The organism is Streptomyces sp. AM25 (assembly GCF_058146165.1).
Genome location: NZ_JBKIWN010000138.1, coordinates 168,767 through 214,537 on the forward strand (window position 1 = coordinate 168,767; position 45,771 = coordinate 214,537).

Annotated in this window: 38 protein-coding genes (1 of these 38 running past the window's edge); 19 read left to right on the plus strand and 19 right to left on the minus strand. The window is 72.5% G+C overall.

Annotated features, from left to right (window positions below; genetic code table 11):
* The 6 genes from ACLHRZ_RS40520 to hutI form a co-directional block, all read left to right on the plus strand.
* Nucleotides 1-301: the 3' portion of a (2Fe-2S)-binding protein gene (locus tag ACLHRZ_RS40520; protein ID WP_490423616.1), read on the plus strand. It extends 41 nt beyond the left edge of the window; only the last 301 of its 342 coding nucleotides appear in the window; the start codon falls outside the window, past its left edge; it ends in the stop codon at nucleotides 299-301.
* Complete coding sequence (locus ACLHRZ_RS40525) at nucleotides 298-1,707, plus strand: FAD-dependent oxidoreductase (protein ID WP_490423617.1); 1,410 nt, start codon at nucleotides 298-300, stop codon at nucleotides 1,705-1,707. The genes ACLHRZ_RS40520 and ACLHRZ_RS40525 overlap by 4 nt, the downstream gene beginning before the upstream one ends.
* A gap of 78 nt (nucleotides 1,708-1,785) precedes the next feature.
* Nucleotides 1,786-3,450: a urocanate hydratase gene (hutU, locus tag ACLHRZ_RS40530; RefSeq protein ID WP_490423618.1), complete on the plus strand. Its 1,665-nt coding sequence runs from the start codon at nucleotides 1,786-1,788 to the stop codon at nucleotides 3,448-3,450.
* Between the two features lie 119 nt (nucleotides 3,451-3,569).
* Nucleotides 3,570-4,781, plus strand: a complete 1,212-nt coding sequence (locus ACLHRZ_RS40535) for an allantoate amidohydrolase (protein WP_490423661.1) — start codon at nucleotides 3,570-3,572, stop codon at nucleotides 4,779-4,781.
* A complete protein-coding gene (locus tag ACLHRZ_RS40540; RefSeq protein WP_490423619.1) occupies nucleotides 4,772-6,136 on the plus strand; it encodes a formimidoylglutamate deiminase in 1,365 nt (454 codons plus the stop codon). The genes ACLHRZ_RS40535 and ACLHRZ_RS40540 overlap by 10 nt, the downstream gene beginning before the upstream one ends.
* 41 nt (nucleotides 6,137-6,177) lie before the next feature.
* A complete protein-coding gene (gene hutI / locus ACLHRZ_RS40545; protein WP_490423620.1) occupies nucleotides 6,178-7,356 on the plus strand; it encodes an imidazolonepropionase in 1,179 nt (392 codons plus the stop codon).
* A 153-nt stretch (nucleotides 7,357-7,509) separates the two neighbouring features.
* Here the strand turns inward: hutI and ACLHRZ_RS40550 are convergent, their stop codons facing one another.
* Nucleotides 7,510-8,409 carry an RNA polymerase sigma factor SigF gene (locus ACLHRZ_RS40550; RefSeq protein ID WP_490423621.1) on the minus strand — a complete coding sequence of 300 codons (900 nt, stop codon included), beginning with the start codon at nucleotides 8,407-8,409 and terminating at the stop codon, nucleotides 7,510-7,512.
* Between the two features lie 231 nt (nucleotides 8,410-8,640).
* Between ACLHRZ_RS40550 and ACLHRZ_RS40555 the strand changes: the two genes are divergently transcribed.
* Nucleotides 8,641-9,009 carry an STAS domain-containing protein gene (locus ACLHRZ_RS40555; protein WP_490423622.1) on the plus strand — a complete coding sequence of 123 codons (369 nt, stop codon included), beginning with the start codon at nucleotides 8,641-8,643 and terminating at the stop codon, nucleotides 9,007-9,009.
* A 184-nt stretch (nucleotides 9,010-9,193) separates the two neighbouring features.
* Entirely contained in the window at nucleotides 9,194-9,676 is a 483-nt protein-coding gene (locus ACLHRZ_RS40560; protein WP_490423623.1) for an ATP-binding protein, read from the plus strand.
* A 164-nt stretch (nucleotides 9,677-9,840) separates the two neighbouring features.
* Here ACLHRZ_RS40560 and ACLHRZ_RS40565 read toward each other — a convergent pair whose 3' ends face one another.
* On the minus strand, nucleotides 9,841-10,998 hold the full coding sequence (locus tag ACLHRZ_RS40565) for an acyl-CoA dehydrogenase family protein (RefSeq protein ID WP_490423624.1): 1,158 nt from the start codon (nucleotides 10,996-10,998) through the stop codon (nucleotides 9,841-9,843).
* Between the two features lie 145 nt (nucleotides 10,999-11,143).
* Here ACLHRZ_RS40565 and ACLHRZ_RS40570 point away from each other — a divergent pair, with 145 nt between their 5' ends.
* Nucleotides 11,144-12,484 carry a UDP-glucose dehydrogenase family protein gene (locus ACLHRZ_RS40570; protein WP_490423625.1) on the plus strand — a complete coding sequence of 447 codons (1,341 nt, stop codon included), beginning with the start codon at nucleotides 11,144-11,146 and terminating at the stop codon, nucleotides 12,482-12,484.
* Nucleotides 12,485-12,555: 71 nt separating this feature from the next.
* Here ACLHRZ_RS40570 and ACLHRZ_RS40575 read toward each other — a convergent pair whose 3' ends face one another.
* From ACLHRZ_RS40575 to ACLHRZ_RS40585, 3 genes are read right to left on the minus strand one after another with little or no spacing between them, the layout of a single operon-like run.
* Nucleotides 12,556-13,749, minus strand: coding sequence for a dipeptidase (locus ACLHRZ_RS40575; protein ID WP_490423626.1), 1,194 nt, complete (start codon nucleotides 13,747-13,749; stop codon nucleotides 12,556-12,558).
* Nucleotides 13,750-13,760: 11 nt separating this feature from the next.
* Nucleotides 13,761-14,297: a 5-(carboxyamino)imidazole ribonucleotide mutase gene (gene purE / locus ACLHRZ_RS40580; RefSeq protein WP_490423627.1), complete on the minus strand. Its 537-nt coding sequence runs from the start codon at nucleotides 14,295-14,297 to the stop codon at nucleotides 13,761-13,763.
* Complete coding sequence (locus tag ACLHRZ_RS40585; RefSeq protein ID WP_490423628.1) at nucleotides 14,294-15,463, minus strand: 5-(carboxyamino)imidazole ribonucleotide synthase; 1,170 nt, start codon at nucleotides 15,461-15,463, stop codon at nucleotides 14,294-14,296. The genes purE and ACLHRZ_RS40585 overlap by 4 nt, the downstream gene beginning before the upstream one ends.
* A 171-nt stretch (nucleotides 15,464-15,634) precedes the next feature.
* Here ACLHRZ_RS40585 and ACLHRZ_RS40590 point away from each other — a divergent pair, with 171 nt between their 5' ends.
* Nucleotides 15,635-16,141 carry a GtrA family protein gene (locus tag ACLHRZ_RS40590; protein ID WP_490423629.1) on the plus strand — a complete coding sequence of 169 codons (507 nt, stop codon included), beginning with the start codon at nucleotides 15,635-15,637 and terminating at the stop codon, nucleotides 16,139-16,141.
* On the opposite strand, the gene ACLHRZ_RS40595 is transcribed toward ACLHRZ_RS40590, so the two are convergent.
* The gene (locus ACLHRZ_RS40595; RefSeq protein ID WP_490423630.1) at nucleotides 16,138-17,400 is read right to left on the minus strand and encodes an ATP-binding protein; all 1,263 of its coding nucleotides are present in this window, start codon (nucleotides 17,398-17,400) and stop codon (nucleotides 16,138-16,140) included. The two genes, ACLHRZ_RS40590 and ACLHRZ_RS40595, sit on opposite strands and share 4 nt — an antisense overlap.
* 10 nt (nucleotides 17,401-17,410) lie before the next feature.
* Entirely contained in the window at nucleotides 17,411-18,091 is a 681-nt protein-coding gene (locus ACLHRZ_RS40600) for a response regulator transcription factor (RefSeq protein ID WP_171084139.1), read from the minus strand.
* 473 nt (nucleotides 18,092-18,564) lie between these two features.
* On the opposite strand from ACLHRZ_RS40600, the gene ACLHRZ_RS40605 reads away from it, so the two are divergent.
* Nucleotides 18,565-20,100, plus strand: a complete 1,536-nt coding sequence (locus tag ACLHRZ_RS40605; protein WP_490423631.1) for a peptide MFS transporter — start codon at nucleotides 18,565-18,567, stop codon at nucleotides 20,098-20,100.
* 70 nt (nucleotides 20,101-20,170) lie between these two features.
* On the opposite strand, the gene ACLHRZ_RS40610 is transcribed toward ACLHRZ_RS40605, so the two are convergent.
* From ACLHRZ_RS40610 to ACLHRZ_RS40620, 3 genes are read right to left on the minus strand one after another with little or no spacing between them, the layout of a single operon-like run.
* Nucleotides 20,171-21,115, minus strand: coding sequence for a hypothetical protein (locus tag ACLHRZ_RS40610; protein ID WP_490423632.1), 945 nt, complete (start codon nucleotides 21,113-21,115; stop codon nucleotides 20,171-20,173).
* A complete protein-coding gene (locus tag ACLHRZ_RS40615) occupies nucleotides 21,112-21,909 on the minus strand; it encodes a COG1470 family protein (RefSeq protein WP_490423633.1) in 798 nt (265 codons plus the stop codon). The genes ACLHRZ_RS40610 and ACLHRZ_RS40615 overlap by 4 nt, the downstream gene beginning before the upstream one ends.
* A 5-nt stretch (nucleotides 21,910-21,914) precedes the next feature.
* A complete protein-coding gene (locus ACLHRZ_RS40620) occupies nucleotides 21,915-22,730 on the minus strand; it encodes a peptidase (protein WP_490423634.1) in 816 nt (271 codons plus the stop codon).
* A gap of 204 nt (nucleotides 22,731-22,934) precedes the next feature.
* On the opposite strand from ACLHRZ_RS40620, the gene ACLHRZ_RS40625 reads away from it, so the two are divergent.
* Nucleotides 22,935-23,726, plus strand: coding sequence for a VOC family protein (locus tag ACLHRZ_RS40625; RefSeq protein ID WP_490423635.1), 792 nt, complete (start codon nucleotides 22,935-22,937; stop codon nucleotides 23,724-23,726).
* Between the two features lie 6 nt (nucleotides 23,727-23,732).
* Here ACLHRZ_RS40625 and ACLHRZ_RS40630 read toward each other — a convergent pair whose 3' ends face one another.
* The gene (locus tag ACLHRZ_RS40630; protein WP_490423636.1) at nucleotides 23,733-24,914 is read right to left on the minus strand and encodes an LCP family protein; all 1,182 of its coding nucleotides are present in this window, start codon (nucleotides 24,912-24,914) and stop codon (nucleotides 23,733-23,735) included.
* A gap of 119 nt (nucleotides 24,915-25,033) precedes the next feature.
* Between ACLHRZ_RS40630 and ACLHRZ_RS40635 the strand changes: the two genes are divergently transcribed.
* On the plus strand, nucleotides 25,034-25,585 hold the full coding sequence (locus ACLHRZ_RS40635) for an acyl-CoA thioesterase (RefSeq protein WP_490423637.1): 552 nt from the start codon (nucleotides 25,034-25,036) through the stop codon (nucleotides 25,583-25,585).
* Nucleotides 25,586-25,727: 142 nt separating this feature from the next.
* Here the strand turns inward: ACLHRZ_RS40635 and ACLHRZ_RS40640 are convergent, their stop codons facing one another.
* Entirely contained in the window at nucleotides 25,728-27,260 is a 1,533-nt protein-coding gene (locus ACLHRZ_RS40640; protein WP_490423638.1) for an LCP family protein, read from the minus strand.
* A 122-nt stretch (nucleotides 27,261-27,382) separates the two neighbouring features.
* Here ACLHRZ_RS40640 and ACLHRZ_RS40645 point away from each other — a divergent pair, with 122 nt between their 5' ends.
* Nucleotides 27,383-28,405, plus strand: coding sequence for a glycosyltransferase family 2 protein (locus ACLHRZ_RS40645; protein WP_490423639.1), 1,023 nt, complete (start codon nucleotides 27,383-27,385; stop codon nucleotides 28,403-28,405).
* 13 nt (nucleotides 28,406-28,418) lie between these two features.
* Here the strand turns inward: ACLHRZ_RS40645 and ACLHRZ_RS40650 are convergent, their stop codons facing one another.
* From ACLHRZ_RS40650 to ACLHRZ_RS40665, 4 genes are all read right to left on the minus strand, one after another.
* Nucleotides 28,419-30,125, minus strand: coding sequence for an LCP family protein (locus tag ACLHRZ_RS40650; protein ID WP_490423640.1), 1,707 nt, complete (start codon nucleotides 30,123-30,125; stop codon nucleotides 28,419-28,421).
* A gap of 124 nt (nucleotides 30,126-30,249) precedes the next feature.
* Nucleotides 30,250-31,959, minus strand: coding sequence for an LCP family protein (locus ACLHRZ_RS40655; protein ID WP_490423641.1), 1,710 nt, complete (start codon nucleotides 31,957-31,959; stop codon nucleotides 30,250-30,252).
* A 262-nt stretch (nucleotides 31,960-32,221) separates the two neighbouring features.
* Complete coding sequence (locus ACLHRZ_RS40660) at nucleotides 32,222-33,571, minus strand: LCP family protein (RefSeq protein ID WP_490423642.1); 1,350 nt, start codon at nucleotides 33,569-33,571, stop codon at nucleotides 32,222-32,224.
* 75 nt (nucleotides 33,572-33,646) lie between these two features.
* Entirely contained in the window at nucleotides 33,647-34,399 is a 753-nt protein-coding gene (locus ACLHRZ_RS40665; RefSeq protein WP_490423643.1) for a TIGR03089 family protein, read from the minus strand.
* A 128-nt stretch (nucleotides 34,400-34,527) separates the two neighbouring features.
* Here ACLHRZ_RS40665 and ACLHRZ_RS40670 point away from each other — a divergent pair, with 128 nt between their 5' ends.
* The 3 genes from ACLHRZ_RS40670 (at nucleotide 34,528) to ACLHRZ_RS40680 (ending at nucleotide 38,172) form a co-directional block, all read left to right on the plus strand.
* Nucleotides 34,528-36,054, plus strand: a complete 1,527-nt coding sequence (locus tag ACLHRZ_RS40670; protein WP_490423644.1) for a peptidoglycan recognition protein family protein — start codon at nucleotides 34,528-34,530, stop codon at nucleotides 36,052-36,054.
* Nucleotides 36,055-36,135: 81 nt separating this feature from the next.
* Nucleotides 36,136-37,227, plus strand: coding sequence for a mannose-1-phosphate guanylyltransferase (manB, locus tag ACLHRZ_RS40675; RefSeq protein ID WP_490423645.1), 1,092 nt, complete (start codon nucleotides 36,136-36,138; stop codon nucleotides 37,225-37,227).
* Between the two features lie 42 nt (nucleotides 37,228-37,269).
* On the plus strand, nucleotides 37,270-38,172 hold the full coding sequence (locus ACLHRZ_RS40680; RefSeq protein WP_490423646.1) for a DNA-3-methyladenine glycosylase family protein: 903 nt from the start codon (nucleotides 37,270-37,272) through the stop codon (nucleotides 38,170-38,172).
* A 176-nt stretch (nucleotides 38,173-38,348) separates the two neighbouring features.
* Here ACLHRZ_RS40680 and ACLHRZ_RS40685 read toward each other — a convergent pair whose 3' ends face one another.
* Genes ACLHRZ_RS40685 through ACLHRZ_RS40695 form a run of 3 tightly spaced genes read right to left on the minus strand, consistent with a single transcriptional unit; the run spans nucleotide 38,349 to nucleotide 41,195 of the window.
* A complete protein-coding gene (locus ACLHRZ_RS40685) occupies nucleotides 38,349-39,671 on the minus strand; it encodes a coenzyme F420-0:L-glutamate ligase (RefSeq protein ID WP_490423647.1) in 1,323 nt (440 codons plus the stop codon).
* Nucleotides 39,668-40,642, minus strand: a complete 975-nt coding sequence (cofD, locus tag ACLHRZ_RS40690) for a 2-phospho-L-lactate transferase (RefSeq protein WP_490423648.1) — start codon at nucleotides 40,640-40,642, stop codon at nucleotides 39,668-39,670. Before cofD ends, ACLHRZ_RS40685 begins: the two co-directional genes overlap by 4 nt.
* 19 nt (nucleotides 40,643-40,661) lie before the next feature.
* Nucleotides 40,662-41,195, minus strand: a complete 534-nt coding sequence (locus tag ACLHRZ_RS40695) for a cysteine dioxygenase (RefSeq protein ID WP_490423649.1) — start codon at nucleotides 41,193-41,195, stop codon at nucleotides 40,662-40,664.
* Between the two features lie 651 nt (nucleotides 41,196-41,846).
* On the opposite strand from ACLHRZ_RS40695, the gene ACLHRZ_RS40700 reads away from it, so the two are divergent.
* Both ACLHRZ_RS40700 and ACLHRZ_RS40705 read left to right on the plus strand, forming a co-directional pair.
* Complete coding sequence (locus ACLHRZ_RS40700) at nucleotides 41,847-42,110, plus strand: WhiB family transcriptional regulator (protein ID WP_004952403.1); 264 nt, start codon at nucleotides 41,847-41,849, stop codon at nucleotides 42,108-42,110.
* 334 nt (nucleotides 42,111-42,444) lie between these two features.
* A partial coding sequence (locus tag ACLHRZ_RS40705; RefSeq protein ID WP_490423650.1) for a glycosyltransferase family 2 protein occupies nucleotides 42,445-45,771 on the plus strand: 3,327 nt, incomplete at its 3' end.

Sequence of the window (45,771 nt, forward strand, 5' to 3'; positions counted from 1 at the left end):
CCGCCCCGGCCAGACCGTGGCGGCCGTGCTGCTGTCGACGGGCCGCACGTCCTGGCGGGAGACCCGCCACGGGGGCCGCCCGCGCGGCGTGTTCTGCGGGATCGGCGTCTGCTACGACTGTCTCGTCACCGTCAACGGCCTTGCCGGCGTGAGGGCTTGCAGACGCGAAGTCCGCGAGGGCGACCGGATCGAGACCGCCGTGCCCCTGCCGGCCGTGGAGGCGGTGGAGGCACCTGCCGCACCCCCTCCCGGCGCCCCGCCGGGGGAGCCGGCGGCGCCCGGTACCGGGAGCGGCGCGTGAGCGGCTCAGTGCCGCGCGTCGTCGTGGTGGGGGCCGGGCCCGCAGGGGCGCGGGCCGCGTTGAGTGCCGCTCGCGGGGGCGCCCGCGTGGTGCTCGTCGACAGCGGGGAGCGCATCGGCGGGCAGTACCACCGGCAGCCTGCAGTGGGCGCCGGGTCGCGGCGCGCGCACCCGTTGGAGCGCGCCGTCACCGCGCAACCGCGCATCGAGCACCTGTCGCGCGCCACCGTCTGCGCGCTCGAACCGGGGCCGCACACCGGCAGCCATCTCGTGCACCTCCAGCAGGGCCCCGCCGACGCCGCCGGACTGCCGGTCCGTACGCTCCTGGCCGACGCGCTGGTGCTGTGCACCGGCGCCCACGACCGCGCGCTGCCCTTTCCCGGCTGGGACCTGCCCGGCGTCGTCACCGCCGGGGCCGCCCAGGCGCTGGCCAAGGGGCAGCGGCTGGCCGTCGGCCGGCGCGTGGTGGTCTCCGGGACGGGACCCTTCCTGCTGCCGGTCGCCACCTCGCTGCTCGGGGCCGGGGCACGGGTGGCGGGCGTGTACGAGGCCGGCACCCCCGCCCGCTGGCTGCGCCGGCCGCTCGTGGCGCTGTTCGACGGAGGGCCGGTGCGGATGGCCGAACTTGCCGCCTATGCCGTCGAATTGGCCCGGCACCGGGTTCCGTATCGCACCCACCGCGCAGTCGTCGCGGCGCACGGCGACCGCCGCGTCGAGGCCGTCACCGTCGCCCGGCTGGACGCGCGCTGGCGCATCGTCCCCGGCAGCGAGCGCATCGTCGCACCCGTGGACGCCGTGTGCGTCGGCTACGGCTTCACCCCGCAGCTGGAACTCCCGCTCGCCGCCGGCTGCGCCGTCCGCGACGGTCACGTCGTCGTCGACGCCCGCCAGGCCACCTCCGTGCCCGGCGTGTACGCGGCCGGGGAGCTCACCGGCATCGGGGGAGCGGCCGCCGCCGCGGCCGAGGGCGAACTGGCGGGCCTGGCCGCCGCGTCGGACGTCACCGGCCGCGACGGCCCCGTGCGCGCCGCGGCCGCCGCCGCGCGCGTCCGCTCCGGCCGCCGCTTCGCCGCCGCGCTCGCCTCCGCCCACCCGCTGCGCGACGGCTGGTCGACCTGGCTGGGCGAGGACACCTGCGTCTGCCGCTGCGAGGAGGTGACGTACGGGCAGCTGTGCGAGGCCGTCCTCGGGCGGGGCGCGGACGGAATGCGGGCCGTGAAGCTCACCTGCCGGGTCGGCCTCGGGTCGTGCCAGGGCCGGATGTGCGGGCGCAATGCCGCCGACCTGGTGGCCGGCCTGCTCGGCCACCCGCCCGCCGACCCGCTCGCCGTGGACCGCCGTCCCCTCGCCCACCCCGTCCGGCTCGCCGACCTGGCGGGCGAAGCGGAACCGCCACCTGTTGACTAGTGCTATTCACCGGCCCAAGATGTGCAGTGTTCTATTCAGAACGCCAGAGCGCCCATCGAGGCTGGGAGGCAGGGCCCCATGTCAGGACCGCGACCCGTGCGAGCACCGCGAGGCACCGAACTGAGCGCCCGGGGGTGGCAGCAGGAAGCCGCCCTGCGGATGCTGCAGAACAACCTCGACCCCGAGGTCGCCGAGCACCCCGACAAGCTCGTCGTCTACGGCGGCACCGGCAAGGCCGCCCGCGACTGGCGCTCGTTCGACGCGATGGTCCGCACCCTGCAGACGCTGAAGCAGGACGAGACCATGCTCGTGCAGTCCGGCCGCCCGGTCGGCGTGATGCAGACGCACGAGTGGGCCCCGCGCGTCCTCATCGCCAACTCCAACCTCGTCGGCGACTGGGCCAACTGGGAGGAGTTCCGCCGCCTGGAGGCCCTCGGTCTCACCATGTACGGCCAGATGACGGCCGGTTCGTGGATCTACATCGGCACCCAGGGCATCCTCCAGGGCACCTACGAGACCTTCGCCGCCGTCGCCGCGAAGCGGTTCGGCGGCACGCTCGCCGGGACGATCACGCTGACCGCCGGCCTCGGCGGCATGGGCGGCGCCCAGCCGCTGGCCGTCACCATGAACGACGGCGTCGCGATCTGCATCGACTGCGACCCGCGCGCCATCGAGCGCCGCATCGAGCACCGTTACCTCGACGTCAAGGCCGACTCCCTCGACCACGCCCTGCAGTTGGCGGTCGAGGCCCGCGACGCCCGCCGCCCGCTGTCCATCGGCGTCCTCGGCAACGCGGCCGAACTCCTCCCGCAGCTGCTGGCGATGAACGCCCCCATCGACATCGTCACGGACCAGACCAGCGCCCACGACCCGCTGGCCTACCTGCCGCTCGGCGTCGACTTCGCCGACATGGCCTCCTACGCGGCCGACAAGCCCGCCGACTTCACGCAGCGGGCCCGCGAGTCCATGGCCAGGCACGTCGAGGCCATGGTCGGCTTCCAGGACGCGGGCGCCGAGGTCTTCGACTACGGCAACTCGATCCGCGGCGAGGCCCGGCTGGCGGGCTACGAGCGCGCCTTCGCCTTCCCCGGCTTCGTCCCCGCCTACATCCGGCCCCTGTTCTGCGAGGGCAAGGGCCCCTTCCGCTGGGCGGCCCTCTCCGGCGACCCGAAGGACATCGCGGCCACCGACCGCGCGATCCTCGACCTCTTCCCCGAGAACGAGTCCCTCGCGCGCTGGATCAAGATGGCCGGCGAGCGCGTCCACTTCCAGGGCCTCCCGGCCCGCATCTGCTGGCTCGGCTACGGCGAACGCGACCGTGCGGGCGAGCGGTTCAACGACATGGTGGCGAGCGGCGAGCTGTCCGCGCCCGTCGTCATCGGCCGCGACCACCTCGACTGCGGCTCGGTGGCCTCCCCGTACCGCGAGACCGAGGCCATGCTCGACGGCTCGGACGCGATCGCGGACTGGCCGCTGCTCAACGCGATGGTGAACGTCGCCTCCGGCGCCTCCTGGGTCTCCCTCCACCACGGCGGCGGCGTCGGCATGGGCCGCTCGATCCACGCGGGCCAGGTCACGGTGGCGGACGGCACGCCGCTGGCCGGCGAGAAGATCCGCCGGGTCCTGACGAACGACCCCGGCATGGGCGTCATCCGCCACGTGGACGCGGGCTACGACATCGCGGAGTCGGTGGCGGAGGACCGCGGGGTACGCATCCCCATGCGCGAGGGCGAGCAGGCGTGAGTACCTCGGAGCCGCGCCCCGAAAGGGGCGCGGGGAACGGCGCGACCAGCCCCCACCGGCCCGCAGCCGGGGGCGAAACGGAACCTGCCCCGGCCTTGGCGGCCCCCTCGTTCCACGAGATGTGGCGCGACCTGCTTCCGATCGGCCGCAACGCGGCCACCGGCGGATACCGCCGCTTCGCCTGGACCGAAGCGGACGCCGACTGCCGACAGTGGTTCCGGGCCCAGGCGGAACGCAGAGGCCTCGCCTACGAGCTGGACCGCAACGGCAACCAGTGGGCCTGGCTGGGCGACCCGGCCGCCGGTGACGCCGTCGTCACCGGCTCCCACCTCGACTCCGTCCCCGACGGCGGCGCCTTCGACGGCCCCCTCGGCGTCGTGTCGTCCTTCGCCGCCCTCGACGAGCTCCGCGCCCGCGGCGCGCAGCCGCACCGTCCCCTCGCCGTCGTCAACTTCGGCGACGAGGAGGGCGCCCGCTTCGGCCTCGCCTGCGTCGGCTCCCGGCTGGCCGCCGGACAGCTCACCGTGGACAAGGCGCACGCGCTCCGCGACGCCGACGGGATCACCCTCCCGCAGGCGATGGAACGCGCCGGGTACGACCCCGAGGCCATCGGCCCCGACCCCGAACGCCTCGCCCGCATCGGCGCGTTCGTCGAGCTGCACGTCGAACAGGGCCGGGCCCTGGCCGCTCTGTCCGACAGCGGCTCCGCCGCGGGCCCGCACGCCGTGGGCGTGGCCTCGGCGATCTGGCCGCACGGCCGCTGGCGCTTCGACTTCCACGGCGAGGCCAACCACGCCGGCACCACCCGCATCGAGGACCGCCGCGACCCGATGCTGACCTACGCCAACACCGTCCTCGCCGCCCGCAAGAAGGCCCGGCTCGCCGGCGCCCTGGCCACCTTCGGCAAGGTGAGCGTCGAGCCGAACGGCGTCAACGCCATCGCCTCGCTCGTCCGCGGCTGGCTGGACTCGCGTGCCGCCGACGAGGAGACCCTCGCCGAGGTCGTCGCCGCTGTCGAACAGGCCGCGGTCGAGCGCGGCGAGCGCGACGGCGTGGACGTCCGGGTCACCCGGGAGTCCTTCACCCCCGTCGTCGAGTTCGCCCACGGCCTGCGCGACGAGCTGGCCAAGTTGCTCGGCGGCGCACCGGTCCTGCCCACGGGCGCGGGCCACGACGCCGGTATCTTGTCCGGCACCGTGCCCACCGCCATGCTCTTCGTCCGCAACCCCACAGGGGTCTCGCACTCGCCCGCCGAGACGGCGGCCGAGGACGACTGCACGGCCGGAGTGACCGCACTCGCCGACGTACTGGAGGGCCTCGCGTGCCGGTGACCGTGACCTACTGGGCCGAGCACGCCTGGATCGACCCCGTGGTCGAGTCGGGCGTGGCCGTCGACGTGGCCGACGGCCGCATCACGGCCGTCCGCACCGACGTGCCCGCCCCGCCGCCGGGGGCGGTGACCCTGCGCGGGCTCACCCTTCCCGGGCTGGCCAACGCCCACTCGCACGCCTTCCACCGCGCCCTCCGCGGCCGCACCCAGGTCGGCTCCGGCACCTTCTGGACCTGGCGCGAGGTTATGTACCAGGCCGCCCAGAACCTCACCCCCGACTCCTACTTCGCCCTCGCCCGCGCCGTCTACGCCGAGATGGCCCTCGCGGGCATCACGTGCGTCGGCGAGTTCCACTACGTCCACCACGCCCCCGGCGGCACGCCCTACGGCGACCCCAACGCCATGGGCGAGGCCCTGACCGAGGCCGCGGCCGCAGCCGGCATCCGCATCACCCTCCTCGACACCGCCTATCTGTCGTCGGCCATCGGGAACGGACGCAGCGGTGAGCCCCCCAACCATCACCAACTGCGCTTCTCCGACGGCACGGCGGACGCCTGGGCCGACCGGCTCTCCGCCTTCAAGCCCGCCGACGGCGGCCACGTCCGGATCGGCGCCGCCGTGCACTCCGTGCGCGCCGTGCCCGCCGGGGCTCTGGCGACCGTGGCCGCCTGGGCCGGGGAGCGCGAGGCCCCCCTGCACGTCCACCTCTCCGAGCAGACCGCCGAGAACGACGCCTGCCGCGCGGCGCACGGCTGCACCCCGGCCCGGCTCCTCGCCGACCACGGCGTCCTCGGCCCGCGCACCACCGCCGTGCACGCCACGCACCTCACCGCCGAGGACATCGCCCTCCTCGGCGGCTCCGGCACCGGCACCTGCATGTGCCCGACCACCGAGCGCGACCTGGCCGACGGCATCGGCCCCGCCGTCGCCCTGCAGCGCGCAGGCTCCCCCCTCTCCCTCGGCAGCGACAGCCACGCCGTGATCGACCTGCTCGAAGAGGCCCGCGCGATGGAGCTGAACGAGCGCCTGCGCACCCGTACCCGCGGCCACTGGACTGCGGCCGCCCTGCTGCGGGCCGCCACCGCCGACGGCCACGCGGCCCTCGGCTGGCCGGATGCGGGTCAGTTGGAGGCGGGCGCGCTCGCCGACTTCACCACGCTGGCACTGGACACCGTCCGCACTGCGGGGCCGCTGCCCCGGCTCGGTGCCGAGACGGCCGTATTCGCCGCGACCGGCGCGGACGTCCGGCATACGGTGGTCGGCGGCCGGCACGTCGTCCGCGACGGGGTCCATCAGCTCGTCCCGGACGTCCCCCGCGCCCTGGCCGGGGCGATCGCGGACCTGACCACCGCCTGAAGCAGCCCGACCGCCCGCAGCCGAAGGACCGGAGCCCGCACATGACCACGGCCATGACCACGGCGATCACGAACATCAGCAGTCTCGTCACCAACGACCCCTCCCTCGGTGCAGGCCCCCTCGGTCTGATCCAGGACGCGGCGGTCGTCGTCGACGGCGACCGCATCGCCTGGGTCGGTGAGTCCAGGAAAGCACCCGCCACCGACAACGCCGTCGACGCGGCGGGCCGCGCCGCCCTCCCCGGCTTCGTCGACTCCCACTCCCACCTGGTCTTCGCGGGCGACCGCACCGCGGAGTTCAACGCGCGGATGTCCGGGCAGAGTTACAGCGCGGGCGGCATCCGCACCACCGTGGCCGCCACCCGCGCCGCCACGGACGAGGAGCTGGAGGCCAACCTCCTGCGCCACGTCCGCGAGGCGCTCCGTCAGGGCACCACGACGCTGGAGACCAAGTCCGGCTACGGCCTGACCACCGCCGACGAGGCCCGCGCGCTGCGCATCGCCGCCGCCCACCTCGACGAGGTGACGTACCTGGGCGCCCACATCGTCTCGCCCGACTACGCGGCGGACCCGGAGGCCTACGTGGCCCTGGTCACCGGCGAGATGCTCGACGCCTGTGCCCCGTACGCCCGTTGGGTCGACGTCTTCTGCGAGAAGGGCGCCTTCGACGGCGACCAGGCCCGGACGATCCTGGAGGCGGGTCGGGCCCGTGGCCTGACCCCGCGCGTCCACGCCAACCAGCTCGGCCACGGCCCCGGCGTCCAGCTGGCGGTGGAGCTCGGCGCGGCCTCCGCCGACCACTGCACGCACCTGACGGACGCGGACGTCGACGCGCTGGCGGGCGGCGACACCGTGGCCACGCTCCTGCCCGGCGCGGAGTTCTCCACGCGGGCGCAGTGGCCCGACGCGCGCCGCCTGCTCGATGCGGGCGCGACCGTCGCCCTGTCCACGGACTGCAACCCCGGTTCGTCCTACACCAGTTCCGTCCCCTTCTGCATCGCGCTGGCGGTGCGGGACATGGGCATGACGCCGGATGAGGCGGTGTGGTCCGCCACGGCGGGCGGCGCTGCGGCGCTGCGCCGCACGGACATCGGCCGCGTGGCACCGGGCGCCCGGGCGGACGTACTGCTCCTGGACGCCCCGTCCCACGTCCACCTCGCCTACCGCCCCGGTGTCCCGCTGGTCTCGGCGGTCTGGCAGCGGGGCGTACGCATGGTGTGACGCTCCAGGCGCTGCAGCCGCTGCGCACTCGCTCTCGTGCAAGGCGCGCCGGATGCCGGGCACTTGGACGCCTCGCCGTGGCGGGGAGTGACACTGCGCCGCACGGGCAACGTCCGTGCGGCGCAAGGCAAAGAAGAGGATGAAGGAGGGAGGCTATTCCTCCGTCAGCAGCCCCCGCCGCAGCTTCACCAGCGTCCGCGACAGCAGCCGTGACACATGCATCTGGGAAATGCCCAGCTCCTCGCCGATCTCCGACTGCGTCATGTTCGCCACGAAGCGCAGGGAGAGGATCGTCCGGTCCCGGGAAGGGAGTTCGGCGATGAGCGGCTTGAGGGACTCGACGTATTCGATGCCCTCCAGGCTGTGGTCCTCGTAGCCGATGCGGTCCGAGAGGGAGCCCTCGGTGTCGTCCTCCTCGGTCTGGGCGTCCAGCGAGCTCGCCGTGTAGGCGTTGCTCGCGGCCATGCCCTCGACGACCTCGTCCTCGGACAGGCCGAGGCGCTGCGCCAGTTCGGCGACCGTGGGGGAGCGGTCGAGGCGCTGCGCCAGTTCGTCGCCCGCCTTTGCCAGGTCCAGGCGGAGTTCCTGGAGGCGGCGCGGGACGCGCACCGACCAACTGGTGTCGCGGAAGAAGCGCTTGATCTCGCCGATGATGGTCGGCATCGCGAAGGTCGGGAATTCGACGCCCCGGCTGAGCTCGAAGCGGTCGATGGCCTTGATCAGGCCGATGGTGCCGACCTGGATGATGTCCTCCATCGGTTCGCTGCGGGTGCGGAACCGGGAGGCGGCGAACTTCACCAGGGCCAGGTTGAGTTCGACGAGCGTGTTGCGTACGTACGCGTATTCGTGGGTTCCCTCTTCGAGCGATTCGAGGCGCGCGAAGAGCGTCTTGGACAGTGCCCGTGCGCTGACCGCCCCGATCTCCTCGTAGGGAGGTATTTCGGGGAGCCCGGCGAGGCCGGGGTCGTACTGCTCGGGCGGGATTGCCGACGAGGCGGTCTCCTGGGGGGCGGAGCGCTTTTCGTCGAGCCGGGGTGACATGGTCTCCTCCATCATTCTCGGCATATGGCAGCCGAAGCCGTGACCTTTTGCTGCGGTTTGCGGCGCCTCCAAAGCCGTCCGTGGTGGATGTCCTCCTCTAGCCCTACCGGTCTTTACCCTGTGATGGCAAGTGTCGTTTGTCCGTATTTGCTGCGCTATGCCGGAACTTCGGCTTCCGGAGCACGTATGGAAGGCGTAGGGTTCCCCGCAGCGTCACGCGCGGCACACCACGAAGGGATGCGCATGGACTGCGGTAAAGCCGGCAGTGCGAGCAGGGGTCGGCTGAAAGTCGAGTTCCGGCATCTCGGAAGAATTTCGGTCCTGGCGCCCGCGGGTGAGCTCGATCACCATACGGCGGATCTGCTGCGGGAACTTCTCGATTCCTGTGTCGAAGAGGGTGCTCTCCGTATTGTCGTCGACTGCTCGCAGCTCGAATTCTGTGATTCCACCGGACTGAATGTGCTGCTGGGCGCCCGGCTCAAGGCCGAGGCCGTCGGCGGTGCCGTTCACCTCGCCGCGATGGGGCCCGTCGTCGCCCGCGTTTTCGAGATCACGGGTGCCGGGGCCGTCTTCAGCATCCACGACACGCTCGACGCCGCGCTCGCCGACTGACGGCGCACTGCGTATCGGACCCCTTACTCTCCATCGCTGTTGCTTCCGTTACTCCGTTACCCGTGTCACAGGACCCGCGCAGAATCCGTGGGTGTTCTCACGGTTCGCCGGGGCAGGAGACAGCTGACCCTGTGATGTGCGAGATGACTCCTTCTGAATCGGTGATCGGTGAGGTGAAGCGCTGATGAGCACCACTCGGCCGTCCCTGCCGTCGCCGGACGACCCCGGCCCGGAGGCCGACGGCCCGCTGCAGTCCGGCAGTCAGCGCCGGCGGCTGCGCCTCGTCGACGTCAGCGGCGCCGTGCCGCTCTCCCGCGACTTCACGCGCCGGGCCCTGCACGACTGGGGCTGGCTCCCGGCGGCCACGGCCGACCACCGCGCCGCGGCCGAGGACGTCCTGCTGGTCGTCTCCGAGCTCGTCACCAACGCCTGTCTGCACGCCGACGGCCCGGAAGAGCTCTGCGTCACCCGCACCGGCAAGGTCCTCCGCCTGGAGGTCTCCGACCTGGGCGCCGGCACCCCGGCCCCCCGCACCCCGCACCGCGCGGGCCGCCCCGGCGGCCACGGCATGTACATCGTGCAGCGCCTGTGCCTGGACTGGGGCGTGGTCCGCCACGAGGGCGGCGTGGGCAAAACGGTCTGGGCAGAACTGGCGGGCCCGTCGTAGCGGAGAGCCCCGCCCCGTAGGGTGCCTTGCCCCGAAGGGGCGCGGGGCTGTTATATGTGCGGCTCCGCCGCGTGGGCGCGACCAGCCCGGAACAACCCGCACCCGGACACTGCGAAGGGGCCCCGACCGCGAACCGCCGAGGCCCCACAAGCCAGCCGCAGGCGTTACGGCAGGTTCCGCGCCATCACGATCCGCTGAACCTGATTCGTGCCTTCATAAATCTGCGTGATCTTCGCGTCGCGCATCATGCGCTCCAGCGGGTAGTCACGGGTGTAGCCGTAGCCGCCCAGCAGCTGGACCGCGTCCGTGGTGATCTCCATGGCGGCGTCGGACGCGAAGCACTTGGCCGCCGCGCCGAAGAAGGTCAGGTCGCCGTCCAGGCGCTCGGACTTGGCCGCCGCCGAGTACGTCAGCTGACGGGCCGCCTCCAGCTTCATCGCCATGTCGGCGAGCATGAACTGGATGCCCTGGAAGTCCGCGATCGGCTTGCCGAACTGCTTGCGCTCCTGGACGTAGGTCTTGGCGTAGTCCAGCGCGCCCTGGGCGATGCCGAGGGCCTGGGCCGCGATGGTGATGCGGGTGTGGTCCAGGGTCTTCATCGCGGTCGCAAAGCCCGTGCCCTCCTCGCCGATCATGCGGTCGGCGGGGATGCGGACGTTGTCGAGGTAGACCTCCCGAGTGGGAGAGCCCTTGATGCCGAGCTTCTTCTCGGGGGCGCCGAAGGAGACGCCTTCGTCGTCCTTCTCGACCACGAAGGCGCTGATGCCCTTGGAGCGCTTCTCCGGGTCGGTGACGGCCATCACCGTGTAGTACTCGGAGACGCCCGCGTTGGTGATCCAGCGCTTCACGCCGTTGAGGACGTAGTGGTCGCCGTCCCGCACGGCGCGGGTCTTCATGCCCGCCGCGTCCGAGCCCGCGTCCGGCTCGCTCAGGCAGTACGAGAACATCGCGTCGCCCTTGGCGAGCGGGCTCAGGTACCGCTTCTTCAGGTCGTCCGAGCCGGACAGCGCCACCGGCAGCGAGCCGAGCTTGTTGACGGCCGGGATCAGGGAGGAGGACGCGCACACGCGGGCCACCTCCTCGATGACGATCACGGTGGCGAGCGCGTCCGCGCCCATGCCGCCGAACTCCTCGGGGACGTGCACCGCGTGCAGGTCCGCCGCGGTGAGGGCGTCACGCGCCTCCTGGGGGAAGCGCGCCTCCTCGTCCACCTCGGCGGCGAACGGAGCGATCTTCGTCTCGGCGAGCGAGCGTACGACCTTGCGCAACTCGTCGTGCTCCTCGGACGGCCGGTACAGATCGAAGTCCTTTGATCCCGCCAAGGCGTACTCCCCAGAGAGTTGGCTACCGATTGGTAACTCCGATTCTAGGGCGGCCCTCCGGAGTGCGCCTACGTGAGCTTGCCGACAGGGACGTATGCTCGGGCGCGCAGTCCAGCCAGTGTCGTAGTACGTATGGAGCACACGCATGGCCCTCAAGATCACTGTGATCGGCACCGGGTACCTCGGCGCCACGCACGCGGCGGCCATGGCCGAGCTCGGGTTCGAGGTGCTGGGCCTGGACGTGGTCCCCGAGAAGATCGAGATGCTCTCGCGGGGCAAGGTCCCGATGTACGAGCCCGGGCTCGAGGAACTGCTGAGCAAGCACGTCGCCGGGATCGAGGGCTCCACCGGGCGGCTGCGCTTCACGACCTCCTGGGAGGAGGTCGGCGAGTTCGGCGACGTCCACTTCGTCTGCGTGAACACCCCGCAGAAGCACGGCGAGTACGCGTGCGACATGTCCTACGTCGACAGCGCCTTCACCGCACTGGCGCCGCAGCTGAAGCGGCCGGCGCTGGTCGTCGGCAAGTCCACCGTGCCCGTGGGCAGCGCCGCCCGGCTCGCGGAGCTGCTCACCGGCCTGGCGCCCGCGGGGCGTGACGTGGAGCTGGCCTGGAACCCGGAGTTCCTGCGCGAGGGCTTCGCCGTCCAGGACACCCTGCAGCCGGACCGGATCGTGGTCGGCGTCGGCGGGGAACGCGGCGAGAAGCTGCTGCGCGAGGTGTACGCGATCCCGATTGCGGAGGGCTCGCCGTTCGTCGTCGCCGACTACCCGACCGCCGAACTGGTCAAGACGGCCGCCAACTCCTTTCTCGCCACCAAGATTTCCTTCATCAACGCGATGGCCGAGGTCTGCGAGGCCGCCGACGGCGACGTGGCCAAGCTGGCCGAGGCCATCGGGCACGACGACCGGATCGGGAAGAAGTTCCTGCGGGCGGGGATCGGCTTCGGCGGCGGGTGCCTGCCCAAGGACATCCGCGCCTTCATGGCCCGCGCCGGTGAACTCGGCGCCGACCAGGCCCTGACCTTCCTGCGCGAGGTCGACTCCATCAACATGCGGCGCCGCGCCCACATGGTCGAGCTCGCCCGGGAGACCGTGGGCGGCAGCTTCCTCGGGCAGCGGGTCGCCGTACTGGGCGCCTCGTTCAAGCCGGACTCGGACGACGTCCGCGACTCGCCGGCGCTGAACGTCGCCGGCCAGATCCACCTGCAGGGCGGGCAGGTGACGGTCTACGACCCCAAGGGCATGGAGAACGCGCGGCGGGTCTTCCCCACGCTGACGTACGCGCCCTCGGCGCTGGAGGCGTGCCGGGGGGCGCACGTGGTGCTGCACCTCACGGAGTGGGGGGAGTTCCGGGAGCTTTCGCCCGCGGCGCTGGCGGAGGTCGTGGCGGAGGCGCGGATCCTGGACGGGCGCAACGCGCTTGACGCCACGGTGTGGCGGGAAGCCGGGTGGACGTACCGGGCCATGGGGCGGCCTCGGGTGTGACGTTCGGGTGCGGGCCGTATGTGGTTGCTCGCGCAGTTCCCCGCGCCCCTGACGGGGCGCGGGCGCTGCCCTCAGCCGTCCAGCTGCTCGATCGTCGCGATCGACGGGCCTCTCCGCGCAGAGAGATCGGCGGCGACCGCCGCCGACGCCCGCAGCACGCGCACCGCGTTCTGCCACGTCAGCTTCGCCAGGTCCGGCTCCGACCAGCCCCTGCGCAGCAGTTCGGCGATCAGGTTCGGGTAGCCGGACACGTCCGACAGACCGTCCGGCGTGAACGCCGTGCCGTCGAAGTCGCCGCCGATGCCGATGTGGTCGACGCCGGCGACCTCGCGCATGTGGTCCAGGTGGTCCGCCACCGTGGCGGCCGTTGCCCGCGGGCGCGGGGTCGTGGCCTCGAAGGCGTGGTGGACCGCCATGCCCTCCGGCGAGCGGTCGAGCGGGTGCAGGCCGTGGGCGCGCATGTTCTCGTCCGCGGCGCGGGTCCATGCGACCGCCGCGGGAAGGATGAACTTCGGGACGAACGTGGCCATCGCCACGCCCCCGTTCTCCGGCAGCGCCGCGAGCACGTCGTCGGGGATGTTGCGCGGGTGGTCGCACACCGTGCGGGACGAGGAGTGCGAGAAGATCACCGGCGCCTCGGTCACCCGCAGCGCGTCCCGCATCGTGTCGGCCGAGACGTGCGAGAGGTCGACGAGCATGCCCATGCGGTTCATCTCCCGCACGACCTCCTCGCCGAAGCGGGTCAGGCCGTTCGCCACGGGGGTGTCCGTCGCCGAGTCCGCCCAGGCCACGTTGTCGTTGTGGGTGAGCGTCATGTAGCGGACGCCGAGCCGGTGCAACGCCCGCAGCGTGGCGAGGGAGTTGTTGATGCTGTGGCCGCCCTCGGCGCCCATGAGGGAGGCGATGCGGCCCTCGGCGCGGGCGGCCTCCATGTCGTCGGCCGTCAATGCGAGGCGCAGCTCGCCGGGGTAGCGGTCGGCCATCTGCCGCACGATGTCGATCTGTTCGAGCGTGGCGCTGACCGCCTCGTCGCCCGCCATGTCCGTACGGACGTAGACGGACCAGAACTGGGCGCCGACCCCGCCCTCCCGCATCCGGGGGAGGTCGGTGTGCAGGCCGGTGGCGCTCTGGTCGGCGGCGATGTCGCGCCGGTCCAGGTCGTAGCGGACGTGCTCGCGCAGCGCCCAGGGCAGGTCGTTGTGGCCGTCGACGACGGGGTGCGCGGCCAGCAGCTCGCGGGCGCGCTCGATGTGTGCAGACGTCATGGTCACCATCGTCACTTACCGAATCCGAAGCCCGTCGCACCCTCGACCTTGGCGCGCAGCCGCTTGCCCTTCGCCGTGGCCTGCTCGTTGAGCTCGTCCTGGAAGTGCCGCATGCGGGCCAGGAGTTCCTCGTCGTGCGCGGCGAGCATGCGCACGGCCAGCAGGCCGGCGTTGCGGGCGCCCGCGACGGAGACGGTGGCGACGGGCACCCCGGCCGGCATCTGGACGATGGACAGCAGCGAGTCCATGCCGTCCAGGTACTTCAGCGGGACCGGCACCCCGATCACCGGCAGCGGGGTGACGGAGGCCAGCATGCCGGGCAGATGGGCCGCGCCGCCCGCGCCCGCGATGATCGCCTTGAGCCCGCGGCCGGCCGCCTGCTCCCCGTACGCGACCATCTCGCGCGGCATCCGGTGGGCGGAGACGACGTCGACCTCGTAGGGAACCCCGAACTCGGTCAGGGCCTCGGCCGCGGCCTCCATCACGGGCCAGTCGGAGTCCGAGCCCATGACGATGCCGACGCGGGGGGTGGTGCCGGGGGCGCTCATTCCGTGATCGTTCCTCGCAGGTATCCGGCGGCGTGGCTCGCGCGCTCGCGCACGTCCGCCAGGTCGTCGCCGTAGGTGTTGACGTGTCCGACCTTGCGGCCGGGCTTCACGTCCTTGCCGTACATGTGGATCTTCAACTGCGGGTCGCGCGCCATGCAATGCAGGTACGCGGAGTACATGTCGGGGTAGTCGCCGCCGAGCACGTTGGCCATCACGGTCCACGGGGCGCGCGGCCGCGGGTCGCCGAGCGGCAGGTCCAGCACCGCCCGGACGTGGTTGGCGAACTGCGAGGTGACCGCGCCGTCCTGGGTCCAGTGGCCGGAGTTGTGCGGGCGCATGGCCAGCTCGTTGACGAGCACCCGGCCGTCGCGGGTCTCGAAGAGCTCCACGGCGAGGTGCCCGACGACGCCCAGCTCCTTGGCGATCTTCAGGGCGAGTTGCTGCGCGTGCGCGGACAGCTCCGGGGAGAGCCCGGGCGCGGGTGCGATCACGGTGTCGCAGACGCCGTCGACCTGGACGGACTCGACGACCGGGTACGAGACGGCCTGGCCGTGCGGGGAGCGCACCACGTTGGCGGCGAGCTCGCGGACGAAGTCGACCTTCTCCTCGGCCAGCACGGGCACGCCCGCGCGGAACGCGTCGGCGGCCTCGGCGGGGGAGCGGACGACCCACACGCCCTTGCCGTCGTAGCCGCCGCGCACGGTCTTCAGGACGACCGGGAAGCCGTCGCCCTCGGTGGCGAAGCGCTCCACGTCGGCGGGGTCGTCGACGATCCGGTGCCGCGGGCAGGGCACCCCGATGGCGTCCAGCTTCGCCCGCATCACGCCCTTGTCCTGGGCGTGCACCAGCGCGTCCGGGCCCGGCCGGACGGGGATCCCGTCGGCCTCCAGGGCCCTGAGGTGCTCCGTGGGCACATGCTCGTGATCGAAGGTGATCACATCGCAGCCTTGTGCAAACGCACGAAGTGTCGCCAGGTCGCGATGGTCGCCGATGACGACCTCGCCGACCACCTGGGCCGCAGAGTCCTGCGGGGTGTCACTGAGCAGCTTGAACCTGATGCCGAGGGGGATACCCGCCTCGTGGGTCATACGGGCGAGCTGGCCGCCGCCGACCATGCCGACTACCGGGAACGTCACGCGACCAGGGTATCCGTACGCACGAGCCACTCTCGCCCCTCCTGGATGATCCTCCAACGGCCGAGGTGAATTTTGTCCGATTCCCCGGCGCACGAAAACCTCTCGAATGCCGGATGAAATCCGCGTGAGAATACGGAGGTTCGCTGTCTGTTTACCCACTCCCCGGCTTGCATGCGCACAGCGCTGGTTAGCATGAACGACATGACTCAACGGCGCACAGTGCGTTCCCGGCTGGAGCGGCTGGCCCGCGAAATCGCGAAGTTCGGTGCCGTCGGCGCCATCGGGTTCGTGGTCAACCTCGCCGTGTTCAACCTCTGCATCCACGGCCTGCACCTCGCCGTGGTGCGCTCGGGCGTGATCGCCACCGTCGTGGCGATCGGCGCCAACTACGTCGGCAACCGCTACTGGACCTACCGCGACTGCGACCGGAACCGGCGCAGCCGTGAGCTCACGCTCTTCCTGCTGTTCAGCGGCGTCGGCCTGGTGATCGAGAACGGGATCCTGGCACTGTCGCACTACGGCTTCGGGCTCACCACCCCGCTCGCGGACAACATCGCGAAGAACGTCGTCGGGCTGGGCCTGGGGACCGTCTTCCGGTTCTGGTCCTACCGGACCTGGGTGTTCCGCGCTTCGACGGCCCGCGAGGCCGTGGAGACGGCCGAGGCCTTCCTGGCCGAGGCGCCGCAGCACGCGGGAGCCCGTCGCTAGCCTGCGGGCCCGTTACGGGGCCCCGGATCCGCCCCCATCGACAGGAACAGCGCAAACACCGGCGGTCGCTGCTGCAACAGCTCCAGGCGGCCGCCGTCCGCTTCCGCGAGGTCCCGCGCCACCGCCAGACCCAGGCCCGTCGAGTTGCGTCCGCTCACCGTCCGCTCGAAGACCCGCGAGCCCAGGTCCGGCGGGACGCCCGGACCCTCGTCCGTGACCTCCACGACCGCCTGGTTGCCGGTGACGCGCGTGCGCAGGGCGACCGTCCCGGTGCCGTGCATCAGCGAGTTCTCGATGAGCGTCGCCAGCACCTGGGACACCGCACCGGGGGTGCCCACCGCCTGCAGGCCCTGCTTGCCGGAGCGCACCAGGGCCCGGCCGCTGCCGCGCGTGGCGGGGCGCCACTCCTCGATCTGCTGCTTGATGACCTCGTCGAGGTCGAAGGTGACCGCCGAACCGGTCTGCGGGTCGCGGGAGTTGGTGAGCAGCCGCTGGACGACGTCGGTGAGCCGCTCGACCTGGGTGAGCGCGATCGTGGCCTCTTCCTTGACCGTGTCCGGGTCGTCGGTGAGGGTGATCTCCTCCAGCCGCATCGACAGGGCGGTCAGCGGCGTGCGCAGCTGGTGCGAGGCGTCGGCGGCCAGCCGCCGCTCCGCCGTGAGCATCCGGGCGATCCGCTCGGCGCTGGAGTCCAGCACGTCGGCGACCCGGTCCAGCTCGGGCACCCCGTAGCGGCGGTGCCGGGGGCGGGGGTCGCCCGAGCCCAGCCGCTCGGCGGTCTCGGCGAGGTCGGTGAGCGGGGCGGTGAGCCGGTTGGCCTGGCGCACGGCGAGGAACACCGCGGCCACCACGGCCAGCAGCGCCACCGTGAGGATCACCAGCAGGGTGCGGCCGACCTCCCGGCTGACCGCGGAGCGGGACTCCTCGACGCGGACGGTCTCGCCCTGCTCGCCCTTCTCCGTCGCCGTGATCACGCCGCCGGTGGGCCGGTCCCCGAGTTCGATGACCGGCCGGCCCGGGATCTCGATCCGGGCGTACCGGTCCGGGGTGAACTGCTCGCGCAGCACCCCGGACTCCACGCGCTCGCCGCCGAGCAGCCGGGAGTCGACGATGCCCGTCAGGCGCACGGCCTCGGTCTGGACGCTCTCCTGGGCGCTGCTCTCGATCGTGCGGGTCTCGACGATGACGAGCGAGATGCCGAAGACGGCGATCACGACCAGGACGACGGCGAGCGTGGAGTTGATCAGTCGGCGACGCACTGTGCGGGGGTCAGCTCTTCTCGAAGCGGAAGCCGACGCCGCGGACGGTGGCGATGTAGCGCGGGTTGGCGGCGTCGTCGCCCAGCTTCTTGCGCAGCCAGGAGATGTGCATGTCCAGGGTCTTGGTGGAGGACCACCAGGTGGTGTCCCAGACCTCGCGCATCAGCTGGTCGCGGGTGACGACCCGGCCGGCGTCCCGGACGAGGACGCGCAGCAGGTCGAACTCCTTCGCGGTGAGCTGGAGTTCCTCGTCGCCCATCCAGGCGCGGTGGGACTCGACGTCGATCCGGACGCCGTGGGTGGCGGGGGGCTGCTGGTGGGACTCGACGGTGCCGCGGCGGAGCAGGGCCCGGACCCGGGCCAGCAGTTCGGCCAGGCGGAAGGGCTTGGTGACGTAGTCGTCGGCGCCGGCGTCCAGGCCGACGACGGTGTCCACCTCGTCGGCGCGGGCGGTGAGCACCAGGACAGGGAAGCCGTGGCCCTCGTTGCGCAGTCGGCGGCAGACTTCCAGTCCGTCCATGCCGGGCAGCCCGAGGTCGAGGACGAGCAGGTCCACCCCTCCCTTGAGGCCGGCGTCCAGCGCCGTGGGACCGTCTTCGCGTACGTCCACCTCATACCCTTCGCGGCGCAGCGCGCGTGCGAGCGGTTCCGAGATGGAGGCGTCATCCTCGGCGAGCAGTACTCGGGTCATGCAAGTGATGGTAGTCCGCCCGGGCGCACGTCAGAGGAGTACTCAGGGCTACCCGGGGCAACACTTCAACAGAAGTGTTAGCACCATCGAACAAGCGCGAACGGTTCCCGGCCCGCCTGTGATCCATGTCTCAACGGCTTCCATAAGCGGGCAGGGCCTGACGTATGGTGCTGGGAACGTCTGTAGCACAAGGGGGACTTTCGGCTGGGCCACTCACTTCGCCGGAGGTCCTTGTTGTGTGCAGGGCCGGGTACCCCCGGCCCTGTCACAGTGAATGACCTGTCGGCCGGGTCCGCCGCGCGAGGATGCGCGGGGGCGTGGATCCCGGAAGTACGGCTGTCCTGCCGGGTTCTCGTCGTGAGGAGCCGAACCCCTTGGGCGTGGGGGCGGGCAGCGCTGTAACCGGTGCCGGCCCACCCCCACCCGGGCGCGCCCCAGCTCCACCAGCGCGTCCCGAGACACAAGGATCGACCATGGCGTCCAGCCTGACGAAGGGCACTGCCGAGGCGGAGAAGACCTCTCCGGCCGGAAGCGGGAAGACCTTCCTCGGCCATCCCATCGGCCTGGCCCCGCTCTTCATGACGGAGATGTGGGAGCGCTTCAGCTACTACGGCATGCGTGCCCTTCTCGTCGTCTACCTGATCGCCGGCGGCCCCGACGCCAAGCCCGGCAGCCAGGGCGGCGGTCTGGCCATGCCGCAGGCGAACTCGGTGGCCATCTACTCCATCTACGTGGCGATGGTCTACCTGCTCGCCATGCCCGGTGGCTGGATCGGCGACCGCATCTGGGGTCCGCGCAAGACGGTCGCCGTGGCGGCGAGTGTCATCATGTGCGGCCACCTGATGCTGGCCGTTCCCGGCAAGCCGACCTTCTTCGCCGGCCTCGCGCTGGTCGCCGTCGGCTCCGGTCTGCTGAAGGCCAACATCTCGACGATGGTCGGCCACCTCTACGACGGCCCGAACGACCCGCGCCGCGACGGTGGCTTCACGATCTTCTACATGGGCATCAACATCGGTGCCTTCGCCGCGCCGCTGATCATCGGCACCGTCGGCCAGAAGTACAACTGGCACCTCGGCTTCACCATCGCCGCCGTCGGCATGGCCATCGGCCTGGCCTTCTTCCTGTGGGGCACGCGTCATCTGAACCCCAAGAGCAGCGAGGTCCCGACCCCGCTGACGGCCGAGGAGCGCAACTCCTGGCTGAAGAAGGGCCTGATGTGGCTCGCGATCGCCGCGGTCTTCTACGGCATCGTGGGCGGCACCGGCCACTTCACCATGAACTGGGCCACCGTGCCGCTCGCCCTGATCGGTCTGGTCATCCCGATCACCGTCCTGGTCCGCATCAAGCGTGACAAGGAGCTCTCGGACAGCGAGCAGACCAAGGTCAGCGGCTACATCTGGTTCTTCGTGGCGGCCGCCGTGTTCTGGATGATCTTCGACCAGGCGGGCTCGACGATGTCGACCTTCGCCGAGAAGAAGACCACCGACAACGTCTTCGGCATCGGCTTCCCGTCGACCTGGTTCCAGTCGGTCAACCCGCTGTGGGTCATGGCCCTGGCGCCGGTCTTCGCCTCGCTGTGGATGTGGCTGTCCAAGCGCGACCGCGAGCCGAGCACCACGGTGAAGTTCTGCATGGGCATGCTCTTCGCCGGTGCCTCGTTCGTCATCTTCGCGATCCCGCTGTCGATGGCGACGGACGGCAAGACGGTCAGCCCCGCCTGGCTGCTGATGATCTACATGGTCCAGACGTGCGGCGAGCTGTGCCTCTCCCCGGTCGGCCTCTCGCTGACCACCAAGATGGCGCCGCAGAAGTACGCGAGCCAGATGATGGGTGTGTGGTTCCTCGCCGTCACCGCCGGTGACTGCACCATGACCCTGCTGGCCACGGCCGGTGTGAACCTCGACAGCGTGGGCGTCATCCTCGGCGAGGCGGCGGCCGCCGTCCTGGCCGGTGCCGCGATCTGGATGTACCGCAGGAAGGTCGAGGGCCTGATGGGCGACGTCCGCTGACGGACCCCGGACCCGAGTGCCCCCGGCGCGTTCTCGCGCCGGGGGCGCTTTTTGCTGTACGAGCAGGTGCTCACTCCTCGGGCGGGGCGGACCAGGGCAGGGCGGGGGCGCGTACGGGCGCGGAGCCGGGCTTCTTCCGGTGCGTCTTCTTCCGGTGTGTCTTCTTCCCGACGGGCTTCTGCTGCGGCGGACGGATCCGGTCCACCACCGCCATCCCGGCCCGGTACACCCCCGCCGGGATCACCACGCACAGCAGCACCCAGAACAGTGTCACGCCCCACGGGCGGCTCACGTCCCACGGCTCCTCGACGAGGAGCTTGCCGTCGTACTCCAGCGAGACGCGGTAGTCCCCGTACGCCCCCGCCGCCAGCTCCACGTCCAGCGCCACCCGCGCCGTGTGCCCGGCCTCCACGGTGCCGCGCCAGCGGCGGTCCTCCCAGGACGGGGCGAGGACGCCGTGCGAGGTGCCGAGCCGGAGGACCGGGTCCCGGGCCGGGGTGGTGCCCAGGTTGCCGACGGTGAGGACGAGCGTCCGCGTCGGCGGTGCGCCGAACCACGTCAGCAGCCCGTCGCCGCCCTGCAGGCGCGCCGCCAGGATGCTCAGCCGCTCCCCGCCCTCCTGGCGCGGCAGCGTGGCGCTGGGGTGCCCCGAGATGGCCAGCGCGGCATCGGCGGCAGCGGGCGTGCCCATGACGGTCGCCACGTGGACGACACAGGGGCAGGGCTTGGGCGGCGCGGGGACCGGGATGCTCCGGCGGAACGTGCCGTCGGCCGCGGTCGTGACCGTGCGGCCGTCGGCGTTGGCGCAGGAGCCGGTGCCGCCGATCATGTTCTGCCCGCACACCAGCAGCGTCAGCAGCGCCCCGGGCCGCCAGCCCGCGCCGGTGACGGTGACGCTGCCGCCCTTGACGGCCTCGCCCCCGCTCACGACCGCCGTGGGCCCGCCGGCCGCGACGGCGGGTGGCCCCATCAGCAACAGGAGAAGCACCAGCAGCGTACGGATCACGGCCCTCATGGCCTGGCCTTCCGCCGCCGCCGCACCAGCCAGCCGGCCGCACCGGCGGCCACGGCCGCGCCCAGCCCCGGCAGCAGCCAGGGCAGCGGCGTGTACGTGTCCGACGCGGTGGAGTGCGCCGCGCCGGGCGCCGTGGCGGTGACGCTGACCCGGACCCGGTCGAGCCGCGGGGCCCCCGGCCACGGTTCCGCGAGCCGGACGTCGCGCCCCGGCGGCAGCTCCGCGGGCACCCCGTGCGGGGTGCTGTGCAGCACCTCGCCGAATACGCCGACGGCGCGGATCTCCAGGTGCGGGGCGAGCACGGTGTTGCCCCGGTTGACCAGCGCGTAGTGGATCACGGTGCCCCGGCCCGTACCGCTGACCCGCACGTGCTCGACCGACAGTGCCGCCAGCGTCGGCCCCGTGACGCGCACGGTCACCGGCACCTGCAGCTGCCGGCCCTCCCCGGTGACGGCCACGGCGGCCGGGTGTTCACCGGGCACCGCGCCCGTCGGCACGGTCACGGTCAGCGGGACGTCCGCGCGGGTGCGCGGCGGGACCCGCACCCGGCGCCCGGCCAGGGCGATCCACGCACCGGTGGGGCGCAGCTCGACGGTGCGGGGCGCGGTGCCGGGGTTGACCACGGACAGCTTGTCCTCGAACACCGTGCCGGGGACGCCCTCCAGGGCGATCGCGGACCGGCCTCCGGACGGCGCGGCCCACCACGGCTGCGGCTCCGCGGCGGCCGGCGCGGCGAGCAGGGCCGCTGCGACGGCCGGGACGGCCAGGGCCGCCGCGCGGGTACGGGGCTGCACCGGCCCTAGCCCGCGGCGCGGTTCCGCCGGGTCAGCCAGAGCGCACCCGCGATCCCGGCGAGCAGCACGGTGCCGCCGAGGGTGCCGAGGGCGATGGCGCTGTCGGACGGGCCGGTCTGCGGGAGCCGGCCGCCGCCGGTGGAGCCGGCCGTGGAACCGGATGTGGATCCGCCCGTGGACCCGCCCGTGGTGCTGCCGCCGGTGGACGATCCACCGGTGGTGGACCCGCCCGTCGAGCCGGCCGTCGACCCGCCGGTCGAGTCGCCTCCGGTCGAGCTGCCGCCCGTCGTCCCGCCGCCCGCCTTGACGTCCAGCGTGAGCGACGGCTTGGGGTTGTTGGTGGGATCGCAGGTGGTCGTGGTGCCCAGCGCGAGGATGGTGAGCGTGGAGGCGGTGAAGGTGACCTTGCCGTCCTTCTTCGGCGTGTAGCTCCCCGACAAGTCGCCTATTTTGATCGGGGTGTTGGCGGGTATCGGCTGGTCGTTGCCCGGCCCCGAGACGGCGACCGTGCCGGAGTCCGCACCGCCCAGCTTGATGACGGCACTTGGCTTCATTGCCCCCTTGCCGAGTTCGACGGGGCTGGAGGAGACGCCTTTCTGGAAGGACATGGTGAGCTTGTACGAGTCGCCGCTCTGCTCGCCCTTGATGTCGATGGGCGAGACGGCACTCCGGTCCCCGATGGGCGTCTTGCAGTGGTAGTTGACGTCGACCGTCTCGGCGTGTGCAGCCGGTGCGACCAGCGCGATCGTGCCGCCTGCCAGCGCCGCCGAGAGCGCGAGCGCGCCGCGCCGGCGCGCTGTGTGACCTGGGGTGCGGGACACGTGGGGTTCCCTTCTCCTCCGGTGCCGCAGCCGGAAATTACTGACGGCACATCAGATCGGGCGCCGACAGTACGCCCGGGGCCGTCGAGAAGGAAGACACGGAACACGCCGATGGGCGCCCTGCGGTGGCGGGAGCGCTCCCGGCCCGCCAGGGTGGTCGGTGGCGGGGGGCCCGTACGCCCGACTGCCGTGGAGGCGCCCGTCATGCCCGAGGTATCCAGCCCGTACCGGCCCGGCACTCCGTGCTGGACGGAGCTCACGGTCCCCGACCAGCGGGCGGCCCTGGACTTCTACCACGACCTCTTCGGCTGGCAGGGCGAGCCCGGCCCGCCGGAGACCGGCGGCTACGCCGTGTGCACCCTGCGCGGCAGGGCCGTGGCGGGCATCATGACCGCGATGGCCCCGGAGGGCCTGCCCGTCCCGCCCACTGTCTGGACCACCTACCTCGCCACCGCCGACCTGGACGCCGCCCTGCAGGCGGTCCCGGCCGGGGGCGGCCGGGTGATGTTCGGGCCGATGGACGTGATGACCATCGGCCGCATGGCGATCGTCGTCGACCCCGCGGAGGCGGTGTTCGGGCTGTGGCAGGCGGGCGACTTCTTCGGCGCGCAGATCGTGAACGAACCGGGCTCGGTGGTGTGGAACGAGCTCAACACCGCGGACCCGGCCGCCGCCCGGGCGTTCTACCCCGCACTGGGCCTGGAGGCGGCCCCCATGGAGGAGGCCCCGGACTACTTCGCCCTCACCGCCGCCGGCCGCACGGTCGGCGGGATGCAGGGGCTGGACAGGCTCCCGCCCGGCACGCCCTCGCACTGGCTGACGTATTTCTCCGTCGACGACACGGACAGCACGGTCGACGCCCTGATCCGGGCCGGCGGCTCGGTGCTCAAGCCGCCGTTCGACATGATGAACTTCCGGATGGCCGTGGTGGCCGACCCGCAGGGCGCCCCCTTCGCCCTGGTGAACACCACCGGTCCGGAGCCGGAGGCCGCCTGACGCGGCTCACTTGCCGGTGACGGTGACCTTCTCGTCCTTCTTCAGCTGGTCGAAGAGCTGCTTCGACTTCACCGGGTCCCACTTCACCGCGACGCCGTCGCTGCGCGTCGGCAGGTTCGGGTTCGAGATCGGCACGGTCACCTGCTGCCCGTCCCCGCCCGTGACGCCCTTCATGGCCCAGAACATCGAGGTCAGGTCCCACAGCCCCATGTCCTTGTCGACGATGAGGGTGTCGAGGCCCGAGCCGATGACCGGGTAGAGCCGGAAGGGGTTGAGGATCGTCGAGGGCGAAGCGGCCTGTTTGGCAAGGGTGTTGAGGAACTTCTGCTGGTTGCGCATCCGGCCCAGGTCCTGGTCGGCCTCCTGGTGCCGCTGCCGGACGAACGCCAGCGACTGGGTGCCGTTCAGGGTCTGGCAGCCCGCCTTGAAGTCCGCGCCCGAGTCCCGGTCCTTGATCGGCTTGTCGATGCACATGTCCACGCCGCCGAGCGAGTCGACCAGGTTGCGGAAGCCGCCGAAGCCGATCTCCGCGTAATGGTCGATGTGCAGCCCGGTGTTGTACTCGATCGCCCGGATCAGCAGCTCGGCGCCGCCGTCCGCGAAGGCCTGGTTGAGCTTGTGCGTGGACTGCGGGTACTGCTTGCCGGACTTCTCGCCGGTGAAGGCGGGGATGGTGACGTACGAGTCGCGCGGCAGGCTCAGCATCGTGGTGCCGTTGTCACCGGTGTGCAGGATCATCATCGAGTCGGTGCGCTTGCCGTCCGCCGACCCGGTGTGCATGTCCTTCTTGTCCTGCTCCGACAGGCCTTCGCGGCTGTCCGAGCCGACGATCAGGTAGTTGGTGCCGCTGCCCGAGGGCGCGCGGTCCTTGATCTTCCCGAGGTCGACCTCGCGGCGCAGCTGGGAGTCGGCCCAGAAGTACGTGACGGTGGCCACGACGACGAGGGTGCCGAGGACCACGATCGTCCCGATCTTGATCCGCCGCTTCCAGTCCGGGGCCCCGCTGCGCGGCGCACGGCCCCTGCCGCCCGGTCCCGGGGGAGTGCCGCCCCGGCCGTAGACCTGGCCGGTGCTGTAGCCGCCGTCGGGGTGGGAGGCGCCCGGACGGTACTGCGGCGGCAGGCCGCCGCGCCGGGTGGGCGGCACGGCGCGGGCGTCGTTTGTCCGATTCTGGGGCCGATTGTTCATGGAACGAAGTGTGCCTGGTGCGGCACGCCGACCCACAGGGCCCGGACGGGATCGGGGCAGGGCTGTTGCAGAGCTGATGCAATCCGGGCCCTTCGCCGGGCCCGCTTACAGTGGGTGGCATGACCCTTCAGGACCGGAGCCCGGAGCCGGCGATATCCGGCAAGCCGACCTCGGCGTCCCGCACGACGCTGTCCCACATCATGACCAGCCATGACACCAACCTCCTGGGCACCGTCCACGGTGGCGTGATCATGAAACTGGTCGACGACGTCGCAGGCGCGGTCGCCGGCCGCCACTCCGGCGGGCCCGCGGTCACGGCCTCGATGGACGAGATGGCCTTCCTGGTGCCCGTCCGGGTCGGCGACCTGGTCCATGTGAAGGCCCAGGTCAACTGGACCGGCCGGTCCTCGATGGAGGTCGGGGTACGGGTCCTCGCGGAGCGCTGGAACGAGTCCACGCCCGCGGTGCAGGTGGGCAGCGCGTACCTGGTGTTCGCCGCCGTCGACGAGAACGGCAGGCCGCGCAGCGTGCCGCCGGTGCTTCCGGAGACGGACAAGGACCGGCGGCGGTACCAGGAGGCGCAGATCCGGCGGACGCACCGGCTGGCACGGCGCCGGGCGATCATGGAGCTGCGGGAGAAGGCCGCGGCTGAGGGCTCTGACGCGGCCTGAGGGTGCGGGTCGTGTGTGGTTGCTCGCACCCACGCGGCGGAGCCGCATATTGATACAGCCCCGCGCCCCGAAGGGACGCGGGGAACTGCGCGACCAGCCATGACGAGCCCGCAGTCGACACACTGCACGTCGCGCGGAGCGCTCAGGCCCCGGCCGGGCAGACCGCCTGGTCACCGGTCAGCACGGAACCGCCCCCGGGCGGCGGCCCCGCCGCCGTACCCGGTACGGGGTGGACGGACCGGAAGTCCGAGCCCACGATCACCCGCATCATCGGTCCCTGCCCCGGCACCGCCCTCAGTTCCGCCCCCGGGAAGGCCGCCGACAGGGTGCGTACCGAATGGTCCCAGCGCGGGTCGTAGCTGAGCACCGTCCGCTCCGCCGTCGGCGCGTTCGTCGGCGACCCGGTCGTCGCGAAGCCCGCCGCCCGCAGGGCCGCGTCCACGGACTGCCCCAGCCCCGGCCGCCCGGTCCCGTTGAAGACCTGGACGTGCACCCGCCCCGGCGGCACGTCCACCGCCGCCCCCTTCGCCTCCTGCGCCTCCGGCGCCCGCTCCGCGGGCCGCGAGGTGATCGGCCGGTCCTCGCGCAGCGCCGCGAACAGCCGGTCGGCGGCCGCCTCGTCCCACTTCACGGTCGAGCCGAGGTGCGGCACGGGGAAGTCGACCACCCCGATCGGCACGGAGGTGAACTCCGCCGAGGAGGGTGCCAGGCTCCGCATCGCCTCGCCGAGCTCGACGAGCTGCGCCGTGCCGAACCCCCGGTCGGCGCGCATGGAGCCGATCACGGTGGAGGCCACGTCGTGGAACTTCACCGGGTTCAGCAGCACCCCGCTGCCCGCGACCCGGTGCATCAGCGCGGCGAGGAACCGCTGCTGCCGCTGCATCCGGCCCAGGTCGGCGGCCCCGTCGAGGTGCCGGGAGCGGACGTACTGCAGGGCCTGGCCGCCGTTGAGGCTGCTGGTGCCGACGGGAAGGTCGAGGCCGGTGTAGTCGTCCTTGAGCGGCTTCGGGGTGCACACCTGCACCCCGCCCACGGCGTCGACGGTCTTCATGAAGCTGGTGAAGTCGACCTCCAGGTAGTGGTCGAGGTGCACGCCGGTCAGCCGCTCGACCGCCCGCACGGTCAGCCCGGGCCCGCCCTCCGCGTAGGCGGCGTTGAGCTTCTGCGGGTGGACGGGGTGCACCCGGCCGTTCTCGTCGGTGTACTCGGGGATCTCGGTGTACGTGTCGCGCGGCAGGCTGACCACGCCGGCCCGGCTGCGGTCGGCGGAGAGGTGCACCAGCATCACGGTGTCGGTGCAGTGACAGGCCTCGCCGCCGAGGTGGTACGCGGTGCGCTCCTCCTCGGTGATCTTGTCGCGGCCGTCGGTGCCGACCAGCAGGAAGTTGGTGCCGCGGCTCACCCGGGGCCGGTCGGAGAGCCCGCTGAAGGGGTCGATGCGGCTGATGCCGCCGTCGATCCCGGCGACCAGTGCGTGCCCCAGCCCCCCGGCGGCCAGCACCGCGGCCGCCGCGCCCATGGCCATGCGCAGCCCCCAGCGCCGGTGGCGGGGGGCGCTGTGGCGGGGCCGGTTCGGGCGGGGGAAGCGGGCCGTTGCGGTCACGTCGGGACCTCCGCAGCGATCAGGAGGGGGCGGGGAGAAACCGGGCGGAAACCGCAAGAACCGTAGGCCCATACGATCAGCTGGCCGCGGCACCGCGCCGTCCGCGGGGGCCCGGCCACCCGGCCGGGGCGGGCCCGTGTCCCCCATTGGCGGTAACGTGACGAACGACCCCGTAGCCCTGTCCCCGAGGAACCATGCCAGTTCAGCAGCAGCCGCCCGCCGTTTCCGTGATCATGCCGGTGCTCAATGAGGAACGGCATCTGCGCACCTCCGTCCGGCACATCCTCGAGCAGGAGTATGCCGGGGAGCTGGAGGTGGTCATCGCCCTCGGACCGTCCACGGACCGCACGGACGAGATCGCCGCAGAGCTCGTGAAGGAGGACGCACGGGTCCATACCGTGCCGAATCCCACCGGACGCACCCCTGCCGCACTCAATGCCGCGATCAAGGCATCACGTCACCCGATCGTGGTACGGGTCGACGGGCACGGCATGCTGTCGCCCGACTACATCGCCACCGCGGTGCGGCTGCTGGAGGAGACCGGCGCGCAGAACGTCGGCGGCATCATGCACGCCGAGGGCGAGAACGCCTGGGAGCAGGCCGTCGCCGCGGCGATGACGTCGAAGATCGGCGTGGGCAACGCCGCCTTCCACACCGGCGGCGCGGCCGCCGCCGCCGAGACGGTGTACCTGGGCGTCTTCCGGCGCGAGGCGCTGGAGCGGCAGGGCGGGTACAACGAGGAGTTCATCCGCGCCCAGGACTGGGAGCTGAACTTCCGCATCCGCGAGGCCGGCGGGCTGATCTGGTTCTCGCCGGAGCTCAGGGTCTCGTACCGCCCCCGGCCCACGGTCCGGGCACTCGCCAAGCAGTACAAGGACTACGGCCGCTGGCGGCACGTCGTCGCCCGCTACCACCGCGGCTCGATCAACCTGCGCTATCTCGCCCCGCCGACCGCCGTGCTGGCCATCGCGGCCGGTGCCGTGGTGGGCGCGGCCGTCACCCCGTGGGGCTTCGTGGTGCCCGCCGGGTACCTGGCGGCCATCGCGGCCGGCTCGGTGCCGGCCGGCAAGGGGCTGCCGCTGAAGGCGCGGGCGCAGATCCCGGTCGCGCTGGCGACGATGCACATGTCGTGGGGCTTCGGCTTCCTCACCAGCCCGCGCTCGCTCGCGCAGCGCGTCATCGCCAGCCGCCGCCCGGCGGTCAGGCCGGGGGACTGACCGGGCCGGTCCTTCACCAGCGGTTGAGCGAATTGACCTTCATGCAGGCCGACTTGTCGTCGCCGTTGAGGGGGTCGGAGCTCTCGGGCGCCTTGTTGTCGCCCGGCTTCCGGGCGCCGTTCTTCGCGTCGGGCGACGTGGAGGGCGACGCCGAGGAGGCGGAGGCGTCCGGGGCGGGCTCGCCGCCGTCGCCGTTCGGGTAGACCGTCCCCTCCCGCCAGTCGCCGCCGACGACCAGGGTGGTCTGCTGCACCTCGGGCGACAGCCGCACCGCCGTCTCCGGCAGGCCGAGCGCCTTGGCGACGGTCAGGGCGTCGCTGCGCAGCGCGGCCCGCGGGTAGGTGATCGTCGTGTCGGCCTGCGCGCGGGGCGTGGAGTCGGAGACGGTCTTGGCGAAGCCCTGCTTGACCAGCAGGGCGGCGATGTCGGCGCCGCGCCCGGTGGCCGGCGGGAGGACGGCGGTGCCGGTGCCGTTGAAGACGGTCACCGGGATGTTCGCCTTGGCCGAGGCGGGAGCGGTGCCGGTGGCGCCGCCCTCGTCCTTCTTCTTGTCCTTGCCGTCCAGCGCGACGTCGTTGCGGACGAGCGAGAAGAGCTTGTCCGCGTCGCCGGGCTTCGGTATCACGTGGGCGTCGGGGTCCTGGGGGTCGGCGATCCACGGCATGGTGGTCATGGTGATCCGGCCGGAGGGCACCCGCTTGATGTCGTCGGCCAGGTCGTAGAGCTTCTTGACCGAGCCGAGGTCCTTGTCGACGGTCAGTGCCTTGGTGGCGGCCTCGGCGAGGCCGGTGAGCTGCGCCGGGTCGGAGAGCTTGGTGCCGGCCTTCAGCTGACGGACCATCGAGTTCATGTACAGGTGCTGGGCGTGGGTGCGGCCGATGTCGCTGCCGTCCTCGAAGCCGTGGCGGGTGCGCAGCCACTGCAGCGCCTGCTGGCCCTTGACCGTGTGCGTGCCCTTCGGCAGCCGCAGCCCGGACTTGTCGTCGTAGACGTTGGCGTCCACGCAGACCGGGACGCCGCCGACGGCGTCGGCCATGTTCACCACGCCGGAGAAGTCGATCATCATGAAGTGGTCGACGGGGATGCCCGTGAGCTCCTCCCAGGTGGCGACCGTGCAGCCCGGACCGCCGTTCACCAGGCTGGTGTTGATGATCTGCGACGTGGTCCCCTTGTAGACCTTGCCGCTGTCCGGGTCGGTGCACTTGGGGATCGTCACCCGGGTGTCGCGCGGGACGCTGATGACGGACATGTTGCTGCGGTCCGCCGAGACATGCACCAGCATCTGCACGTCGGCGAGCGGCGGCCGGTCGGCGTCGTCGCGGGCCCCGCCGAGGTCCTGGTTCTCCTTGCTGGCCCGGCTGTCGGACCCCAGCAGCAGAATGTTGATCGGACGCTGCCCCTCGGCGTTGGCGACGGACCGGTCGAGCTGCTTGTCGCCGAGGTTGAGGGCGCCCTTCCTGATGTTGTCGTTGAGGTGCTCGTAGTAGAACCACCCGCCGCCGGCCGCGGCGAGCACGGCCACGGACACCCCGAGGGCGGTCCGCCGCACTATGCGAAACGTCCGCTTCCGCTTGGCGTTCCCGCCGCCGTCCCCCGCGGGGCGGTCACCGGAGCCGCCGTCCCCGCCGGAGCCGCCGTCGGCCTGTGCGGGGACGTCCGCCTTCACGGGGCTTTCGGCCTGTCCGGGTATCTCGTCCTGCACCGCATCGCTCTGGCGCATCGGGCCTCCCCTGAAGTGGTGCGTGCGTCCGGCCCGATGGGCAGGCGTGTTGTGCCGGTTGGTGCACGGCGGTCTGTGTTACTGCATTATGCGGCGCGTAAATATGTTCGACGGACGTGCTGCCCTACTTGGCACACACGTTCTGGTCGTCGGCTTCCATCTTCTGCACGCCCTCCGGCGCCTTGGCGGGGGCCGGGGCCGAGACGGGGGTGCCCGCGCCCTTGAAGTCCGCGCCGAGCGTGAGCTTCATTTCCGCCTTCGGCGGCGCGTCGCCGCCGCTCTGCCGGAGGGCGTCCGCGGGCAGCCCCATGGCGTCGGCCAGCCGCCGGGCCTGGTCGGCCTGGTTGGGGGCGAACTCCAGGACCGTCTTGTCCACCTTGCCGCCCGTGGCGTTGCCGCCGTTGCTCGTGCGCGTCATGCCCTTGGAGTTCTGCATCCAGGCGACGGCCTCCTGCGCGGCGCCCATCCGGCGGCTGCCGTTGAAGACCCGCACCCTGACGTTCGCGGGTTCGGCCTTCGGGCCCTGCAGCAGCGCCTGCTGCTTGGCGTCCGCGTCCTCCTGGGCCTTCTTCTCCTTCTCCTTCACCTCGGTGAGGGAGACGTCCTGCCGCACCATGGCCAGCAGCGGGTCGGCCTTCGCCTTGTCCAGCACGACCGTCTTGTGCACCTTGCCGTCGGCGGGGTTGTCAATGACGGGCAGGGTGGCGAAAGTGATGTTCTTCAGGTTGACCTTGCTGAGCTCCTTGCCCAGGCTGGCCAGCTTGCCGACGGAGGAGATGCCGGTGTCGACGGTCAGCGACTTGGTGGCCGCGTCGCCGAGGTCGTAGAGCTTCTTCGGGTTGGTGAGGGTGTCGCCCGACTTCATCTTGCGGATCATCGAACTCAGGAACTGCTGCTGGAGCTTGATGCGGTCCAGGTCGCTCTCGAAGCCGACGCTGTGCCGGGTCCGGACGAACGCCAGCGCGTCCTCGCCCTGGATCTCGTGCCGGCCCTTGCTCAGCTTGAGGTGCGACTTGGGGTCGTCGATGTCCTTGCCGAGGCACACCTCGACGCCGCCGACCGCGGAGGAGAGCTCCTTGACGGCGTTGAAGTCGGCCATCATGAAGTGGGTGACCTTCAGGCCCGTCAGCTGCTCGACCGTCCGCCAGGTGCAGCCGGGGTCGCGGTCCTCCTGGCCCAGGCTCTCGTTGAAGCGGACGTTCTTGGAGCCGGGGATCGTCTTCGTCGCCCCGCCGGCCTTGGTGGGGCAGTCCGGGACGTCGGTGATCATGTCGCGGGGGATGGAGAGCGCGGTGGCGTTCGTCCGGTCCTCCGAGACGTGGAAGAGCACGGTGGTGTCGGCGTGGCCGACGCTCCCGTCGTCGCCGTAGCCGGTGTTGCCCTTGCCGGAGCGCTTGTCGGTGCCGATCACCAGGATGTTGACCGGGCCCTTGGTGACGGCCGCGTTGTCGATGCCGACGTCGACCTTGTCGATGTTGCCGTTCAGGTGCTCGTAGATCAGATACGCGCCGACCGAGCCGCCGACGAGGACGAAGGCCAGCGTGCCGCCCGTCCAGACCAGGGCCTTCTTCCTGCCGGTGCGTTTCTTCGGTTTGGGCCTGCGGCGGTCCGCGCCCGCCGCCTTGCCGCCGCCGGCGCGGCGGCCGGCAGCGCCGCTGCGCTGCCCGGGCACCGGGCGGGGGGCGGGACGGGTTCTCCGTGGGGCCGGGGCGGCGGGGGCCGACGGCTCCCCCGGCTCGTCGAGGCGCAGCTCATAGCTGCCGGTCTTGGGGTCGAACACCCACTGGTCGGCGGGGTCGATGCCACCCGCTCGCCCACGGCCTTGCGCGTCCACGGTCGCCTGAATCCTCCGTCGGGTGCCACCCGGCGCCCTTCCCCCTGGGACGCCCGATCACCTTCACGTCGTCTGTGCAGTGCGCGCCGAGCCGGCAGCGCGCACCGGATCGCTCACACTATCCGCCCAGTTCAGCGTCCAGCGACGCCGGGGACAAAATGCACTCCCCGACAACTGGGCGATCCCCCCGTTCCCTTCGCGGGTTGCGAACGCCTCGGCGAACGCGGGGGTGAAAGAGATGATCGCACCTTTTCGGCGGTGCTCAGCCGCAGATGCCGCGCGCCGCGGTCGTCCCCTGGTACGTGGGCGGGCCGTCGGGCCTGGTGGACGGCGTGGGAGCGGGCCCGGCGGTTTCCTGCGAACGCCCGCTCGCGGAGGGCGCCGTCGGCGCCGGGGGCAGCGCGGAACGGTGCGCCGCAGGGGGTTCGGGAGCGACGCCGGTCCCGCTCTCCGGAACGTCGACGGGATCGGGCTCGTCGTCCCGCGGACCCTGCGGCGGACGCCGTCCGCCCGGCTTGCCATCCGCCGGCCGGACGTGCTCGCTCACCGTCACGGGCCGGTCCATGCGCAGCTGTTCGAACAACTGGTCGGCATCCGGCTGGACGAGCTCGTCGCGGTCGGAGTTGTACGGGTACGGTTTGCGCGGCACCGTCAGGAACTGCACGTGATTGCTGGGGATGTTCCGCACGGTGCGCACCAGGTCGTACATCTTGCGCAGCGAGTCGAGCCCGGAGTCCGTGGTGAGCGACTTGGTGGCCGCGTCGAGCACCGGGTAGAGCCGGGTGGGGTTGAGCAGCACGCCGTCGCTCTGCATCTCCTGGAACAGGGCGCCCATGAACAGCTGCTGACGGCCCATCCGTTCGGTGTCGCTGCCGTCGCCGAGGCTGTAGCGGGCCCGGACGAAGCCCAGCGCCTGTTCCCCGTGCAGCACTTGGCGGCCGGCGGGCAGCCGCAGGTGCGCCTCGCGGTCGTCCACGGGCTTCTTCAGACAGACCTCGACCCCGTCGACCGAGTCGACCAGGCGCTTGAAACCGCTGAAGTCCAGGACGATGTGGTGGTCGATGCGGACCCGGCTGATGCCCTCGACGGTGCGGATGGTGCAGGCGGTGCCTGCGAGTTCGTACGCCCAGTTGAACTGCGCGAAGCGCTCGTTGGTGTAACCGCCGTCCGGCTTGCGGCAGCGGGGGATCGTGGCCATCAGGTCGCGGGGGAGGCTGACGGCGGTGGCGCTGCGCCGGTCGGCGGCCAGGTGCAGCAGGATCGTGGTGTCCGAGCGCTGGGTGCCGCTGTCCTCGCCGTACCGGGAGTTGCCGGCGCCGCTGCGGGTGTCGGAGCCGATGATCAGGATGTTCTGGGCGCCGTTGACCATGGCCTGCGGGCGCTCCTTCTCCCAGCGCCTGAGCTCCGCGGCGGTCTCGTCGTCGGTGTGGATGTTGCTGTTGAGCTGCTCGTAGAGCACCCAGCCGATCCCGGCCACGGCCAGCACCAGCAGCGCCATGCCCCCGGCCAGCGCGCGCAGCCAGCGCCGGCGCCGGGGCAGACCCGCCCTGCCGTCCGGCCCCCCGAAGAGGGGTCCGTCCGGCAGGCGGGGCCCGCCAGGGCTGTGGTTCACGGCTGACTGCGTCCTTCCCGCGCGGGGTCGGCGGCGTACCGTCGATCATCGCGCGGAACCGGCGGTCCGGCAGCGTCAGAGGGCCGTCACGGTGACGCGCTCGCTCGCGCGCCGCTGTTCCAGGCCGTCCGCGGGCAGCAGGCCGAGGTGCCGGCACAGCACGACCGAGCCGCCCGCGGCGAGCGGCGCGAACAGCCCGGCCGACAGGCCGTCCCAGCCGTCGTAGGACAGCCCCGACAGCAGCCGCGAGCCGGCTTCGAGGCCGAGCCTCCCCGCATCCGCACGGGCCCGCTCCACCAGCTCCGCGCCCGTGAGCTCCAGCCCGTCCACGGCGAGTGCCGGACCGTCGGGGTCCACGGGGGCGTACGGGGCGAAGCGGTCGCCCTGGCCGGGGACCTCGACGGCGTAGTCGAGGAAGCCCTGCGGCGCCTCGGGGAAGCGGCCGCCCAGGGGGCGCAGGGCCAGCGCGACGCGCTCGCCGGAGCAGGCGCGCGCCTGCTCCAGGGTGTCCGGCCCGCTGACGACCAGGTCGGCGGCGGCGGGGTCGCCGCCGGCGTCGGCGAGCACGCCCACCGAGGAGCAGGCGAGCAGCCAGACGGCCGTCTGCCAGTGGGCGGGCAGCAGCAGGGCGAGCCGGTCGCCGGGTTCGGCGGCGAGGTCGCCCTGCAGCAGATTGGCGGTCTTCGCCACCCAATTGGCGAAGGTGGCCACGGAGAGTTCCACGCGCTCGCCGGTGGCGTCGTCGTAGAAGGTGACCTGCGGGCGGGCCGGGTCCGCGGCGAGCGCGGAACGCAGCAGGTCGGCGGGGGTGCGGTCGGTGGCGTTCATCCGCGCCAGAGTACGCGGCCCAATGACTGACGGTCAGTCGGACGGCGGGTGTCCCGGGGCCGCTCCGGGCCGACATACCAGCAGTTGAGCAATGGACAGGAATGTCCCATTGTGTTCAGGTTTCTTCCATGCGTGGAATCCTCGTCACCCCCGCCGTCACCGCCTGTGCCGCCCTCGCCCTGCCGCTCCTGGCCCCGGCCTCCTCCGGGGCGGCGCCGCACCACGCGACCCGGCCGGAGAGGAGACCACCCGCCGCCCCCGCCGCGCCGGCCGGCCTGACGCGCTCGCTCCCGCTGGTCCCGCTCGGCACCGCCCGCCGCGCGTACGGCACGGCCTCCGGGACGGGCGGAATGGGCCTGCCGGCCCAGGAGGTCCGGCCTTTCTCGCTGATCGGCATCGTCTGGGACGACGCCGACACCGAGCTGCACGGCCGGGTCCAGGTCCGCACGCGCTCGACGGCCACCCGCGCCTGGTCGGGCTGGCAGGACATCCAGGCGCACGACGACGACCGCCCCGACCCCGACTCGGACGAGGGCCGCCACTCCAAGGTGCACGGCTCCACCGCACCGCTGTGGGTCGGCGCCTCCGACGCCGTCCAGGTACGGGTCCGCCCGGAGCCCTCGGCCGACCGGCAGCCCGCGGCCCACGGCGGCGGCCTGCCCAGGGGCATGCGCGCGGAACTCGTGGACCCGGGCCGCGACCCGGCCCCCGCGCCCGCCGGCGCCCACGGCCGGCGCAGCGTCACCCCGCCCGGCCCGGTCCCCGGCGGCGACAGCGAGAGCTCCTCCTCCGCCTCCGCGGCCAACGCCCCCCTGGCCCCGCTCGGCGCCACCGAGATCCCCGCCGCGGACCGCCCGGACGCCCAGCGGGACGTCGCCGCGGCGCACATCGGCATCGGGCACATCACTGCCGATGTGAACACGGAGGAGCCGGAGACCCAGGACGCGCCGGAGACGGCCCCCTCCCAGGACATCGCCAGCATCCCGCTGAGCCCCGAGACGGACCGCGGCACGGAGGAGAACGCCGACGACTCCGAGTCCGCGGGGCGCTACGTGGGCCCGCGCCCGCGCATCGTCACCCGGGCGGGCTGGGGGGCCGACGAGTCCATGCGCGAGCGGCAGTTCGCGTACACCAAGTCCGTCAAGGCGGCCTTCGTCCACCACACCGCCTCGGGCAACGGCTACAGCTGCTCCGAGTCCGCCTCCGTCATTCGCGGTATCTACCGCTACCACGTCGTGAGCAGCGGCTGGCGGGACATCGGCTACAACTTCCTCGTCGACAAGTGCGGCACGGTCTACGAAGGCCGGGCGGGCGGCGTGGCCAAGGCCGTCAAGGGCGCTCACACGCTCGGTTTCAACACCAACAGCATGGGCATCGCCGTGATCGGCACGTTCAGCAAGAACAGCGCCCCCGGCGCGGCCGTGGACGCCGTGGCCAAGCTCGCCGCGTGGAAGCTGGGCCTCTTCGGCATCAACCCCAAGGGGTCGGTGTCCCTGGTCTCGGGAGGCGGCAACCTCTACAAGAAGGGCACCACCGTCAAGATCAAGGCGATTTCGGGGCACCGCGACGGCTATGCCACGGAATGCCCCGGTGACAAGCTGTACTCCCGTCTCGGCACCATCCGTTCCACCGCCGCCCGGCTCCAGGGCCGCTGACCGGCGCGAAGCGGACTCGAACGTTCTGCATACACTGGCCGCCGTTCACGGCCCGGCCCCAGCAGGAAGCAGAGACAACAGTTGACTTCTTCGCCAGAAGCGATCCTCCTGGTCGGCGGCAAGGGCACGCGGCTGCGCCCGCTCACGGTGCACACGCCCAAGCCGATGGTCCCGGCGGCGGGCGTCCCGTTCCTCACCCACCAGCTCGCGCGGGCCCGCGCGGCCGGGATCGAGCACATCGTGATGGCCACGTCCTACCTGGCCGAGGTCTTCGAGCCGTACTTCGGCGACGGCTCCGCCCTGGGCCTGCACCTGGAGTACGTCACGGAGGAGGAGCCGCTGGGCACCGGCGGGGCCATCCGCAACGTCGCCCCGCGCCTGCACTCGGGCCCCGACGACCCGGTCCTGATCTTCAACGGGGACATCCTCACGGGCCTGGACATCGAGGCCCTGGTGGAGACGCACCGCACCGCGAACGCGGACGTCTCGCTCCACCTCACCCGGGTGGCGGACCCGCGCGCCTTCGGCCTGGTCCCCACGGACGGAACGGGAAGGGTCACGGCCTTCCTGGAAAAGCCGCAGACCCCCGAAGAAATCGTCACGGACCAGATCAACGCCGGGGCGTACGTCTTCAACCGCTCGGTGATCGACACGATCCCCGCGGGCCGCCCGGTATCGGTCGAACGCGAAACGTTTCCGGACCTCCTCTCCTCGGGCGCCCACCTGCAGGGCATGGTCGACTCCACCTACTGGCTGGACCTGGGCACCCCGCAGGCCTTCGTGCGCGGCTCGGCGGACCTGGTCCTCGGCCGCGCCCCGTCCCCGGCGGTGCCGGGCCGGTGCGGGGAGCACCTGGTGCTGGGCGATGCGCAGGTGGCGCAGGACGCCAAGCTGATGGGCGGCACGGTGATCGGCAAGGGCGCACGGGTGGCGCCCGGGGCGCGCATCGAGGGCAGCACGGTCATGGACGGCGCGGTCGTGGAGGCGGGCGCCCAGGTGACGGACTCGCTCATCGGCGCAGGCGCCCGCGTGGGAGCCCGCTGCGTGCTGGACGGCGCGGTCATCGGTGACAACGCGAGCATCGGCGCGGACAACGAACTGCGAGCGGGAGCCCGCATCTGGTGCGACGCGGTGATCCCACAGGGGGCGATCCGCTTCTCGTCGGACCAGTAACCGCCGCCGATCCCCTTCGGGGCACGGACGTACCCTGGCCGAATGACCACCCGCACGTGGACCCCGCCGGGCCCGTACGACCCTGGGCGCACACTGGGCGTCCTGGCGAGGGGCCCCGGCGACCCCGCGTACCGGGTGGCGCCGGACGGCTCGATCTGGCGGGCGAGCCGCACGCCGGCGGGGGCGGGAACGCTCCGCATGACTGCCGAAGGCGACCGCATCAGGGCGGAGGCGTGGGGCCCGGGATCGGACTGGCTCCTGGACGGCCTCCCCACCCTCCTGGGCGCGGAGGACACCCCGGAAGCGTTCGTCCCCCGCCACCGCCTGCTCCACGAGGCACACCGCCGCAACCCGGGCCTGCGGCTGGCGCGTACGGGCCTGGTCCTGGAATCGCTGATCCCGGCGATCCTGGAGCAGAAGGTGACCAGCGACGAGGCGTACAGAGCGTGGCGCCTGCTGCTCCAGCGCCACGGCGACAGGGCCCCGGGCCCGCTGCCGGGCCTGTACGTGATGCCGGACCCGGGAAGCTGGGCCCTGATCCCGTCGTGGGAGTGGCACAAGGCCGGGGTGGACACCAAACGAGCGTCGACGATCATCCGCGCCGCCCGCGTGGCGCCCCGCCTGGAGGAGGCAGCGGCGATGCCGGGGCCGCAGGCGGAGGCGCGCCTCCGGAAGATCCCGGGCATCGGCCCGTGGACGGCGGCGGAGACGCTGCAGCGCAGCAACGGCGCGGCGGATGCGGTGACGACGGGCGACCTGCACCTGCCGAAGCTGATCGGCTACGCCCTCACGGGAGCCAGGGGCACCGACGACGCCGGAATGCTGGAACTGCTCGCTCCGTACGAGGGCCAGCGCCACCGGGCATGCCGCCTGATCCTCCTGACGGCCCCGGTACCGCCCAGGAGAGCCCCCCGCTTCCCGGTGGGGAACATCGCGCGCCTCTGACGCCCGAATCACAGGCGACGCGAGGGGGCGGGGCGGGGGCGGGGCGGGCCCTGGAGAGGGACGTAAAAACTTTTTGTGGCAAGTGCGGGGCGCCCCACCCGTGGACCAGGGCTGCCGCAAAAAGTTCAGTCCCCGGAAGGGCCCGCCCCGCTCCCGCCCCACCCCCGCCCCATGGACTACCGCACCTCGACGAACGCCTCCGCATCCCGCGCGGCCCGCGCCGCAGGCGCACCGGCCGGCCGGCCCACTGCAACGGCCCCCATCGGGTCCCAGCCCTCCGGCAGCTCCAGGGCGTCCCGCACCACGTCACGGCAGAACATCGTCGACGAGACCCAGGCCGAGCCCAGCCCCTCCCCGGCAAGCGCCACCAGGAAGTTCTGCACCCCGGCCCCGGCCGCGACGACGAACATCTCCCGTTCCGCGGCGGCCCGGCGGGCATCGGGATAGGCATGCGAGCCGTCCATCACGAGACAAGGCACCACCAGACAGGGAGCCTTCCGCAGCACGTCCCCCCGCCGCACCCGCTTGGCGATGGCCTCCTCGGACCGCCCGTCCGCCCGCAGGTCCGCGATCCACGCGTCCCGCATCGCGTCGAGCAGCCGCACCCGCGCCTCCTCGGACTCGAGCAGCACGAACCGCCACGGCGTGGTGTGATGCGGCGCCGGCGCCGTGACAGCCGCCGCGACGGCCCGCCGGACGGCCCCCGGATCCACCGGCACGTCGGGAAGGAACTCCCGCACGGTCCGCCGCAGCGTCACCGCCTCCCGCACGGCCTCGGAGGTCCCCAGCCGGAACATGTCACCGGCCGCACCACGCACCAACTCCTGCGCCCCGGAGCCGTCGTACTCACCCCCCACCACATGCGCCAGCCCCCGCACCACGGCCACCGGCAGCCCCCCGGCCTTGCCCTTGACCAGGTCCCCGGCGGCGGCGAGCTCGTCGGCGGTGGCCACCACGGTCACCCCGAGCTCGTTCCCGTGCGCATCGACGGCACCGCGCAGATCCTCCAGGACCCGCACCCCGGCGGTCCCGATGGCGACGTCGGTCAGCCCGCTGCGCCACGGCCGCCCGAACGTGTCGGTGATGACGACGCCGACCGTCACCCCGAGCGCGTCCCGCAGCCCGTCCCGGATCCGCCGCGCGGAGGCGTCGGGATCCTCGGGCAGCAACAGAACGGTGCCGGAAGGCGTGTTGGAGGCGTCGACACCGGCAGCGGCCATCACGAAACCCTGCCGGTTCTCGACGATGCGCAGCGTGCCGCGCCGCGCCACGACCCGCACGGTCTCGGAATCGATCGCCGCCTGGCGGTCCTCGGCGAGGACGACGCGTCCCTCGGCCTTGCTGACGATCTTCGAGGTGACGATGACGACGTCGCCGTCGAGCAGCCCGGGCAGCCCGTCACCCACGACCGACGAGGCGATGAGCTTGGCGAGATCGTCCCCGCCCTGCACCTCGGGAATCCCGGGAAGCGCCCACACCCGAATGGCCGGAACGTTCATGCGCCCCGCACCTCCTCGGCCAGTGCCAGCGCCTCGGAGGCCATCCGGGCGGTGGCCGGGACATCGGTCATCATGAGCGGCACGGCCCGGCACCGGATCCCGGCGGCCTCGACGTCCGCGACGGCCCCGGCGTCGACCGTGTCGACGAGCCACCCGTCCAGCAACCCGGCCCCGTAGTGCCGGGCGACGGCCGCAGCGGTGGACTCGACGCCCACGGCGGCGAGGACCTTGTCGGCCATGCCGCGCACGGGCGCGTCCCCGACGATGGGGGAGAGGCCGACGACGGGTGCCCCGGCGTCGGCGACGGCCTCGCGGACGCCGGGCACGGACAGGATGGTGCCGATGCTGACGACGGGGTTGGACGGCGGGAAGAGCACGACGTCCGCGGCGGCGAGGGCCTCCAGCACCCCGGGCGCGGGCTTGGCCTGCTCGGCCCCCACGGGAACGATCGCGTGGGCGGGCACGGAGGCCCGCATCCGCACCCAGTACTCCTGGAAGTGCACGGCCTTGCGGCCGCCTTCGCCGTCGGCGCTGTCGACGAGGACGTGGGTCTCCACCCGGTCGTCACTCATCGGCAGCAGCCGCACGCCCGGCTGCCAGCGCGCGCTCAGCGCCTCGGTGACGGCGCTGAGCGGGTACCCGGCGCCGAGCATCTGCGTCCGCACGATGTGCGTGGCGAAGTCGCGGTCGCCGAGCCCGAACCACTCGGGCCCCACGCCGTAGGCCGCCAGCTCCTCCTTCACGGCGAAGGTCTCGCCGGCCCGGCCCCACCCCTGCTCCTCGTGGATGCCGCCGCCGAGGGTGTACATCACGGTGTCGAGGTCGGGGCAGACCTTGAGGCCGAAGAGGTGGATGTCGTCGCCGGTGTTGCCGATGACGGTGATGTCGGCGTCGGGAGCTGCTGACTTGAGGCCGCGGAGGAAGCGGGCGCCCCCGATCCCGCCGGCCAGAACCACAATGCGCTGCTGCATGCCTGCAGTCTGTCAGCCGCTACGAACCGCCCTGAAGAGCGGTCCGGGCGTGGCCTGTTCCGGCCGGGGGGAGAGCGCACTGCGGCAGCCCGGCCTGCGGCCGGTGCATCGGCATCTCGGTGAGCCCGGGGAAGTAGACGTGCAGGCTCACGGCGGGTTCGAGCGAGTCGTTGAGCACCTCGTGCGCGTAGCCGGGGGCGAAGACCCGCTGGGCCCCGGCGGGGAGCCGGCGCCGCACCGCGCCGGCGGCCTCGGTGAGCTCACCCTGCACCACGGTCAGTACGCCGGACGAAGGCCCGTGGCCGTGCAGCCCGCTGCCCTGCCCGGGCACCCAGCTGAGCAGCCAGACCTCGTACCCGGGCCCGGTGCGCAGCCGGTGGTACCAGCGGCTGACGGCGTCGTAGCGCACGAGGTGCGCCCAGGCGGCGCGCTCGGCGGCGAGGGTACGGGCCAGCCCGGCGAACTCGGCGACGGTGGCGGGGTGGGCGGCGGGCGGGGGCATCAGGTGCGGGACGGCGAGGGGGTCGCCGGCGATCTGGACGTCGCTGTTCATGAAAGGTGTTCCTCAGGGGGAAGAAAAACCGGGCCGACGCCGCACGGCACACGACGAACGGGTGTGCGAAAACGCCGGAAAGGATCCGGAAGGGTCAGCTGGAGCGGAGGCGAAAGCGCGTACGCATCAACAGCTGGAACAGCGACAGCGCGCCTGAACAGCACAGCGGGACCCGTAGGCACGGGTCAGGCTGAGGTTCCCCAGAGGGAGGGAGGTCGCTGGCATGCCACCAAGGAGACCGGGCCACCGGCCCCGCTGTCAACTGGATGTCTGTTTTGACGATATTGGTTCACCTCTTCCGGTAGTCGAAAGGGGCAAAGGGTTTGTGCCGTCGTAATGCCGGACAGGTGGCGCACCGTCCGGGTCGCCATCGGGCTTCCCGGACCGTGCTGCAACTGGGATCGACCCCCTCGGCGTCCTCCCTTGCGGAAGGGGGAAGCGAGGTCCCTGTGACGAGTGGGAGATGTGTCCACTCTTGTGTTGGTTTGGCAACTTTACGCTCAGCCTTGGTTCCGCAGAGTGAATAAGGGGCCCAATAGCAGATCCCGGCTTGACTGCCCCGGATCGCCGCACTTGTAATTTCACTCGTGTCGTTCTGTCGCACCTGATAGCGGCAGCACACGGGGACGCAATGACAGACGAGGGGCGCACATGACCGAGCTGTTCCAGCAACTGCTGGTCGAGGAGGCGGACGAGGAGCTCGGCTGGCAGGAGCGCGCACTGTGCGCTCAGACCGACCCCGAGTCCTTCTTTCCCGAAAAGGGCGGATCCACGCGCGAGGCGAAAAAAGTATGCCTGGCCTGTGAAGTCCGTTCCGAGTGCCTTGAATATGCCTTGGCCAATGATGAACGCTTTGGCATCTGGGGCGGATTGTCCGAACGTGAACGCCGCCGCCTCAAGAAGGCCGCGGTCTGACGGTCGCCGGTCCACGACCGACGCACGAGTCACGAACTGACGCGATGTCTTGTACAAGGCCGGCCCAGGGGACTGAAGGACCATCCGGTCCGAGCACTCCCGCCGCACCATCCGCAACACCGTCCATAGCGAACAGTCCGCCTCCCGCGCCCCGCAAGCGGGAGGCGGACTGCTGTGTGCGGAGCCACTAGGGTGGGTTCCTCGACGACGCACCGTGCGGCCGCGGCAGTGCCCTTCCGGGCCCGCCGGACCCGCCCGCGTCCACCGCAGCAGTCCAGCACCGCAGTCCTCCGGGGGTGACCCGGGGACGCCCGGCCGGAGGGCCTGTACCTCGATGTCCGTGCACAGCACTACGGCGAACCGCTTCCCCGCCGGCTCCTTGTCCGACCACACGGTTCCCCCGGCGTTCCCGCGCCACGTGGTCACCGCCGTGCTCGTCGCCCACGACGGCGCCCGCTGGCTGCCCGACGCCCTCGCCGGACTGCTCGGCCAGGAACGGCCCGTGCAGAACGCCGTGGCCGCCGACACCGGCAGCGCCGACGACTCCGCCCGGCTGCTCGCCGAAGCCCTCGGCGACGACCGCGTCCTGCACCTCGCCCGCCGCGCCGGCTTCGGCACGGCCGTCGACGAGGCCGTCCGCGCCGCCCCCGTGCCCACCGCCGACGAGCTGCCGTACCTGCGCAGGTCCAGCGGCTGGGACCCGGTCGGCCGCACCTGGAGCGAGGACGACGACGGCGCGTACACCGCCGACCTCGAACCCGTGCAGTGGCTCTGGCTGCTGCACGACGACTGCGCCCCCGAGCCCGGCGCGCTGCACGAACTGCTGCGCGTGGCCGACGCCGAGATCACCGCGGGCCGGCCCGCCGCCGTCATCGGCCCCAAGCTGCGCAGCTGGTACGACCGCAGGCAGCTGCTGGAGGTCGGCGTCTCCATCGCCCGCAGCGGCCGCCGCTGGACGGGCCTGGAGCGCCGCGAGCAGGACCAGGGCCAGCACGACCAGGTCCGTCAGGTGCTCGCCGTCTCCTCCGCCGGCATGCTCGTCCGGCGCGACGTGTGGGAGCAGCTCGGCGGCTTCGACCAGCGTCTGCCGCTCATGCGCGACGACGTCGACCTGTGCTGGCGCGCCACCGCCGCCGGACACCGCGTGCTCGTCGCCCCCGAGGCCGTGCTGCGGCACGCCGAGGCGGCCGCCCGCGAGCGCCGTCCGGTCGACTGCGCGGGTCGCAAGCCGGCCGACCCGCACAAGGTCGACAAGGCCGGCGCCGTCTACACGCTCCTCGCCAACACCCGCGGCGCCCTGCTGCCGTACGTGATGCTGCGGGTCGTCCTCAGCACCCTGCTGCGCACCCTGGGCTACCTCGTGGGCAAGGCCCCCGGGCAGGCGCTCGACGAGGTCGCGGGGCTCATGGCCACGCTGCTGCGCCCCGGGCGCATCCGCGCCGCGCGCAAGCGGCGCGGGCAGCCGTCCGTCACGGCCGGCGAACTGCGGGCCCTCTTCCCGCCGCCGGGCGCGACCGTCCGCGCCACCGTCGAGCAGCTCGCGAGCGACTTCGGCGCCGGGAAGGACGACGGGGCCTCCTCCGCCGGACGCCACGGGGCCGTCGAATCGGGACCGGGCGGGGACGACGCCGACTACCTGGAGATCGAGCAGTTCGCCCGGCTCCGGCGCATCGCCCGCAAGCCCGCCCCCGTCCTCTTCACCGTCCTGCTGCTCGTCTCCGCCATCGCCTGCCGCGGCCTGTACGGCGGCGGAGCGCTCTCCGGCGGCGCGCTGCTGCCCGTACCGGACGGCGGGTCCGCCCTGTGGGCGAGCTACACCGGCGGCTGGCATCCGGTCGGCACCGGCACCACCGCCGGGGCGCCGCCCTATCTGGCCGTCCTGGCCGCCCTGTCGACGTTCTTCCTCGGCTCCACGAGCTTCACCCTCACCCTGCTGCTGGTCTGCTCGGTGCCGCTGGCCGGTCTCACCGCCTACTTCGCCTCACGCCCGCTGGTCGACTCCCGGCTGCTGCGCGCCTGGGCGAGCGTGGCCTATGCCTTCCTGCCCGCCGCCACCGGCGCCCTCGCGACCGGCCGGCTGGGCACCGCCGTGCTGGCCGTCGTGCTGCCGCTCATGGCGCGGGCGGCGGTCACCGCAGCGGGCCTCGGCACCGCAGGGGCCCGCCCCTCGTGGCGGGCGTGCTGGACGTACGCGCTCCTGCTGACCGTCACCATGTCCTTCACGCCGGTCGTCTGGCCGCTCGCGGCCCTGCTCGGCCTCGGCGTGCTCGTCCTGCGCTGTGTGCGCGGCGGCGCGGGACAGCTGACCGTGCAGGGGCCGCGGCTGCTCGCCGTGCTCCTCACACCGGTCGTCGTACTGGCCCCCTGGTCGCTCGGACTGTTCACGCATCCGGCGCGCTTCCTCGGTCAGGCGGGACTGGACCTGGGGCACGGATCCGCCTCACCGCTCGGACTGCTCACCGGCGACCCCGGCGGGCCGAAAACCGGTGCGTTCCTGCTCACCGGTGTCGTGCTCGCCGCGCTGGCCGCGCTGCTGCGCAGCGACCGGCAGTTCGCGGTCCGCACGGCCTGGGCCGTGGCACTGACCGGTCTGCTGTGCGCGGTGCTGGGCAACCGGACAGCCTGGGCCGGTCCCGCCACCCTGGTCTACGGACTGGCGCTCGTCGCGGCGGCCGTCGTCGGCGCCGAGGGCGCCCGGGAGCGGGTGGCGGCGCAGAGCTTCGGCTGGCGGCAGCCGCTCGCGGGCCTCATCGTGCTCGCCGCCGGGGCCGCACCGCTCGTCGCCGCCGTCGCCTGGACGGTCGTCGGCGCGGACGGGCCGCTGGCGCGCCGCGACCCGGCGCAGGTGCCCGCGTTCGTCGCCGAGGAGTCCGGCACCCGCGACCAGGCCCGCACCCTGGTGCTCGGCGGGGACGCCGCACACATCACGTACACGCTCGTCCGCGGCGCCGGGGCACGCATGGGCGACGCCGAACTGAGCGAGGCCGCGGGCCGCGACGGACGGCTCGACTCCGTCGTGGCGCACCTGATCGGCGGCTCCGGCGCCGATCAGGCGGGCCGCCTCGGCGACTACGCGGTCGGCTACGTCCTCGTGCGCGACAACGACAGCGCGACCGCCCGCACGGTCCGCGTCCTGGACAGCACCCCCGGGCTGACCCGGCTGAGCCAGGAGGGCCACACGGCGCTGTGGCGGGTCGACCGGCGGGTCGCCCGCGTGACGGTCGTCGGCGGCACGCAGCAGGACAGCGGCCTTCCGGTCCCCGTCGCCGCCGGGCCGGTCACGGCCCGGGCCACGCTGCCGGCCGGCCCCGCGGGCCGCGTGCTGCGGATCGCCGACAAGGCCGCGCCCGGCTGGAAGGCCACGCTGAACGGCAAGGCCCTCAAGCGCACCACGGTCGACGGCTGGGCCCAGGGCTTCGCCCTCCCCGCGGGCGGCGGCAAGCTGTCGCTGACGTACGAGACCCCGGTGGCGCACACGGCGTGGATGTGGGGGCAGGGCCTGCTGGCGCTCCTCCTGGTGGTCCTCGCCCTCCCGGGCCGCCGGCGCCGGGTCGACGACGACCTGCCGGAGGCCGACGCCGCGCCCGCCGCCGCACCGGCCGCCGCGACCGTGCCGGAGCAGCCCGTGCCGGGGGAGGGCCGCCGGGCCCGCCGTCTGCGC

What these genes read in the sequence shown, in the direction of transcription:
- hutU (WP_490423618.1), top strand. Translation starts at nt 1,786, where the DNA reads ATGTCAGGACCGCGACCCGTGCGAGCACCGCGAGGCACCGAACTGAGC.
- ACLHRZ_RS40535 (WP_490423661.1), top strand. Translation starts at nt 3,570, where the DNA reads ATGTGGCGCGACCTGCTTCCGATCGGCCGCAACGCGGCCACCGGCGGA.
- hutI (WP_490423620.1), top strand. Translation starts at nt 6,178, where the DNA reads ATGACCACGGCCATGACCACGGCGATCACGAACATCAGCAGTCTCGTC.
- ACLHRZ_RS40550 (WP_490423621.1), bottom strand. Translation starts at nt 8,409, where the DNA reads ATGGAGGAGACCATGTCACCCCGGCTCGACGAAAAGCGCTCCGCCCCC.
- ACLHRZ_RS40555 (WP_490423622.1), top strand. Translation starts at nt 8,641, where the DNA reads ATGGACTGCGGTAAAGCCGGCAGTGCGAGCAGGGGTCGGCTGAAAGTC.
- ACLHRZ_RS40560 (WP_490423623.1), top strand. Translation starts at nt 9,194, where the DNA reads ATGAGCACCACTCGGCCGTCCCTGCCGTCGCCGGACGACCCCGGCCCG.
- ACLHRZ_RS40570 (WP_490423625.1), top strand. Translation starts at nt 11,144, where the DNA reads ATGGCCCTCAAGATCACTGTGATCGGCACCGGGTACCTCGGCGCCACG.
- ACLHRZ_RS40575 (WP_490423626.1), bottom strand. Translation starts at nt 13,749, where the DNA reads ATGACGTCTGCACACATCGAGCGCGCCCGCGAGCTGCTGGCCGCGCAC.
- purE (WP_490423627.1), bottom strand. Translation starts at nt 14,297, where the DNA reads ATGAGCGCCCCCGGCACCACCCCCCGCGTCGGCATCGTCATGGGCTCG.
- ACLHRZ_RS40590 (WP_490423629.1), top strand. Translation starts at nt 15,635, where the DNA reads ATGACTCAACGGCGCACAGTGCGTTCCCGGCTGGAGCGGCTGGCCCGC.
- ACLHRZ_RS40600 (WP_171084139.1), bottom strand. Translation starts at nt 18,091, where the DNA reads ATGACCCGAGTACTGCTCGCCGAGGATGACGCCTCCATCTCGGAACCG.
- ACLHRZ_RS40605 (WP_490423631.1), top strand. Translation starts at nt 18,565, where the DNA reads ATGGCGTCCAGCCTGACGAAGGGCACTGCCGAGGCGGAGAAGACCTCT.
- ACLHRZ_RS40610 (WP_490423632.1), bottom strand. Translation starts at nt 21,115, where the DNA reads ATGAGGGCCGTGATCCGTACGCTGCTGGTGCTTCTCCTGTTGCTGATG.
- ACLHRZ_RS40625 (WP_490423635.1), top strand. Translation starts at nt 22,935, where the DNA reads ATGCCCGAGGTATCCAGCCCGTACCGGCCCGGCACTCCGTGCTGGACG.
- ACLHRZ_RS40630 (WP_490423636.1), bottom strand. Translation starts at nt 24,914, where the DNA reads ATGAACAATCGGCCCCAGAATCGGACAAACGACGCCCGCGCCGTGCCG.
- ACLHRZ_RS40635 (WP_490423637.1), top strand. Translation starts at nt 25,034, where the DNA reads ATGACCCTTCAGGACCGGAGCCCGGAGCCGGCGATATCCGGCAAGCCG.
- ACLHRZ_RS40640 (WP_490423638.1), bottom strand. Translation starts at nt 27,260, where the DNA reads ATGGGCCTACGGTTCTTGCGGTTTCCGCCCGGTTTCTCCCCGCCCCCT.
- ACLHRZ_RS40645 (WP_490423639.1), top strand. Translation starts at nt 27,383, where the DNA reads ATGCCAGTTCAGCAGCAGCCGCCCGCCGTTTCCGTGATCATGCCGGTG.
- ACLHRZ_RS40650 (WP_490423640.1), bottom strand. Translation starts at nt 30,125, where the DNA reads ATGCGCCAGAGCGATGCGGTGCAGGACGAGATACCCGGACAGGCCGAA.
- ACLHRZ_RS40665 (WP_490423643.1), bottom strand. Translation starts at nt 34,399, where the DNA reads ATGAACGCCACCGACCGCACCCCCGCCGACCTGCTGCGTTCCGCGCTC.
- ACLHRZ_RS40670 (WP_490423644.1), top strand. Translation starts at nt 34,528, where the DNA reads ATGCGTGGAATCCTCGTCACCCCCGCCGTCACCGCCTGTGCCGCCCTC.
- ACLHRZ_RS40680 (WP_490423646.1), top strand. Translation starts at nt 37,270, where the DNA reads ATGACCACCCGCACGTGGACCCCGCCGGGCCCGTACGACCCTGGGCGC.
- ACLHRZ_RS40685 (WP_490423647.1), bottom strand. Translation starts at nt 39,671, where the DNA reads ATGAACGTTCCGGCCATTCGGGTGTGGGCGCTTCCCGGGATTCCCGAG.
- cofD (WP_490423648.1), bottom strand. Translation starts at nt 40,642, where the DNA reads ATGCAGCAGCGCATTGTGGTTCTGGCCGGCGGGATCGGGGGCGCCCGC.
- ACLHRZ_RS40695 (WP_490423649.1), bottom strand. Translation starts at nt 41,195, where the DNA reads ATGAACAGCGACGTCCAGATCGCCGGCGACCCCCTCGCCGTCCCGCAC.
- ACLHRZ_RS40700 (WP_004952403.1), top strand. Translation starts at nt 41,847, where the DNA reads ATGACCGAGCTGTTCCAGCAACTGCTGGTCGAGGAGGCGGACGAGGAG.